41 protein-coding genes, 1 tRNA gene and 2 pseudogenes (1 of these 44 only partly in view) are annotated in these 49413 nt (G+C 65.9%); 17 read left to right on the forward strand and 27 right to left on the reverse strand.

Annotated features, from left to right (window positions below):
- From H512_RS22855 to H512_RS0106590, 10 genes and pseudogenes are all read right to left on the reverse strand, one after another.
- Positions 1 to 436, reverse strand: a pseudogene (locus tag H512_RS22855) (cytochrome-c peroxidase); its annotated part reaches 299 nt to the left of the window's first position; the annotation flags it as partial.
- Between the two features lie 185 nt (positions 437 to 621).
- Positions 622 to 3834: a phage tail length tape measure family protein gene (locus H512_RS25650; protein WP_053239626.1), complete on the reverse strand. Its 3213-nt coding sequence runs from the start codon at positions 3832 to 3834 to the stop codon at positions 622 to 624.
- Positions 3835 to 3945: 111 nt separating this feature from the next.
- Positions 3946 to 4836 (reverse strand): Mu-like prophage major head subunit gpT family protein, encoded by an 891-nt coding sequence (locus H512_RS0106555; protein WP_026782780.1) that lies wholly within the window; start codon positions 4834 to 4836, stop codon positions 3946 to 3948.
- 4 nt (positions 4837 to 4840) lie between these two features.
- Positions 4841 to 5872 carry a phage protease gene (locus H512_RS25655; protein ID WP_053239627.1) on the reverse strand — a complete coding sequence of 344 codons (1032 nt, stop codon included), beginning with the start codon at positions 5870 to 5872 and terminating at the stop codon, positions 4841 to 4843.
- Positions 5869 to 6222, reverse strand: a complete 354-nt coding sequence (locus H512_RS0106565; RefSeq protein WP_026782781.1) for a hypothetical protein — start codon at positions 6220 to 6222, stop codon at positions 5869 to 5871. Before H512_RS0106565 ends, H512_RS25655 begins: the two co-directional genes overlap by 4 nt.
- Positions 6223 to 6599: 377 nt before the next feature.
- Positions 6600 to 7172 carry a DNA-binding protein gene (locus tag H512_RS25660; RefSeq protein ID WP_053239628.1) on the reverse strand — a complete coding sequence of 191 codons (573 nt, stop codon included), beginning with the start codon at positions 7170 to 7172 and terminating at the stop codon, positions 6600 to 6602.
- Positions 7169 to 7570 (reverse strand): hypothetical protein, encoded by a 402-nt coding sequence (locus H512_RS0106575; RefSeq protein ID WP_026782782.1) that lies wholly within the window; start codon positions 7568 to 7570, stop codon positions 7169 to 7171. The genes H512_RS25660 and H512_RS0106575 overlap by 4 nt, the downstream gene beginning before the upstream one ends.
- Positions 7567 to 8481: a hypothetical protein gene (locus tag H512_RS0106580; protein WP_156899399.1), complete on the reverse strand. Its 915-nt coding sequence runs from the start codon at positions 8479 to 8481 to the stop codon at positions 7567 to 7569. The genes H512_RS0106575 and H512_RS0106580 overlap by 4 nt, the downstream gene beginning before the upstream one ends.
- A complete protein-coding gene (locus H512_RS0106585) occupies positions 8432 to 8881 on the reverse strand; it encodes a hypothetical protein (RefSeq protein WP_156899401.1) in 450 nt (149 codons plus the stop codon). The genes H512_RS0106580 and H512_RS0106585 overlap by 50 nt, the downstream gene beginning before the upstream one ends.
- Before the next feature lie 1011 nt (positions 8882 to 9892).
- Positions 9893 to 10264, reverse strand: a pseudogene (locus H512_RS0106590) (cytochrome-c peroxidase); the annotation flags it as partial.
- 342 nt (positions 10265 to 10606) lie between these two features.
- On the opposite strand from H512_RS0106590, the gene ndk reads away from it, so the two are divergent.
- The 3 genes from ndk (at position 10607) to H512_RS0106605 (ending at position 13681) form a co-directional block, all read left to right on the forward strand.
- Positions 10607 to 11029 (forward strand): nucleoside-diphosphate kinase, encoded by a 423-nt coding sequence (gene ndk, locus H512_RS0106595; protein ID WP_026782786.1) that lies wholly within the window; start codon positions 10607 to 10609, stop codon positions 11027 to 11029.
- Between the two features lie 331 nt (positions 11030 to 11360).
- Positions 11361 to 11900 (forward strand): response regulator, encoded by a 540-nt coding sequence (locus H512_RS0106600; protein ID WP_026782787.1) that lies wholly within the window; start codon positions 11361 to 11363, stop codon positions 11898 to 11900.
- A 107-nt stretch (positions 11901 to 12007) separates the two neighbouring features.
- A complete protein-coding gene (locus H512_RS0106605) occupies positions 12008 to 13681 on the forward strand; it encodes an NAD+ synthase (RefSeq protein ID WP_026782788.1) in 1674 nt (557 codons plus the stop codon).
- A gap of 13 nt (positions 13682 to 13694) precedes the next feature.
- Here H512_RS0106605 and H512_RS0106610 read toward each other — a convergent pair whose 3' ends face one another.
- The 6 genes from H512_RS0106610 to H512_RS0106635 all read right to left on the reverse strand — a co-directional run bounded on the left by H512_RS0106610 (position 13695) and on the right by H512_RS0106635 (position 18627).
- A complete protein-coding gene (locus H512_RS0106610) occupies positions 13695 to 14432 on the reverse strand; it encodes a proteasome-type protease (protein WP_026782789.1) in 738 nt (245 codons plus the stop codon).
- Between the two features lie 523 nt (positions 14433 to 14955).
- On the reverse strand, positions 14956 to 16098 hold the full coding sequence (locus H512_RS0106615; RefSeq protein WP_036790273.1) for an iron-containing alcohol dehydrogenase: 1143 nt from the start codon (positions 16096 to 16098) through the stop codon (positions 14956 to 14958).
- Positions 16099 to 16465: 367 nt separating this feature from the next.
- Positions 16466 to 16551, reverse strand: a tRNA-Leu gene (locus tag H512_RS0106620).
- Between the two features lie 117 nt (positions 16552 to 16668).
- Positions 16669 to 17019: a septal ring lytic transglycosylase RlpA family protein gene (locus H512_RS0106625; RefSeq protein WP_245585354.1), complete on the reverse strand. Its 351-nt coding sequence runs from the start codon at positions 17017 to 17019 to the stop codon at positions 16669 to 16671.
- 259 nt (positions 17020 to 17278) lie between these two features.
- Positions 17279 to 17800 carry a xanthine phosphoribosyltransferase gene (gene gpt, locus H512_RS0106630; protein WP_026782792.1) on the reverse strand — a complete coding sequence of 174 codons (522 nt, stop codon included), beginning with the start codon at positions 17798 to 17800 and terminating at the stop codon, positions 17279 to 17281.
- Positions 17801 to 17859: 59 nt separating this feature from the next.
- Complete coding sequence (locus tag H512_RS0106635) at positions 17860 to 18627, reverse strand: competence/damage-inducible protein A (protein ID WP_026782793.1); 768 nt, start codon at positions 18625 to 18627, stop codon at positions 17860 to 17862.
- A 247-nt stretch (positions 18628 to 18874) separates the two neighbouring features.
- Here H512_RS0106635 and mprF point away from each other — a divergent pair, with 247 nt between their 5' ends.
- From mprF to map, 4 genes are all read left to right on the forward strand, one after another.
- On the forward strand, positions 18875 to 21436 hold the full coding sequence (gene mprF, locus H512_RS0106640) for a bifunctional lysylphosphatidylglycerol flippase/synthetase MprF (RefSeq protein WP_026782794.1): 2562 nt from the start codon (positions 18875 to 18877) through the stop codon (positions 21434 to 21436).
- A complete protein-coding gene (locus H512_RS22875) occupies positions 21433 to 22857 on the forward strand; it encodes an AcvB/VirJ family lysyl-phosphatidylglycerol hydrolase (protein ID WP_053239629.1) in 1425 nt (474 codons plus the stop codon). Before mprF ends, H512_RS22875 begins: the two co-directional genes overlap by 4 nt.
- Before the next feature lie 31 nt (positions 22858 to 22888).
- A complete protein-coding gene (gene sfsA / locus H512_RS0106650; protein ID WP_026782795.1) occupies positions 22889 to 23578 on the forward strand; it encodes a DNA/RNA nuclease SfsA in 690 nt (229 codons plus the stop codon).
- 103 nt (positions 23579 to 23681) lie between these two features.
- Positions 23682 to 24515: a type I methionyl aminopeptidase gene (gene map, locus H512_RS0106655; RefSeq protein ID WP_026782796.1), complete on the forward strand. Its 834-nt coding sequence runs from the start codon at positions 23682 to 23684 to the stop codon at positions 24513 to 24515.
- Between the two features lie 6 nt (positions 24516 to 24521).
- Here the strand turns inward: map and H512_RS0106660 are convergent, their stop codons facing one another.
- Positions 24522 to 24764, reverse strand: a complete 243-nt coding sequence (locus H512_RS0106660; RefSeq protein WP_026782797.1) for an FmdB family zinc ribbon protein — start codon at positions 24762 to 24764, stop codon at positions 24522 to 24524.
- Positions 24765 to 24959: 195 nt separating this feature from the next.
- On the opposite strand from H512_RS0106660, the gene H512_RS0106665 reads away from it, so the two are divergent.
- Entirely contained in the window at positions 24960 to 26945 is a 1986-nt protein-coding gene (locus H512_RS0106665; RefSeq protein WP_026782798.1) for a DUF4139 domain-containing protein, read from the forward strand.
- Between the two features lie 64 nt (positions 26946 to 27009).
- Here H512_RS0106665 and H512_RS25665 read toward each other — a convergent pair whose 3' ends face one another.
- Positions 27010 to 28074, reverse strand: coding sequence for a porin (locus H512_RS25665; RefSeq protein WP_026782799.1), 1065 nt, complete (start codon positions 28072 to 28074; stop codon positions 27010 to 27012).
- 820 nt (positions 28075 to 28894) lie between these two features.
- On the opposite strand from H512_RS25665, the gene radC reads away from it, so the two are divergent.
- Positions 28895 to 29596: a RadC family protein gene (gene radC / locus H512_RS0106675; RefSeq protein WP_026782800.1), complete on the forward strand. Its 702-nt coding sequence runs from the start codon at positions 28895 to 28897 to the stop codon at positions 29594 to 29596.
- Positions 29597 to 29702: 106 nt separating this feature from the next.
- Here the strand turns inward: radC and H512_RS25670 are convergent, their stop codons facing one another.
- Positions 29703 to 30500 carry a PRC-barrel domain-containing protein gene (locus H512_RS25670; protein WP_053239630.1) on the reverse strand — a complete coding sequence of 266 codons (798 nt, stop codon included), beginning with the start codon at positions 30498 to 30500 and terminating at the stop codon, positions 29703 to 29705.
- A gap of 231 nt (positions 30501 to 30731) precedes the next feature.
- On the opposite strand from H512_RS25670, the gene H512_RS22890 reads away from it, so the two are divergent.
- From H512_RS22890 to H512_RS0106695, 3 genes are read left to right on the forward strand one after another with little or no spacing between them, the layout of a single operon-like run.
- On the forward strand, positions 30732 to 32189 hold the full coding sequence (locus H512_RS22890) for a circularly permuted type 2 ATP-grasp protein (protein WP_053239641.1): 1458 nt from the start codon (positions 30732 to 30734) through the stop codon (positions 32187 to 32189).
- Positions 32183 to 33124, forward strand: coding sequence for an alpha-E domain-containing protein (locus H512_RS0106690; protein ID WP_026782801.1), 942 nt, complete (start codon positions 32183 to 32185; stop codon positions 33122 to 33124). The genes H512_RS22890 and H512_RS0106690 overlap by 7 nt, the downstream gene beginning before the upstream one ends.
- A gap of 4 nt (positions 33125 to 33128) precedes the next feature.
- A complete protein-coding gene (locus H512_RS0106695) occupies positions 33129 to 33956 on the forward strand; it encodes a transglutaminase family protein (RefSeq protein ID WP_026782802.1) in 828 nt (275 codons plus the stop codon).
- 224 nt (positions 33957 to 34180) lie between these two features.
- Here H512_RS0106695 and H512_RS0106700 read toward each other — a convergent pair whose 3' ends face one another.
- The 8 genes from H512_RS0106700 to H512_RS0106735 all read right to left on the reverse strand — a co-directional run bounded on the left by H512_RS0106700 (position 34181) and on the right by H512_RS0106735 (position 43527).
- Positions 34181 to 35263: an ABC transporter ATP-binding protein gene (locus tag H512_RS0106700; RefSeq protein ID WP_026782803.1), complete on the reverse strand. Its 1083-nt coding sequence runs from the start codon at positions 35261 to 35263 to the stop codon at positions 34181 to 34183.
- A 32-nt stretch (positions 35264 to 35295) separates the two neighbouring features.
- Positions 35296 to 37542: a glycoside hydrolase family 2 protein gene (locus tag H512_RS0106705; protein ID WP_026782804.1), complete on the reverse strand. Its 2247-nt coding sequence runs from the start codon at positions 37540 to 37542 to the stop codon at positions 35296 to 35298.
- Positions 37543 to 37552: 10 nt separating this feature from the next.
- Positions 37553 to 38377, reverse strand: a complete 825-nt coding sequence (locus H512_RS0106710) for a carbohydrate ABC transporter permease (protein WP_026782805.1) — start codon at positions 38375 to 38377, stop codon at positions 37553 to 37555.
- On the reverse strand, positions 38374 to 39288 hold the full coding sequence (locus tag H512_RS0106715) for a carbohydrate ABC transporter permease (RefSeq protein WP_053239631.1): 915 nt from the start codon (positions 39286 to 39288) through the stop codon (positions 38374 to 38376). The genes H512_RS0106710 and H512_RS0106715 overlap by 4 nt, the downstream gene beginning before the upstream one ends.
- A 220-nt stretch (positions 39289 to 39508) precedes the next feature.
- Positions 39509 to 40762 carry an ABC transporter substrate-binding protein gene (locus H512_RS0106720; protein WP_036790283.1) on the reverse strand — a complete coding sequence of 418 codons (1254 nt, stop codon included), beginning with the start codon at positions 40760 to 40762 and terminating at the stop codon, positions 39509 to 39511.
- Positions 40763 to 41179: 417 nt separating this feature from the next.
- The gene (locus H512_RS22895; RefSeq protein ID WP_036790285.1) at positions 41180 to 42217 is read right to left on the reverse strand and encodes a LacI family DNA-binding transcriptional regulator; all 1038 of its coding nucleotides are present in this window, start codon (positions 42215 to 42217) and stop codon (positions 41180 to 41182) included.
- 219 nt (positions 42218 to 42436) lie between these two features.
- A complete protein-coding gene (locus tag H512_RS0106730; protein ID WP_026782808.1) occupies positions 42437 to 42871 on the reverse strand; it encodes an EamA family transporter in 435 nt (144 codons plus the stop codon).
- Positions 42868 to 43527: a glutathione S-transferase family protein gene (locus tag H512_RS0106735; RefSeq protein ID WP_026782809.1), complete on the reverse strand. Its 660-nt coding sequence runs from the start codon at positions 43525 to 43527 to the stop codon at positions 42868 to 42870. Before H512_RS0106735 ends, H512_RS0106730 begins: the two co-directional genes overlap by 4 nt.
- 118 nt (positions 43528 to 43645) lie before the next feature.
- Between H512_RS0106735 and H512_RS0106740 the strand changes: the two genes are divergently transcribed.
- The 5 genes from H512_RS0106740 to H512_RS0106760 all read left to right on the forward strand — a co-directional run.
- Positions 43646 to 44299 carry a glutathione S-transferase family protein gene (locus H512_RS0106740; protein WP_026782810.1) on the forward strand — a complete coding sequence of 218 codons (654 nt, stop codon included), beginning with the start codon at positions 43646 to 43648 and terminating at the stop codon, positions 44297 to 44299.
- 75 nt (positions 44300 to 44374) lie between these two features.
- Complete coding sequence (gene cysQ / locus H512_RS22900; RefSeq protein ID WP_053239632.1) at positions 44375 to 45199, forward strand: 3'(2'),5'-bisphosphate nucleotidase CysQ; 825 nt, start codon at positions 44375 to 44377, stop codon at positions 45197 to 45199.
- Between the two features lie 23 nt (positions 45200 to 45222).
- Complete coding sequence (locus H512_RS0106750; RefSeq protein ID WP_245585355.1) at positions 45223 to 46395, forward strand: AGE family epimerase/isomerase; 1173 nt, start codon at positions 45223 to 45225, stop codon at positions 46393 to 46395.
- A 214-nt stretch (positions 46396 to 46609) separates the two neighbouring features.
- Positions 46610 to 48199 (forward strand): AMP-binding protein, encoded by a 1590-nt coding sequence (locus H512_RS22905; RefSeq protein ID WP_245585356.1) that lies wholly within the window; start codon positions 46610 to 46612, stop codon positions 48197 to 48199.
- A 988-nt stretch (positions 48200 to 49187) separates the two neighbouring features.
- A partial coding sequence (locus tag H512_RS0106760; protein ID WP_026782812.1) for a transposase occupies positions 49188 to 49413 on the forward strand: 226 nt, incomplete at its 3' end.

Raw genomic sequence — 49413 nt, forward strand, 5'->3', positions numbered from 1 at the left:
TGTCGCCTTCCGGCAGGACGTCCGAACCCGGCCGCTCGACGACGCCGAACGGATAGTAGTCATGGCCGCCGAAGTTGACGCCGGAATGGCAGGCCGAGCAGCCCTTTTCCATGAACAGGTTGAGGCCGGTCTTCTGCACCTCGGTCATGGCGTTGTCGTCGCCTTCGAGCCAGCGGTCGAAGGGCGAGGCCGGCGTCAGCAGCGTCACCTCGAAGGCCTCGATGGCCTTGGCGACGTTGTCGAAGGTGACGGGCGACGGATCGCCGGGGAAGGCGAGCTTGAACCAGTCGTTGTAGAGCGGCATGCTGGTCAGCGTGGCGATCACCTTGTCGGGCGTGCTCGCCATCTCGACGCCGGCCTGGATCGGGCCCTTGGCCTGGGCCTTCAGATCCTCGGCGCGGCCGTCCCAGATGTAGCGCGCAAAATCAAATGGCGCTCTGCGCAAGATCACTTGGCACCAGATTAGGCGGCCGAATCGACCCGCTTTGGACGTCTGTTTAAACGGTCGAAAAACGCCGTTTGAAATGGCCTCGTAAACCGGCTGCTAGAGACGCCGTTTTGAGGCTGCCGGAATGACGCTAACGGGGCTACTGATAGCACCCCGCCGGGTCATTTCACAACCTACCTTGGGATACCCCTGGAGCGCACCCCGAACTTCTGGCGCATGGCGCGATCGGCTCCGCCACCTGGCGTCGTCATCGCGTCGCCTACCGCATCCGACAGCACGAACTTTTCCTGCCGTCGACCGCGGCTGTCGCGCGTCGTCTCGTGTTCCACCCTAGAGCCGTTTGTGTTGATGATCTGGATGCTCGTCCCCGAATCCTGTCCGCCCTGGCCGTCCCACGAGGCCCGAACGCCGAGCCGGCCGGAGCGGTCCCGCGTCAGCGGGAAAATACCCTCGGGTTCGCCCGCTTCGCCCATCACGCCAGCACCCTTGGCAAAGGCGAACGTCGTGGGCGTCGAAACCACCTGGTTGGCGTAGGAATGAAGGCCACGGCCGCCCGGTATGCCGCCCAACGCATAGAGCGAGAACGCCGAGCTGTTGTCGGCACCCCAACCGCTGCCGCCGAATAGTCCGCCGATGCCCGACAACAGCGACGACCAGAACCCGCCGCCCGACGATCCGCCCGCGCTGGAAATACCGTCGAGCAATTGTCCAAGCACCGAACCCAACCCCGGAATGAACTGGTCGGCGATGCCGGCAACGCCGTTTCTGAGCACCGAGAATTCAGCGCTGAGACCGGAAACCTGTTGTTCAGCCCATCCAGTGCCGTAGGATGAGGCACTGTCCGGAATGCCGCCGGTCTTTGCGCCTTTGGCACTGCTGGCGAAGCTCTCCAGGCCCGTCGTAGCCGTACCGAGCGCCGCGTTGAACTTGTCGACGTAGGCGCTGCCAGTGGTGCCGAGAATGTCCGTTGCGGCGGCACCGGCCGCCAGAGGCCGGCCTGTGAACCATGCACTGGCCGCGTCGTTGGCATTGCCGAACCGACTGAGGTAGCCGCCGAAAATTCGGTTGAACACGGCATCCTGGGCCGAAGGATCAGCCAGGAAGGCCGATGGCGTCATGGCGTAGCCGAGCGTCTGCTGTGTCCATGGGCCGACGTTCGCCCCCATCACGCCATAGCGACCATAGGCCCGGTCCCCCGTCGCGGTCACCGGCCCAAGTGCGCCGTAGCGCCCGCTGCTTTCAAGCTTGGCGATAGCCTCGCGGTATTTGGCCAGAAGGTCGGACCCGCCGACCAAGCCAAGACTTGGGGAGTTTGCCGGAGTGAGATTGCCGAACAGGCCACCACCAGCGCCGACACCGCCGAAGGTCACGAACACCGGATTTGCGGCGGAAGCGCCGCGCGCGCCATCCCCCAAGAGGCCGGAAACCATCTCGCCGAACAGGCCACCGCCGGCCTCGCCGGACCGCCCGAGCAAGCCTTGTGTTAGCTGGTCGGTGATGATGTTGGATGACCAGCTCTTGAACGCGTCGCCGATCGCGTTCCAATCGCCTTCCAACGCCGATCCAAGCGCCGATTTTGTCGCCGACCGAAGGCCGTCCATGCGGCCTATGGTCTCCTGCTGCGCCTTCGCCAGCTTGTCCAGGTCGCCAGCGGCGGCACCGTAACGGCTCCCCACCTCGGCAATGGTGCGGGCGAGTTCCGGCGTGATCTGGACGCCAGCGCGGGCATACTCGTTGTAGAGCCGCATCTGTTCGGTGAGATTGGCGGCGTCTCCGGCCGAAAGGCCAAAGGTCGCGCGCTGCAAGGCAACGGCCCGTTCAAGCTCGGAAGTCGAACGCGCGGCATCCTGAAGCGGTTGAAGCAAAGCGCGTCGGCGGGCCGTCTCAATTTCCAAAGCCTCGGCCTGCCTGTAGAGGTCGATCGCGTCCGTCGCGCCATAGGTCTTTGTGATCAGCTCGTCATACCGGGCGGTAATCGACTTGATCGTTGCATCGAGCCCCATTAGGCCGGTGGATGCGGCGGCGCGCTGTGCCTGTTTCAGGGCTTCCGTCGCGGCCTTGAGTTCGTCCGCGCTGTAGTCGAGGGAACGGCGGGGATCGTCTTGCGGCAGGATGGAAGGCGGCAACATACCGACCGCATCGGTGCTCGCACCCATGGCGTACGGGTCGTTTTCCCGGCCGCGCCAGCGATCTGCAATCGCCCGCATCGCCGGATCGGCCATCAGGCTGGTGTTCCGGATGCGATCCAGCGCCGTTTGGGTTTCGGCCATCGCATCAGTGAGACCGAGCCAATAATCGGTGATCTCGCTGATGTTCTCGACGCCGGAGTTCTTGAGGTCGGTCAGTCCGTCGCGGAAGACGCGAACCTGCGGATCGCTGCGCTCGATCGAGGCGGCGAACTCGTCGAAGATCGTCTTCAGCCCCTTCTCCGAGTCCGGAGCCCATGAGTTGGGATTATTGAACAGAAACAGCTCGTTTTGGATGTCCGCCGCCTGCTTCTGCAGATCCTCCCGAAGGCTTTTGACGTTGAGCTTGCTCTGGGCGGCCAGAACGTTGGCCGTGTCCTGGGCGTAGCCCTGGGCGGCATCCCCCGCGCCCTTGAAGCGTTTGGCGATCTCCGACACCAGATCGGCTTGCCGTTTCAGATCATCTTCCAGGCTGTCAGCGCCGGAGTTCCACGACGCAAAGAACTGGATAGCCGCCGCGCCGGCAGCCGTCAGGCCCACGGTTGCAAGCGAAAGCGGCGAAAGCAGCCCGACGAAAGCCGCGCCGAGACCTGCAATGGGCCGCTCCATGGTGGAAAGTACACTCGACAGCTGCGCGCCCTGCTGAAGGCCGATCATCAGGGGATTCATCCCCATGGCGGCTGTGACGCCGATATCCTGAAACTGCGCGGCAATGTTGGCAGTCTGGAAGGCACCGGCTGAGCCGTAGGTCGGTCCGAGCGGGTTGATTGTTGCCTGCTGTCGGAGCGCCAGGTTGCGCCCTTTGATGGCGTCGATCGACGCCAAGGTTGCCTGCCGATGCCGGGAAAGCGCGGCTGTCATTTCATCCGTCGAAAGCGCACCCATGGCGTGCGCCGTGCGGATTTCGACCTGAGCGGACTTGTAAGATTGGATGGCGGCGAACACCGGATTGTACTTGGCCCTGAGGTTGTCGAGCGCCATACCCTCGGAGGCAAGAATTCCAGTCCACAGCTTGGCTTTCTCGTTGGCGGCCGTGTCATGTAGGCCACCGAGCGCGCCATCAAGGGTCTGCACCTTGGGCGTTGCCTGTCCGGCCGCCTCGCCGATCGACTGAACCGCCTGCCGCGCCTCGCTCGCTCCTGCCTTGGCGCGGGCGGCGTCGAGGTCGACGCCGATGGATACCCTGAAATTCTGTGCCATGGCGCTAACCCCTCAAAAAAACGCTCCGGCCGGCCTGGCGCTCTAGGCGCTCTGCCAGCCGGAGCGGCCACTCCCGATGCGCAACACCGCAAACACACCGGGCGACAGGCATTACTCCACCCAAGGCGACATGATCACTTCGACCGTCTTGTACCAAGGGTTACTGGCCCCGGCGGCATTGGTCGCCGAGTTGATCAGCGTCAGGGCCTTTTCCTCGTTCGCCGGGCCGACAACCAGAACGGTCGGCTTGATGGCAAGCGGGCGGCCTCCGTCACCCTTGAGGCTTTGCATGGCGACGCGCGCCAGGCTGTAGTTGGTCGGCGTCAGATCGGCCTTGGAGCCGAATGCGAGCTGCCAAAGGCCGTATCCAGCCGCGCACCGACCATCGACGCCGTAGATGAACTCCTTGTTGAAGAACACGTTATCGTCGGAAAGGTCAGTCTTGGTTTGGAGGTTGTACGGCCGGCGCTCCTGGTAGACGAGTGGCCGAATGGCGCGGCTCGTGTCGAGCAGGTACCAGGGCTCGCCGGAGCCGGCCTGCATGTTCGACACCGACGTTTCCTCGCCGTCCTTCATCACCGGATGATCGGTGTCGAAGAAGTACTGCCCGTCAAAGCATTCGGTGGCGAAGCCGGCGCCGAGGGTCGAAAACACCAGCTCGTCAGGATGCACGGCCGCCGCGCGGCCCATCTCCTGCATGAGCGGCGCGAAGACGCCATACTTGTCGTCCTCGATCTTCTCGCGCTGAACACCGATGGTGTTCTCGAACGACCGATTGCCGATCGTGTAGCCGTTGGCCGAAATGCTGTTGATGATGCGCGGCCCGATCCACTCGCGCATACCGGGGATCTGGTTCAGCCAGCCATAGACCTCGTCCTGGGCCGACGAAGGAACGCGCATGGCAACCGTCGACCAAGCGGGCTTGGCGTCGGCGAAGCCCTGCGAGAAGGCCCCGTTGAAGCCGGTGAAGATGAAGTCGAGATTTTGGCGGTTGATGATCATCGGCTTAGGCCTCTTCATCGGCCGCGCCACGGCGGGCGGCGGCATAGGTGGCGGGGCTCAACCCCATGTTCTTGCAGACTTCCTCTTCCTCGGCGGAAAGCGTCTGGCTGTGTTCGGAATGGGACGAGCGCTTGCCGATCGTCATCGGCTCGACAATCCGATTGAAGGCCGGCCCGACGCGTCTCAAGAAGGCGTCGAACTGCGGCGTGTTGACCGTGCAAAGCGAAACGGCCCAATCCTTGAGATAGGGCGGAAGGCTTCCCTTGCTGATTTCCATGGAAACGCGGTGTTCCGCCGCTTCCATGGTCACGCCCTGCCGAAGCTTGTTGGCATCGGCAACCACTCGCTCAAAGTCGCCGATCGGCACATACTTCGTCGGATCGAAATCGGGGGCATGAGCGGCCAGAGTGGTATCACCCGAAAGAACGGCGATTTCGGCAGTATGGGCCGAAAGGTCGCGAAGCCGCGCCAGGACAATGCCTTGGTCGGTCGTTTCCGGCAGGCCGAGAAGCGCGGCCGCGCTGCGGACCTTGGCCGCGAGCTGATCGGATTTCATGGAAGGTTCCTCCGCCTGCGAGAGCGCGGTGAGTTGGTCAAGGTTGGGATTGTTGGTGAGCGCGGCATTAAGAATCGACTTGATCACACCGTCGCTCGTGTGGCGGAAAACCGGGGAAATGTAGCGGTATTCCCGCTTTTCAACGCGTTCGGCTCCGGCCTCGGTCCATTCGACCTTGCCCCAGATGCCATCTTCACGCGCCTGCATGCCGACAATCCAGCCGGCCGCCGGAGCTGGCTGCCCGTTGTCTTTCGCCTTGAGCGTCTGGTGCTCGTAATCGACTACCATTTTCCGCTTGCCGGCGTAGGCGCGGCTGGTGTTGATGACGGCATCGGCGCTTTCGAGGCGGTATGGCCCCCGGCCGTCGCGGCCCCAGAACTCGCCCGATGGGATCAGATGCACCCAAGAGGTCGTAGGGCCGGCCTGCTCCGACATGAGCGCGACGGAAAGGGAGTTGCTGGCCTCGCCGAACTTGCTCACCGGCCGTACTCCCTGCGCTTCTGCGAGGAAGGTCCACCCGCTTTGCCCGCCTGAAACGGCTTCTGATGACGCGCTACTGTTGCGACATCGATATGAAGAGTTCGGGCAATCTCTTGCTGTTTCATACCCTTGGCGGATAGGTAGCGACTGAGAAATTTCTTACCGAGCGGGACCTTGAATACCCCGCCGCAGAAATACTCCCCAATCTCCAGCGCGGCTTCCTCACCGATCTCTTTGACGACGGAGCTATTTTTGTAGACTCTGTGTCGGCCCACCTGGATTTGCGAACCACCCAAGGCGAGAAGCAAGCTGGCTGTCTTGTCGATTCCAATGAGATCGACAAACACCATGATTTCGTCTGGAATTGGCGCCGAGCGAACAGCGCCTCGGATAGTCCATGTCTGTTCCATGCCGCACATACTGGGGGGTAATGCACGGAAAAACTTCCCACGTGTTTGCGGTAGGGTCGGCAATATCTGAGAGTTTTGGCCCTCATTCGGACCGCGTAAGGCGCGCTTCTCTGAAGCCGCCAGAGGCGCGCAAAACACTCGCCGCGCCTGTTTCGCCCAAAATGAGCGCCCATGGCAGGGCCGTCAATCCCCCTTACCACCGGAGCCGCAACCCCCAAAAACCCGTCAGCGGCCAAATTTCCCCGTTTGAAACTCGTTTTAATGCCCGCTCGTCCCGAGGCACCGCATCTCAAGCCCCGGAACGTCGTTTTCACAGCCTAAACCCGGTTGGCGATGCCGAACCGGATCATCACCCGCGCCGCCTCTTCCACGTCGGGCAACACCACGCCGGGCGGCAGGTAGTCGGGCAGCATGTCCCATGCCTCGCCAAGCGTCGGCGCGTCGTCGCTCCTGAGGATCCTCATCAGCGGCAGCACCCAAGGCGGCGCGGTGTTCTCCGGCACCTTCTCCGGCAGTGGCGGCGCATCGGGAAGGCCGATCATCGCCGGAACGATGGCGTCGATCGGCGGCAGGTCGAGCACCCGGCCTATCAGCGCGTCGAAGGTCCGGTCGGGCAGGCTCGACACATGATAGGCGAAGTGCCAGCGCCGTTCGCCTTGCACCTTGCGCTTAAGCCACCCTTCGGCCGTCGCCTTTCGGGCGATCGCCGCCTTGCCCGCCGGCAGGCCCGGCAGGCGCTTGGCGTCCAGCTCGGCGGCCGACATCCACTCCTGGATAGCCCACCGCTCCCGAACGATCCGGATCAGCATGGCCTCCAGGTACGTCAGCCGCCGCTGGGCATAGGCCCACACGTCGGCGTCAACCGTCACCGTCAGGTCGAAAGTCGTCATGGCCTTCCCCTGTCTTGAGGCAGGAGGCCGGCGCGCTTCATCAGCTCCTCAATCAGCGCGTCGGTTGGAACGCCGCTGAAATCGATCTTGACCGAGTCCGACCGCACCGGCTCGGTGCCGATGCCTTCGGCCGCGAAGCTGTCGAATCGCTTCTTGACCTCCATGCGCTCGGCGAGCAGCCCGGCGGCGCGTAGCTTCATCTCGTCGTCGGTGATGAAGGGCAGCAGGGCGAACAGGTGGTATTCGAAGCCGCCGCCCTTGGCGAGGCGGACGCGTATGAAGGCTTCGTCATGGAACGGCCTCTCTGCCCTTATCCAGGAGTTGACCGCGTGTTTGCTGTTCAGATGGCCGATCAGGCCCAACGAGGCGATCTCGGTCGGGGAAAGCCACTCTTTCATGGCCGCACCTCCCGATCAGGAGAGGGCCGACAGATCGCTGGAACCCGAACGATCAGCCGCTTGTCGCGCGGACGGGTCAAGTCGACGCGGATTTCCGTTGCGGTTGGAAAGGTCTCGATCAGCCGGCCGAGCGGTCGACGTTCAAGCCGAATTCGTGGCCTTACCGTTGGCTTCCTCTTTGACCTCGTGATGGTCTTGCAGCGTGTCTTGGCGACTTCGGGAAGGGCGTCGATATGGTACTCGTACCCGCCGCCCGACCCAATGCGGTGGCGACAAAGCTTCGGATACTTCCGAAGCAGGGTATTTCTCAGGTATCTGCTAATGCTGCTTCTATCAGCAGGGAAGCCGGGCAGATTCATGTCTGCGATTTCCTGCGCACTGAACCATGCCAGATGATCGACATTGGAAAGGAATTCGGTGATAACGGTTCGGTGATAAAGGAAGGCGTGACCCATCCCATGACGCCGAAAGAGCATCGGATTTTCCTCGACGCCGTCCCGTCGAAACTTGGCTTGCAGGGAGTCAATATCCCTCGGCAATCCACTCAGGTTCATGTCGATGATCTCTTGGGCTGTGATCCAGTTTAGAGGATCATCAAGCGCCGGCAGAATGATGCTCTTGTGATACTCAACACCGCCTCCAGCCTTCTTTCGGGGTCGGCACAGTTGCTTGTTCAAGTTGATGCCATTCGCCTTCGCGTAATAGTGCACGCCTGAGGTAGTTTGCGGAAACCCAGAGATCTTCAGCGCGGCTATCTCTTTCGCGCTCATCCACTCTCTCAGTTCTTTTGTCATCTTCCAGACTCCAGAAAGATCAAGGGCACGGCCGATGCCGTGCCCGTTGGATTGCGTTCCGTGAGGATCAGCCGGCAGCGGCTCTGCCGCGCCGCCCCTCTCTTCCTGTGCGGGCATCCGGCGTCTTCGCCTTGTTCAGCTCCCTGACGACGCGCTGCACGATATCGGCGTCCACCTTCAGGGCGGCGGCGATCTCCTCCGAGCGAATGGATTCGATTTCCTCCTCGACCATCGATCTGGCGCGGTTAATTTGCTCGACCTCCGCGGCAATCCGGGCGGTCTCCGCGGCGGCATCGCTCTCCGGCATAAACTCAGGGAAGACCTTTTCCACCTCCTTGAGCGCGTCCACCTTCTCCCACATCAGAATACTGATGCCGTCAGCATATGAGCCGACAATCGACGACTCATAGTGGAGCGCATTCACGAGAAGGACAGTCAGCGCTTCCATCCCCATGATCGTTTCGGACAGCTGGTTCGTCGCGACCTTGTAGGTCTCGGAATTGGTAAGGGCAGTCATGGTGGTCTCCACGTATTGCTTTGCGAGCAACTCCGCGATCGGCGCGGGCCGGGGGCGCAAACCGTACGTGGACGGTGACATGGGCTTTAGGATTTCTCCCTGGACATACCCCATATCCCCCCGGCCGCCGAATGCGCGGCCGTGTCCGGAGTCCACCGGACAAACAAAAAAAGCGCCGTTGAGGCGCGTGTAAAGGGATCGCCTGACGGCTTCCCGATGCACCATGCCTAGGTGGCGCGACCCACCACGTTCAGAGTTTGCGACTCCACTTGTAAAGATAGGCCGATTTGGCTATTTTCACAAGGCGAAATCGCGCGCCGATCAATTGTCGGAAAACCGCCATTTGCCCCGATAGACAAATTCGCATCCGATTGCGAATTGAAAGGCCTTCCCCCAACATACCCGATCAATTCCGCAGATCCGCAGATTTGATCGCGCTAATATACGGCAGCCGTCTGCCGTAATATACTGCCATAATTTGGCAGTATGTTTAGGCTACGTTTGGAGTGCATTTTAGACCACCATTACGACTCACGTTAATGCGTATGTTCGTGCGTCTTTTCGTGCCATTATTAGTGCGTCTGATCGTGTAGTTTGTTGAGTATATCCGCTTGTCTGTTTGGCTCTTCGCTATTTCGGACTTCCGAATTACCATGTCACTGATGTATATTGCTTTTTTGCGCTATTGAACTCCGAACGGCCTTCGGAGATAACTGACAAGTCATTTGTCGGTTCAGTCCACAGCCGTGGCCGGCCTCCGAGCCTTTGTCGGTTACAGTTTATTGCGATATGTGGCGGTTTTCCGGGCTTTTCAACCGTAACCTCGGGTTACAGTTTGCCTCCCGATCACTCGACGCCATCCGGTCATTAGGCGTCGTTTTCCGGCGTCATGGTGCCATTTGATCTTGCGCGGCCACCCCTCTAATTAGGTATCCCGCCAAGCCCATTTTTCGCCCATCTTTCAGGGCGTTATCACACTTTCCCGGACTTTATCACGTATTCCCATCAAAGTGCCATGTGTTCTTGCGGGTTACACCAGAACTGGGCCTGGTTGAGGACCGAGTTGAGGACGGTGGGCGAGTTGCGCGGACCCTTCTGCCAGCCATGGCCGATCGAGGTCTCGAGGTTGTCGTCACCGCCGGTCGCCAGGTTGTGGCAGGAGTTGCAGCTGAAGACGCCCGAGGCCGACAGGCGCGGATCGAAGAACAGGGCGCGCCCGAGATCGATCTTCGCCTTGGTGATCGGATTGTTGTGGACCGCCGGCAGAATCGACGGAATGGCCTGGAACTGCTGGGCAGCCTGTTCCCGCAGCGTGTCCGCCTTCGCGGGAAGCGCCAACGCCGCCGCGGCCGCAGCCACGGCCAGCACCCAATGCCTTTTCATGAAATCCTCCCCCTAGATGGAAGTTATAACAATTCAAAGGTACGGACTGTGAACATGAATTCCTTGATCTAAGTCAATTGGGTGACATGAAAATCCGAAGTGTGGATGTCTATTTCCGATTGTATGTGAACGATCATCGCGCCATGGGAGCGGGAGCCGCCGCATCCCACTGTAGCGCGGCGCCGCGCCGAGAGCCGGGGAGGCCGGCATTCGCCGCTTTCCCGGCGCTTTCCGGGCTTGCCGCGCTTGCCCGATTCCAGTCCCGCCGCTATAAGCCGGCCTGACCCGAGGATCCGGCCGCGCCGGGCCTTGCCGCCGCCAGCCACAGAGGGGCAGATTTCCATGGCGATCGAACGTACCTTCTCGATGATCAAGCCCGACGCGACCCGTCGCAACCTCACCGGCGCCATCACCGCCAAGCTGGAGGCGGCCGGCCTGCGCGTCGTCGCGTCCAAGCGCGTGTGGATGTCCCGCAAGCAGGCCGAGGGCTTCTACGCTGTCCACAAGGGCAAGCCCTTCTACGACGAGCTGTGCGACTTCATGTCGTCGGCGCCGACCGTCGTGCAGGTGCTGGAGGGCGAGAACGCCATCGCCAGGAATCGCGAAGTGATGGGCGCCACCAATCCGGAGAAGGCCGCCGAGGGCACGATCCGCAAGGAGTTCGCGCTGTCGATGGGCGAGAACTCGGTGCATGGCTCCGACGCGCCGGAGACGGCCGCCGCCGAGATCGCCTACTGGTTCGCCGAGATCGAAATCGTCGGCTGAGAGCCTGCCCCGAAACTCCACTGGAGCGGGCATCCGGCTTTGCTTTCTCACGCTTCCGGCGCTCGCGAACCTCAGGTTCGTTCCGCGCCGGTTCCCGAAACCATCGCTATCTGCCTGATAACACCGAGTTTCAAATCAGGCTTCGACGCTTCTTCCGATCGAGTCGAAAAATAAACGGGCGCCCCATTCGGGGCGCCTTTTTTTGACCTCCGTCATGGTTCACGAAACGTTGCCGGCATAAACCAAATCTTCTCCATTTCGTGGCAAGCCTCAGGCGGGGAAGGGAGTTTCTGGTACTTTAGCAGGTTGTTGTCGAAGGGCTTTTCACTTAATGATCGATCCGGCGGAGCAGGGTACGTATGTGCGTCTCGACGCGTTGCGCGTCGGCGTCGTCGATGACAGCGCCTATTTCCGCAAACTGGCGGAAACGATGCTCGGCGCTTTCGGGGTTCGCGTCATTTTGCAGGCGGCCACCGAAGCGGAAGCGCTCACCATGGTGATGACGCAGTCGCCCGACGTGCTTCTCCTCGACTGGAATCTCGGCACCGCCGGCAACGGCGCCGCCTTTCTCGACCTGCTGCGCCGCCATCCCGACGACCGGGTGTCGACGCTGGCCGTGGTGATGGTGACCGCCTATGCCGACAAGCGCCGCATGCTGACGGCAGTGGAACTTGGCGCCAACGACGTGCTGATCAAGCCGCTGTCGGCGCGCCGCCTCTACGAGCGGCTCGCCGACCTGTCGTCGGTGCGGCAGCTCTACGCGCGGCGCGGCAACCGCCTGGTGCCGGCCGTGCCGCCGGCCAAGGTCATCTACGAAGGTCCGAGCGAGATCATCCGCGTGCACTCGCCGCTCCGGGGCAAGCCGCGCTAGTGGCGATGGAACCGCCGGCTCCGACCGGGCCGATTGGCGGCGCGCCGATGCCGGCGCCGAACCATCAGTTGCCGCGGCGATGTCTTTCTGGCTAAATCGCGGACATCATGACCCAATCCTTCCGCACGCTCACGCTCGCGCTCGCCCAGGCCAACCCGGTGATGGGCGACATTTCCGGCAATCTCGACAAGGCGCGCCTGGCGCGCGCCGAGGCGGCCCGACTCGGTGCCGATCTCCTGGTGCTGCCGGAACTCTATATCGTCGGCTACACGCCGGAGGATCTGGTGCTGAAGCCGGCCGTGCAGCGCGATTGCCGCCGGGCGGTGGAGCAACTCGCCCTCGAGACCGCCGACGGCGGGCCGGGCGTGGTGATCGGCACGCCCTGGCTGGACGAGACGGGCCTTCTGCGCAACGCCGTGGCGCTGCTCGATGGCGGCGCCATCGCCGGCCTGCGCTTCAAGGCCGACCTGCCCAACTACTCGGTGTTCGACGAGAAGCGCGTGTTCGTGCCGGGGCCGCTGCCCACGCCGGTGATCTTCCGCGGCATCCGCATCGGTCTGCCGGTCTGCGAGGACATCTGGAAGGCCGAGGTGGTCGAGCACCTGTCGGAGACCGGCGCCGAGCTTCTCGTCGTCATCAACGGCTCGCCCTACCGCTGGACGGTGACCGGCGAGCGGCTGAAGGTGGCGACGACGCGCGTCGTCGAGAGCGGGCTGCCGCTCGTCTACGTCAACACCGTCGGCGGCCAGGACGAACTGGTGTTCGACGGCGCCAGCTTCGGGCTCAACCCAGACCGCGACATGGCCTTCCGCCTGCCGGCCTTCCGCGAGGCGACGGCGGCCGTGACGCTTGTCGAGGGCGCCGACGGCTGGCGCGTCCGGCCGGGCGATGTCGCACCTTATCCGGACGTCCTGGCCGCCAACTGGCTGGCCTGCGTCACCGGTCTGCGCGACTATGTCGAGAAGAACCGCTTCCCCGGCGTGGTGCTCGGCCTGTCCGGCGGCATCGATTCGGCCGTCGTGGCGGCGATGGCCGTCGACGCCTTCGGCGCCGACAAGGTGCGCTGCCTGATGCTGCCCTACCGCTACACCTCGGCCGACAGCCTGGAGGACGCGGCGAAATGCGCCGCCGCACTGGGTGTTCCCTACGACGTGGTGGCCATCGCCGAACCGGTCGAGGGCTTTCTCGCGGCGCTCGGGCCGCTGTTCGAGGGCACGCGCGCCGACACGACGGAGGAGAACCTGCAATCGCGCGCCCGCGGCACCATCCTGATGGCCGTTTCCAATAAGTTCGGCTCAATGGTGCTGACCACCGGCAACAAGAGCGAGATGAGCGTCGGCTACTGCACGCTCTACGGCGACATGAACGGCGGCTTCAATCCGATCAAGGATCTCTACAAGATGCAGGTCTACGCGCTGGCCGAGTGGCGCAACGCCCACCGGCCGGACGGCCTGAAGGGACCGGCCGGCGAGGTGATTCCGACGCGCATCATCACCAAGGCGCCGACCGCCGAACTCCGGGAGAATCAGACCGATCAGGACAGCCTGCCGCCCTATCCGGTGCTCGACGGCATCCTCAACGGCCTCGTCGAGGAGGAGAGGACGGTGGCCGAGCTGATCGCCGCCGGCTTCGACGAAGCGACGGTGCGCCGCGTCGAGCACCTCCTCTACATCGCCGAGTACAAGCGCCGGCAGGCGGCGCCCGGCGTCAAGATCACCACCAAGAGCTTCGGCCGCGATCGCCGCTATCCGATCACCAACCGCTTCCGCGACCGGGGGTAGGGAAGGCGGCCGCTCACTTGTAGGGCGGGATGGGGATTGCCTTGTGGGCGGCGCGCAGCGCCGCGCTCCAGCGCTCGCGCAGATCGTGGAAATAGGGCTCGCCCGGCTCGATGCGGTGCAGCACGTCGTGGGCGATGGCGTCGCGCTTCACCGTCACGAGGTCGATCGGCATGCCGACCCCCAGGTTGGAGCGCATGGTCGAATCCATCGAGATCAGGCCGAGCTTGGTCGCCTCGACGAGATCGGTGGTGAAGGTGATGGCGCGGTCGAGGATCGGCTTGCCGTATTTGTGCTCGCCGATCTGCAGGAAGGGCGTGTCCTCGGTGGCCTCGATGAAGTTGCCCTGCCGGTAGATCATGAACAGCCGCAGCCGGCCGCGCGATACCTGGCCGCCGACCAGCATGGTCACCTCGAAGCCGGCGTTGGACTGCTCCAGCGCCTCGCCGTCGATGCGGTAGACCTCGCGCACGGCGCGGCCGACCAACTGGGCGGTCTTGAACATCGACGGCGTCGTCCAGATGGTCTCCATCTGGCCGGTTTCCCGGTTCTCCAGGCCCTCGCTCAGCAAGGACAGCACCGACTGGGTGATGGCGAGGTTGCCGGCGGTGGCCACCGCGATCATCCGGTCGCCCGGCTTCTCGAAGATGTGCAGCTTCTTGTATTGGGAGACGTTGTCGAGGCCGGCGTTGGTGCGCGTATCCGCGATCATCGTCAGACCTTCCTTGACGAGGATGCCAACGCAATAGGTCATCTCTTTCTCCCCGGCCGCCGAAAACCCGTTCTCTTTAAAACATCGACTTGCGATTCCAAAGCGTCATTTGCGGCAGGCGGAAGAGGGGAGGACAAGAGAAAAAGCCGGACATCCTTTCGGATATCCGGCCTGAAGTCTGCGACCGCCCGCACGGACAACGCGGGGAACCGGCCGTTTGGCGGAGACCGCCGAAGCACCACCGTCGCGGGAGGGAGTGACTGACCCGAGGCGACGAAGACGACGGGCGCCGCGCGACCAGCGACCGTCCTCCTTTGAACAACCAAGCAAAGCCCGGAGACGATGCGACACCATCCAGAAACGCGTCGGCGGCAGCAATTCGCGTCGGCGCTTCCTTGTTGCAAATGATTATCATTTCTACCGTCCGAGCCTGGGCCAGACAATCAGGGAAAATGCGAGGTCGGCGTTATTTCTGAGGTTCATTCTCAGGAAATCGCCAAAAGAATGGGCGCGGCATCCCGGCCTCCGGGATGCCGCGCCCGCCCGTCATGCTGCCGCCGCCCAATCAGCCGTAGTAGGCGGCGGTGTAGAGCGCCTTGACGTCGGTCACCGAGGGCGTGCCGGGGTTAGTCAGCGTGCAAGGATCGGCGAAGGCGTTCTCGCTCATGCGGTTCAGCACCGTCTTGAACTTGCCCTCATTGAAGTCGACCTCGTCGCAGTCCTTGAAGGTGCCGGGGATGCTAAGCCGCCGGTTAAGACCGCGGATGGCCTCCGCCAGATCATTGATGCCGAGGGCGCGCTCGACCTGAGCGTATTTGTCGGTGAACTGCCGGTTGAAGTCGATGACGTAGGGCAGCAGGATGGCGTTGGCCAGACCGTGCGTCACGCCGAACTCGCCGCCGATCTTGTGGGCCAGCGAATGCACCAGGCCGAGGGAGGCGTTGGTGAAGGCCATGCCGGCCAGCGCCGAGGCGTTGTGCATGTTGAAGCGGGCCGTCTTGTCGGTCGGCGTCTTGTAGGCCGTCTCGAGGTTTTCGAGCACCAGACGGATCGCCTCGATCGCATAGGGATCGGTGAACGAGGTGGCGGCGATCGAGGCCACCGCCTCGGTGGCGTGGCACAGCACGTCCATGCCGGTGTTGGCGGTGACGTTGGGCGGCATCACCATCGGCAGCGCCGGGTCGAGGATGGCGATATCCGGCACCATGTCAGCGGCGACGATCGGGTACTTGATGTGGTTCTCGGTGTCGGTGATCACCGAGAAGGCGGTGATCTCGGAGGCCGTGCCCGACGTCGAGGGAATGGCCACGAAGCGCGCCTTGGTGCGCAGCGCCGGCATGGAGCCGACCGGGATGATATCCTCGAAGGTCAGGTTCGGATGCTCGTAGAAGCACCACATCACCTTGGCGGCGTCGAGCGCCGAGCCGCCGCCGATGGCGACGATCCAGTCCGGCCCGAAGTCCTGCATGGCCTTGGCGCCGCGCCAGACGGTCGCCACCGACGGGTTAGGCTCGACGCCATCGATGACGATGGATTCGATGCCGGCCTTCTTGAGGAGAGCGATCGCCTGATCGAGGAAGCCGAAGCGCTTCATCGAGCTGCCGCCGGTGACCAGCGCCGCCTTCTTGCCCTTGAGGTCGGCCAGCTTGGCGAGCGAGCCCTCGCCGTAGAGGATGGTGCGGGGAATCGAGAAGGTCATCACGGTCATGTCTGGGCTCCTGGAACATTTCCGGTGAACGCGGGTTTACCGGGCGTGCTCTCTTTGGTTTGGCGCAATTCCGGAGGCAAAATGGGATCACGCTTTTGCTGGAATTGCTTCGGGCGGCGGTGGAAGGGCTTCTCCGGGCAAGGCGTGTCCGGCCCGCGCCCATAGGGGGCGGCGGCGAACGGTCTGCCGGTATTGGGCGGCTGGCGGCGTCGGGACGATCCGAGCCCGGAAAGCGATTTCCTGAACGTGTAAATCAAACTTTAGTCGCAGAAACGCAAGGGACCTAAAAACGTTTAAGTATTTGGAGTAAAAATATAAACGGTTTATATGTATGCGATATACGACATTTTCCAGATGGGCGCGGGGCTGGTGCGGACGGCGGGGCTCGAACCCGCAAAGCCAATGGCTGGCAGATTTTAAGTCTGCTGCGTCTACCGATTTCGCCACGTCCGCGTGCCCGGCGATATTGCCGGCGGCGGCGAAGGGGTCAAGCCCCGATCGATATGGACGGTGGGGTGGGCGCGTCCCGAAGGAAGGACGGGGCGCGCCGTATTCAGGGGGAGGGGCGGCTCAGCCGCACATCTCGGCGGCCGGCCCGACCTTGCCGTCGAGGACCGACAGCCGGACGCTCGCCGTGCCGGAACTGACCATGCCGATCTCGTTGGCGGCGCCACGCGACAGGTCGATGACCCGGCCCTTGATGAAGGGGCCGCGGTCGTTGATCCGCACCACCACGCTGCGGCCGTTCCTGAGGTTCCTGACCTCGACGAGGGTACCGAAGGGCAGGGTGCGGTGGGCGGCGGTGCGGGCGCCGGGTTTCATCCGCTCGCCGCTGGCGGTGCGGCCTTGCTCGGCGTACCAGGACGCCTTGCCGCACTGGGCCAGCGCCGGCGATGCCGGGTGAAAAAACGCGACCGCCATGGCGGCCGTGAAAAAAGCGCGGGCTGCGCTTGTTTTGAATGGCATGCAGTCAATCCTGTTCAAACCCGCGTTGGCAGCGCGGACGTGCCTCCATAGGGACCACCAGCGGTTACCGGCGATCAGCGACGGCGGCTCAGAACAGGGAAAAATGCGGCGAGAATCAGGCTCGGCGCCGTCAGACCGGACAACCGTTGATCGGCGCATCCGGCCTTAAGGCCCGAAAATCAATCATTTACATGGTGAAGGAAAATTTGCCGGGTCAGTCATTGCCCTGACGGGAAATCGGCGGCTGGAAGGCAAAGCCCAAGTCCCAGGGGAAGTAGATCCACGTATCCTGGCTGACCTCGGTGACGAAGGTATCGACCAGCGGCCGGCCCTTCGGCTTGGCGTAGACGGTGGCGAAATGCGCCTTCGGCAGCATGTCGCGGACAATGCGGGCGGTCTTGCCGGTGTCGACCAGGTCGTCGATGATCAGCACGCCGGCGCCTTCGCCGCCCTCGAGGTCGATGACGTCGGCGCTGACCTTCTTGATGATCCTGAGATCACCCTGCGAGGTATAGTCGTGATAGGAGGCGATGCCCACCGTCTCGATGACGCGGATGTTCAGTTCGCGGGCCACGATGGCTGCCGGCACCAGGCCGCCGCGGGTGATGCAGACGATGGCCTTCCATTCGCCATGGCCGGCCAGCCGCCAGGCCAGTGCCCGGGCATCGCGGTGGAACTGGTCCCAGGAGACCGGGAACGCCTTGGGGGCGAGCGGCTGGGCGTCTTGCGGGGACATGCGGCGATCCTCGTGGCATATGGGCGTTGCGCCTCTCAAATGCCCATTTCGCGACGATTTCAATAGTCGGTGAGAGTGCTATCCCCGGCTTTGTCGCGGGCGATACCCGCCAGCATCGCCTCCACCGCCGTTTTCGCCGCTTCGAGCGCCGCGCCGTCGCGCGAGCGGATCACCAGCCGCGTCGAGAAGGCGCGGGCGGCCAGCACCGGATAGCTGCCGATGGAGACGGCCGGATGCGCCTTCGCCACCTCGCCGAGCGCCGTGCCGATCACCCCTTCGCCGAACGGGCAGTCGACGGTGACCGACAGCACCGGCACGCCGCCGTCGAGTTCCTTCTCGACGTTGAGCAGCATGGCCTGCATGATCTTCGGCACGCCGGCCATGACGAAGACATTGCCGATGTGGAAGCCCGGCGCCTTGGAGACCGGGTTGTCGATCAGCGTCGCGCCGGCCGGGATACGGGCCATGCGGAGCCGCGCCTCGGTCAGCTCCTCCGGCTTTTCATAGTGCTGCCGCAGGATCTCGACGGCTTCCGGATGGTATTCGATGGCGACGCCGAACGCCCTGGCCACTGCGTCGGCGGTGATGTCGTCATGGGTCGGGCCGATGCCGCCGGTGGTGAACACGTAGGTACAGGACGTCCTGAGCGCGTCGAGCGCCGCGACGATGCGCGCCTCCTCATCGGGAACGACGCGGATTTCCTTGAGATCGATGCCGATCTCGGTGAGGAAGGCGGCGATGTGGCCGGAATTGCTGTCGCGGGTGCGGCCGGAGAGAATCTCGTCGCCGATGATCAGAACGGCGGCGGTGGGGGATTGAACGGTCATGAACGATTGAGCCTCGGGAAAAGTCGCCCGGTTGTCGTAGATTCCCGAACCGGGCGCAATTGCCACATTACACGGAATTAAATCTCGCGGCGGCGCGTGTGCCCCCGGATTGACGCAATCTCCCAACATAAGGCGCCACCAGGGGGCAACCCGCCCCCGCTCCATCAATTTTTCAGGCCGGCGTTTTTCAGGCCGCCAGTTTCTCAGGTCGACCATGCCCGTTGCGGTTTCCACGGAGGCTCCCGAAGTGCCGCCGGCCTCGCCCGGCCGGCTGGCCAGACTGAAGCCGGTGATCATCGCGGTGATCGCGCTGGCCATCGTCGGCCTGTCGGTGCTGGCGCTGTCGCGCCTTCTGTCGGGCGTGGTCTACGACGACCTGATCGCGGCGATCGAGGACACCTCCTGGTCGAGCGTCGGCCTTGCCCTGATCTTCACCGCCGGCAGCTTCCTGGCGCTGTCGATCTACGACGTGCACGCTCTCGGCTTCGCCGGCGTCCGGCTGCCCTACCGGCTGGTGGCGCTGGCCAGCTTCTGCGCCTATGCGGTCGGCAACATCGCCGGCTTCGGCCCGCTGACCGGCGGCTCGGTGCGCTACCGCTTCTATTCGCCCTTCGGGATGGAGCCGGAGACCATTGCCAAGGTGGTGGCCTACGTCGCCGCCGCCTTCGGCTTCGGCCTCGCCTTCGTGGCCGGCGCCGGGCTCACCATCGCCGGGCCGGATCTCGCCGCGCTGATCGGCATGTCCGGCGGCATGGTGCGCGGCATCGGCCTGATCATGCTGGCCGGCGTCGCGGCGGTGGTGCTGTTCACCGCCGTGCGCGGCGGCTCGGTGACGGTGTTCGGCCGGGTCGTCGCCCTGCCGACCGCCCGCGACATCCTCGCCCAGCTCATCGCCACGTCGGCCGACGTCGGCTGCGCCGCCGGCGTGCTCTACGTGCTGCTGCCGGCCGGCGACGTCTCCTTCCCCACCGTGCTCGCCGTGTTCTCGGTGGCGATCGGCGCCGGCGTGCTCAGCCATCTTCCGGGCGGCGTCGGCATCTTCGAGACCATCGTCGTCGGCGCGCTCGGCACGCGCCTGCCGGTCGACGGCGTCATCTCGGCGCTGCTTCTCTACCGCATCGTCTATTACGTGGTGCCGCTGATCGTCGCGGTGGCGGCGATGATCGTCGGCGAGGCGCGACGGGCCACCGCCGCCAGCCCGGCGCTCACCGCCGCCGTCTCCGGCATCGCGCCCATCCTCACCGGCACGCTGGCCATCGTGCTCGGCGCCATGCTGGTGTTCTCCGGCGTGACGCCGCCGGCCGATACCCGGCTCGATCTGATGAATGCCTTCCTGCCGCTGCCGCTGGTCGAGGGCGCCCATTTCGTCGGCTCGGTGATCGGCGTGTTCCTGATCGTCGCCGGCCGCGGCCTCGTCCATCGGCTGGACGGCGCCTTCTGGCTGACGCTGGCGATGGCGGCGCTGTCGATCCCCCTGGCGCTCCTGAAAGCACTGGCCATCGGCGAGGCCGTGTTGCTGGGCGTGCTGATCGTTGCCCTGCTGACCAGCCGCCCGCTCTACAGCCGGCCGGCGTCGCTGCTGCACGACCGGCTCAGCGTGGCCTGGTGGCTGTGCATCGCCTCGATCCTGGCGCTCGCCGCCGGCATCCTGGTCTTCGTCTACAAGGAAGTGCCCTACAGCCATGATCTCTGGTGGCAGTTCGAGATGTCGGCCGCCGCGCCGCGCTCGTTGCGCGCCGCCGTCGGCATCGGCCTTGCCACCGCCGCCGTCGCCGCCTGGCTGCTGACCCGGCCGCCGCCGGGCCGCATCGGCCCGCCGGATGCCGACGACGTGGCGCGGGCCGTCGCCATCCTGCCGCGCTCGGCCCGCGCCGCGGCCAACCTGGTGCGGATGGGCGACAAGAGCCTGCTGTTCTCCGACGGCGGCGACGCTTTCCTGATGTACGTCAAGCGCGGCCGGTCCTGGATATCGCTCGGCGATCCGGTCGGCGCGGAGGCGGGCCGGCGCGAGCTGGCCTGGCGCTTCGTGGAGACCGCCCGCGAGCATGGCGGCCGCGCCGTGTTCTACGAGGTGCCGGCCGAGAGCCTGTCGCTCTACGCCGATGCCGGCCTGTCCGCCTTCAAGCTCGGCGAGGAGGCGGTGGTCGACCTCGCCGCCTTCGACATCAAGGGCACGCGGCGCGGCAACCTGCGCAACGCCCTCAACAAGGCCGAGCGCGACGGCATCGTCTTCGAGGTGGTGCCGCCCGAAGGCGTGCCGGCGATGCTCGACGAACTGGCCGCCGTGTCGGCGAACTGGCTGGAGGCGCGCAAGGCGCGCGAGAAGACCTTCTCGATGGGGGCCTTCGAGCCGGACTACGTGGCGTCGCAGCCGGTGGCCGTGCTGAAGCGCGACGGCCGCATCTTCGCCTTCGCGACGCTGATGGTCTCGGGCGACGGCCGCGAGGCGGCGATCGACCTGATGCGCTTCCTGCCGAAATCGCCCAACGGCACTATGGAACTGCTGTTCACGCGGGTGCTGCTGCACTTCAAAGCGGCGGGCTTCTCCGCCTTCAGCCTCGGCATGGCGCCGCTGGCCGGCCTGTCCGACAGCCCGATGGCGCCGCTCTGGCACAAGCTCGGCCGCGCCGCCTTCGAGCACGGCAACGCCTTCTACAATTTCCACGGCCTGCGCGCCTTCAAGACCAAGTTCGATCCCGTCTGGCAGCAGCGCTACATGGCGGTGGCCGGCGGCCTCAACCCGTTGCTGGCGCTCGCCGACGTCACCTTCGTCATCTCCGGCGGGCTCAAGGGAGCCGTTTCCAAATGAAGCGACTGTTTCTGTACGTCCTCGTCGCCGTCATCACGCTGGGCGGCGTCGCGACGACCGCCTTCTTCTACCTGTTTCCCTCGCTGCCGGCCGACCGCACCGACACGCTCGGCATCGCCGAGATGATCGCGCCGCGCGGCGAGCCGGACGGCATCGTCTTCCTGCTGTCGGACGCCGGCGGCTACGGCTTCTGGGATCGGGTGAGGGCCCGGCACTTCGCGGCGCGCGGCGCCATCGTCGTCGGCATCGATACGCCGGCCACCTTCGCCAAGGCGGAGACGCTTTCCGACGACTGCGTCTACTTCGTCTCCGACGTCGAGCAGGTCAGCCAGAACGTCCAGCGGGTGCTCGACGTCGACAGCTATCATTCGCCGGTGATCGCCGGCTCCGGCATCGGCGGCACCTTCGCGCTGGCGTTGGCCGCCCAGTCGCCTGACGCCACCATCGGCCGCACCATTGCCGTCGATCCGCGGCAGGCGCTGCCGCTCCGCAAGGAGCTGTGCAGCGAGGCCGCCCACGTCAAGACCGCCGACGGCAAGGGCTGGATCTACGAACTGCAGAAGGGGCATCTCCCCGATCCGGTCGACGTCTACCTGACGCGTTACGCCGACGCCGACGGCGCCGGCCATGTCGACGAGTTGATCAAGTCGGGCTTTGCCATTGCCCTCGCCAAGAGCGTGAAGGGCGCCGACAAGACGCTCGACGGCGCCATCTTCGACCAGATCGCCGCCATAGAGGACGACGCCTCGCCGCTGGCCGGCATCCCGATCACCGCGCTGGCCGCCGTGCCGAAGCAGGATTCCATGGCGATCATCTATTCCGGCGACGGCGGCTGGCGCGACATCGACGCCCAGATCGGCCACTCGCTCGCCCGGGCCGGCGTGCCGGTGGTCGGCATCGATTCGCTGCGCTATTTCTGGAACGACATCGATCCCAAGGACGCCGCCGACGACCTCGTCAAGGTGATCGACACCTATCGCAAGAAATGGGGCGTCCACAAGGTGGCGCTGGTCGGCTATTCGTTCGGCGCCGACGCGCTGCCGGCCGTCTACACGGCGCTGCCCGCCGACTACAAGGCCAGCGTCAATCTGGTGTCGCTGCTCGCCTACACCGGTGCACGCCAGTTCGAGATCGCGGTGTCGGGCATCCTCGGCGCCAAGACCGATCCGAACGGGCCGTCGACGCTGCCGGACCTGCTGCAGATCGAGCCGGCCAAGGTGCAGTGCATCTACGGCAGCGAGGACGACGAGACCGCCTGCGTCCGCCTGCCCAAGGACAAGGGCTACAGCCTGATCGCCCATCCCGGCGGCCATCATTTCAACGACGACTACGCCCCGGTGGCCCAGGACATCCTTCACCGCATCGCCACGCAGCCGGCGGCGGCCGGACCGGCGACCATCGAGGCGACCGCCGCCCCTTGACGGCACCGGCCGAGGCGGGGAACAAGGCGGCATGCGCTTTTCCGCTCCCCTCGTACCCGGCCGTCTGGTCCGCCGCTACAAGCGCTTCCTCGCCGACTGCCGTCTCGACAGCGGCGAGGAAGTGACGGCCCACGTCGCCAATTCCGGCTCCATGCTCGGCCTCGCGACGCCCGGCTCCCGCGTCTACCTCAGCCGCTCCGCCGATCCGAAGCGCAAGCTCGCCTGGAGCTGGGAACTGGTGGAAGCCGGCGGCGCGCTGGTCGGCATCAACACCGGCCTGCCCAACCGCATCGTCGCCGAGGCGATCGCCGACGGCCGCATTCCGGCGCTCGCCGGCTATCAGACCTTGCGCCGCGAGGTGGCCTACGGCCTCCGGAGCCGCGTCGACCTGCTGCTGGAAGGCGAGGGACGGCCGCCCTGCTACGTCGAGGTGAAGTCGGTGACGCTGTCGCGGCGGGCCGGGCTGGCCGAGTTTCCCGACGCGGTGACCGCGCGCGGGGCGAAACATCTCAGCGAGCTGGCCGCCATGGCCGGCGCCGGGGCGCGGGCGGTGCTCGTCTATCTCGTGCAGCGCGGCGACTGCTCCGCCTTCGGGATCGCCGCCGACATCGACCCCGTCTATGCCGCAGCGGCCCTTGCGGCGCGGGCGGCCGGCGTGGAGACGCTGGTCGTGCATGCCGACCTCACGCCGGGGGGAATCGAAATCCGGGCCGATTTCTGACAGACTGCACCGAGAGCATGTACTTGCCGCGGTGCTTCGGTATATGACGACGAAAACGCGAAGCCGAGCGGCTTCCAATGCCAGACACAGGTTGGCCGATCCGATGATCAATTACGTCGACGCGGCGGTGGCGCCGCTGCGCAACACCGGGGACATTCGTCTCTATGATACCGGCGCCGATTTCGACGGCATGCGCAAGGCCTGCCAGATCGCGGCCGGCTGCCTCGACGAGCTGGTCGATTTCGTCAAGCCCGGCGTCACCACCCAGGCGATCGACGACTTCGTCTACGGCTACGGCCGCGATCACGACGCCCTGCCGGCCGACATCTACTATCGCGGCTATACCAAGTCGGTCTGTACCTCGATCAACCACGTGGTCTGCCACGGCATTCCCGACGAGAAGCCGCTCCGCGAGGGCGACATCGTCAACATCGACGTCACCTTCATCCTCGACGGCTGGCATGGCGACTCCTCGCGCATGTACGGCGTCGGCGCCATCAAGCGGGCGGCCGAGCGGCTGATCGACGTGACGCACGAATCGCTGATGCGCGGCATCGCCGCCGTGCGGCCGGGCAACACCACCGGCGACATCGGCGAGGCCATCCAGAAATACGTCGAGGGCGAACGCTGCTCGGTGGTGCGCGACTTCTGCGGCCACGGCGTCGGCAAGCTGTTCCACGACACGCCGAACATCCTGCATTACGGCAGGAAGGGCGAGGGGCCGGTGCTGAAGCCGGGCATGATCTTCACCATCGAGCCGATGGTCAACCTCGGCCGGCCGCACGTCAAGGTGCTGTCCGACGGCTGGACGGCGGTGACCCGCGACCGCTCGCTGTCGGCGCAGTTCGAGCACGCCGTCGGCGTCACCGACACCGGCTGCGAGGTGTTCACGCTGTCGCCGAAGGGCCTGTTCAAGCCGCCGCTGAAGGTGGCTTGAGATAGCTCAGAACCCCGCCGCCATCGGACAGCTGGCGTTGCCGCAGACCGCCGGATTGCAGGCCGGCTCGGCCGCAGCGGCCTTCTTGGCGGCGCCCAGACTCGGCGCCATCAGCGCCTTCTCGATGCGCGCCGTGCCGCAGGCCGGGCAGGCGTAATCGGCCTTCCTCGCCTCCCAGTCGGCCATGTTGCCGAACCAGTCGTCGAAGTCGTGGCCGCAGGCGGTGCAATGCAGGTCGTAGTGGATCATGGGCGGGCCGTGATGCTGTGTGTCGCGATGCGGCGATAGGTTGCGGCGACGGCTTTCCTGTCAAGCGCAGAACTGCGGAGGCGCCTGCCGAAAGCCGCGGAACCGCCACAGGTCGGTCTTCGCGCCATCGCAATTCTCGATCAGGATCGCTTCCTCGGATGCAACCGTTCCTTGGGGGAGATCAACGTGAAACCGATGCCGCTTGCCGCGCTGCTTGTCGCGGTCTCGCCTCTTGCGCTCGTTCCGGCCGTCGCCGCCGACAAGGTGGGCTCGGTGCTGCTGTCATCGGGCGGTCTTGCCGAGATCGTCCGCGAGGTCGATCTCAAGGAGGGCGAGCACAGCTTCGCGCTGGAGATCCCCGCCGATCAGGCCGACGACGTGCTGAAGAGCCTTGTTGTCGGCGATCCGGCCGGCGCCATCGCTTCGGTGACCATCGACGGCGCCAATGCCGCCGCCGAAGCGTTCAAGCGCCTGCCGCTGAAGCGCGACGACCTCGCGTCCACCGCGACGATCGCCGCCGCCATGACCGGCCATGCCGCGACCATCGACGATGGCGCCGGCCACACGGCGAGCGGCGTCATTCTCGGCGTCGCCCAGGTGCCGCGCGCCACCGAGGGCCAGCCGATCGAGCTGCCGGCGGTGACGCTGCAACGCGGCGACGGCAGCTTCGCCGAGGTGCTGCTCGGGCCGGGCGCCGCCATCGCCTTCGCTGACACGGACGTGCAACAGCGGATCGGCGCGGCGATGGCAGCCGTCCGCGACACGGCCGACGCCAGCTTCCGCACGCTGCGCATCGAGACGACGGCCGGCGGCCGGCGGACGGTGCGGCTCTCCTACGTGGTGGCGGCGCCGGTGTGGAAGGCGGCCTATCGCATCGTGCCGGCCGAGGGCGGCAAGTATCGCGTGCAGGGCTGGGCGGTGCTGGAAAACGGCACCGGCGACGACTGGAGCGGTATCCGCCTGACGCTGTCCTCGTCCAATCCGGTGGCGCTCAGGCAGCGGCTGGTCGACATGTACTGGCGCGAGCGGCGCGAGGCGCCGCTGCTGCTGCCGGGCGGTGCCGTCGAGCCATTGGTCGACGGCGCGTCGGCCGGCGGCGCCTACAAGGCGGAAGCGGCGATGGGCGAGGCCGACCTGCCCGCCGCGCGGCCGCCGTTCGGCATGGCGCTGCAGGCGAGGTCGATGCCGGCGCCGGCGCCCGTCGAGCCGTCGCGCGGGCCGGAAGCCGCTTCCGTCGAGGGCGACGTCGGCATCACCTTCACGTTGCCGCAGCCGGTGACGCTGAAGGCGGGCGCGACGCTGACCGTGCCGATCATCGACGCCGATCTCGACGCGGAACTGGTGTCGCTGTGGCGGGAGGACAGCGGCGCCGCGCCGCAGGCCGCCATCTTCCTCTCCAACGCTACCGGCAACAGCCTGCCGCCCGGCATCTTCACCGTCTACGGTGAGGGCGGCTATCTCGGCGACGCGCAGGTGGCCGGCATTCCGCCCGGCGAGAAGCGGTTCGCCGCCTTCGCCGCCGATCCGAAGACGCGGGTGACCAGTGAGCGCGACCATACGGAAACCGTCGTCGGCCTCTCCGCCCGCGATGGCGTGCTGACGGTGAAGCGGTCGCTCGCCTGGACCACCGTCTATCACGTTGCCGCCCCCAAGGATGCCGAGCGGACGGTGATGGTCGATCACGGCCGCATCTACGGCACCAAAGTCTCCACCGACGGCGAGGTGGTGTCCGACGAGCCGGACCGGCTGCGCGTCCGCCTGAAGGTGGCGGCCGGCGCGACGGGAGATCTCAAGGTCACCGAGACCCGCACCGATGCCGACGCCATTCAGCTGACCGACAGCGACACCGATACGCTGCTGTCCTATGCCTCGACCAGCGGCATCGATCCGGCCGTCGCCGAGCGGCTGAAGGCGATCGCCGCCATCAAGACGCGCGTCGCCGACGCTGAGCGGGCGATGGCTCGCGCCGGGGAGATCGTCAAGCGGCAGTCCGACGAGCAGGCGCGGCTGCGCGCCAACCTCCAGGCGCTGCCCGAGACCTCCGACGGCGCCAAGTCCTACATCGCCAAGCTCGCCCGCAGCGAGAAGGCGATCGAGGAGGCCGAGGCCGCCCGCAGCGAAGCGCAGGAACGGGCCGACCGGGAACGGACGGCGCTCGACGCGTCGATCGCCGCCTTCTGAGCTGCGAACACGGAAAAGGCCCGGACGGACCGGGCCTTTCCCTCACCCCTGAAGCAGGGCGATCTTACCAGTTGCGGGTCAGCTTGAGCATGGCCGACCAGGAGTCGTCGGTGTTGCCGTAGTAGCTGGTCTTGTTGTTGAGGTTCTGGCCGCCATCGGTCAGGTAGTTCACTTCGGCGGTCAGGATGAGCCCCTTGCTCAAGGCGTAGTCGGCACCGATCTGCGCGTTGATCGTGTCGTCCGACTTGTCCCAGAAGGAACCGGCGACGCCGGCGTAGACGGCCAGGGCGTCGGTGGCCTGATACTTGAGAGCACCGGCGATGCTGGCGTAGCTGTCGATGTCGTAATCGACATAAGCACCGGTGATGCGGGTGCTCAGCTTGTCGAGCAGCTTGAGATCGGCAGTCGCCCTGACGGCAAAGGTGTCGTGGTAGCCGGTGCTCTGGTCATCGAACGTCTGATAGAGGGCCGAGACGTCGAACGCGCCCCAAGACTGGCCCTTGATGCCGATGCGGCCGCTATACAGCAGTTCGGCGGAACGGCCGTCCACCCACACCGTCGGGGTCCACTTGCTGACGGTGGTGTCCGAACTCTGGACGGCGGCGCCGACGTAGAAGCCGCCGCCGAGGTCGTCGACCATCAGCTGGATGCCGGTCGAACTCTGGTCGAAGACACCGTAGATGGCGGCGGTGTCGCCGTAGAAGACGTCGGCGTTGAAGCCCATCTTGCCGACGGTCAGGTAGCCGACCTGGATGAAGGCGTCGTCAGCGACGATGTTGCCCTTGTCGAGCTTGATTCCGAAGAACGAGCGGACGGTGCCGAGATCGGACTCCGAACGGGCATCGAACTGGACGCGGGCGTCGGTCTTGAAGGTAACGCTGTCCGTGTCCTTGCCGGTGACGGGATCGATGGTGGCACCATCCTGGTAAACTACACGGCTGCGGACACGGCCGGACATCTTGAGGCAGGTGTCGGTGCCGGGGATATAGAAGAAGCCCTTGCCGTAAGCATCGCAGACCTTGACGTAGTCGACGGCAACCGGCGCGGCTTCGCCCGGCAGGTCGGCCGCGTAGGCGCCCGTGGCGACCATCAGTCCGGCGGCGGTGCCGAGCAGCGTTTTCATATTCATTTGTCGGTCTCCAAAAGATCGAGAGAGAAACCCTTCCTGGCCGGCGGCGGAAGACGGACGGTCGTTCCGCCGGCGAGGGCCGGTTCCTGCGCGCTGCCGCGCTGCCGTCCGGCCACCCCAGCCCGATTGCTTTCCTGCGCGGCAGTGAGGTCGGCGTTTCCGAACGCTCACGAGGCCCTGATGGACGATCGGCATGTGACATTCAATGTCATAATTTCGGAGTCCATGTCATAATTGGAGCAAGATATTATATGTTGCTAATTTGCAACTATAGAAATATATCCGGCTAACATAATTGTCTATTAGCCGCCTTGATCTGCTTTTATGTATGTATTTATACATATTTGTTGTTTTGATAATGAGAAGTTCTGATTTATATGGTTATATAGGCCAATTATATTTATAAATATACTTTTCAAAACCTAATTTTGAAATCTAAGTCCACGATTTTATTATAAATCTAGGTGGCGGTCTCGGGTCTCTCGTCGATGCCATATGATCGTTTTATACATGGATTTTTATGTTATGCCGCAGGGGCTTGCGCCTTGTCGGCGGGCGGCAAGCGGCCGAGCGGGGTCAGCGGACCGACGGGAAGCCGGGGGCACCCTGTCAGATCTACTTAACAACCCTGTTACATTTGCATGACGAACGAGGTGACATGACCGGATGTCTTATGGCGCAAGTCGCCCAGGCGATCTGCTGAAGCGTGCAGGCGTGGGCATATCCGGACGTCTTGTTTGCGCATCGGATTTTTCCGAAATTTGAATCCACTTTTCGATCCGATGCTCTAGGCTGCATCGGTTCCACCACGGAATCGACCATGGGCGAATTTCAGGAAGGCAAGGTCAACCTGCCGCATTACGCCGGCCACCGCGAACGGCTGCGCGAACGCTTCCGCGCGGCCGGCGACGAGGCGATCGCCGACTACGAGCTTCTGGAGCTGATCCTGTTCCGCTCCATCCCGCGCCAGGACGTCAAGCCGCTGGCCAAGGAACTGCTGGCCGCCCTCGGCTCGTTCGCCGAGGTGATCGGCGCTTCGGAGGCGCGTCTACGCACGGTTAAGGGCATCGGCGACGCAACCATCCTCGACTTCAAGATCGTGCACGCCGCCTCGCGTCGCATCGCCCGCTCGGGCATGGTGAAGCGGCCGATCCTGTCGTCATGGTCGGCGGTGATCGACTATTGCCGCACCGCCATGGCCTACGAGGACCGCGAGCAATTTCGCGTGCTGTTCCTCGACAAGAAGAACCAGGTGATCGCCGACGAGGTGCAGCAGACCGGCACCGTCGATCACACGCCGGTCTATCCGCGCGAGGTGGTGCGGCGGGCGCTGGAACTGTCGGCCACGGCGGTGATTCTCGTCCACAACCATCCCTCCGGCGACCCGACGCCGTCGCGGGCCGACGTCACCATGACCAAGCAGGTGATCGACGCCGCCGCACCGCTCGGCATTGCCGTACACGATCACATCATCATCGGCCGGGAGGGTCATGCCAGCCTGAAGGGGCTGCAACTGATCTGACGGCTCGGCCGCCTGATCGGGATCTTGGCTGGTCGTTCAGGCGACCGGAACGCGATCGGCCCCCGCGGATGATCCGCGGAGGCCGGCATTGTCAACGTGTTTCGTATCAGGGCTGTGCCCGTACGCCTTCGAACGCCGGTGCGTCCTCGAGCTGCTGGCGTGTGACGTTGAGGATGATGCGATCGGGAAGCGCATCGTCGCCGATCTTGGCGGCGTTGGGATTGTTGGCGGCCATGTCAGCCGAAGCGGCCGGCGGGCTCGCCATGGTGCCCGTGCCGTCCATCGCGGTCGTGCCCTGACCGGGAATGGCCGGATTGTCGGCGGTCACCGATCCGGTGGCGTCGTTGTTCGGCATGGCCGTCGTCACGGCGTCGGCCTTGGCCTGCGTGTCACCCGGTCCGAGTTGGAGGGCGCTCATGTTCACGGCGACGTTCTTCTCGCCGATCCCCAGGAAGCCGCCAACGCCGATGATGACGGCGTTCACGCTGCCGTTCTGGCTGACCAGGACATCCTTGATGTCGCCGATGCTGTTGCCTTCCGAGTCGTAGACAGCCTTGCCTTGCAGGTCACTGACGCGCCAGGCGCCGGTTTCCGGCACCGTCACGAAGGTCTCGCCGGTGGTGGCCGCGCTGTGGTCGGAGGGCATCGCGGTGCTGCCGTCCATGGCCGGGCTGGTGTCACCAGTCGATGGTGCCGGCGTGGCGGCCGGGCTGTCCATGTCCTGCTGCATGGACGGCGCCGTGTCGCTGGGATTGGTCGTGGGAGCGGCGTCATTGCCCGGCTGGGTCTGGGTCGTCCCAGGGGTGGTGTCGTTCGTGCCGGGCGGCGTGGCGTTGTCCTGCGCGGCCGCCGCAAGCGGGAAGGCAGCGGTGAGCAGCAGGACGGGAAGTAGACGCGTTTTCATGATCGAATCCCTTTCTCGCTCGTTGGAGGGCTACCAACTTCCCGGACCGGCAAATGTTCCAGACGGCGCGGCGGCGCCGATCCTGCGTGATCTGCCTATTCTTGATGCAATTGCCACCCGCCTTTGCCCAATCAGCTTTCTTGCCCTTCCGGGCAGTTTGCCGCTTAATTCATCAGCGGCAGCGATGCCGGAAAAACGGCGGAGGAACGGGGATTGCCGGCTTTCGACGAGATGCACGGGTTCGGGCAGGGCATCCGCGCCGCCTACAGAACCATCCAGGCCTGGCTCGACGGCTCCGACCCGGACAACCTCAAGCGCCTTCAGAAGGAAGCGGAATTCCTGTTCCGGCGGATCGGCATCACCTTCGCCGTCTACGGCGACGCCGAGGCCGAAGAGCGCATCATCCCCTTCGACATCGTGCCGCGCGTCTTGACCGGCGGCGAGTGGGCGACGCTGTCGAAGGGCCTGACGCAGCGCGTCACCGCGCTCAACCGCTTCCTCGCCGACGTCTACGGCGCCGGCGAGATCGTCCGGGCCGGCGTTGTCCCCGCCGACCTCGTCTACCGCAACCCGGCCTTCCGGCCGGAGATGGTCGGTCTCAAGCTGCCGCACGACGTCTACGTGCAGATCGCCGGCATCGACGTCGTCCGCACCAACGACAAGGATTTCTACGTCCTCGAAGACAACGCCCGCACGCCGTCCGGCGTCTCCTACATGCTGGAGAACCGCGACGTGCAGATGCGCCTCTTTCCGGACCTGTTCGCCGAGACGCGCATCCAGCCGGTCGACAACTATCCCGACGAACTCCTGGGCGCCCTGCGCTCGCTCGCCCCGGCTTCGGCGCCGTCGGAGCCGACGGTGGTGCTGATGACGCCGGGGCCGCTCAACTCGGCCTATTACGAGCACTCCTTCCTCGCCGACAAGCTCGGCGTCGAGCTGGTGGAGGGGCGCGACCTCTACGTGCTCGACGAGGTGGTCTACATGCGCACGACGCGGGGGCCGAAGCGCGTCGACGTCATCTACCGTCGCATCGACGACGACTTCCTCGATCCGCTGGTGTTCCGGCCGGATTCGGTGCTCGGCATTCCCGGCCTGATCGCCGCCTACCGGGCCGGCAACGTGACGCTGGCCAACGCCGTCGGCACCGGCGTCGCCGACGACAAGGCGATCTACACCTACATGCCGGAGATCGTCCGCTTCTACCTCGGCGAGGAGCCGATCCTGAAGAACGTGCCGACCTGGCGCTGCCGCGAGCCGGACAGCCTCAGCTACGTGCTCGACCACCTGCCGGAGCTGGTGGTGAAGGAGGTGCAGGGCTCTGGCGGCTATGGCATGCTGGTCGGCCCCAAATCGACGAAGGAGGAGATCGAGGCCTTCCGCGCCCGGCTCGTCGCCGATCCCGACGGCTTCATCGCCCAGCCGACGCTGGCGCTCTCCACCGCGCCGACCTTCGCCGGCGACGGCATCGCGCCGCGCCATGTCGATCTCCGGCCGTTCGTTTTGACCGGCGCCGACAAGGTGCGCATCGTGCCGGGCGGCCTGACGCGCGTCGCGCTGAAGGAGGGCTCGCTGGTGGTCAACTCCAGCCAGGGCGGCGGCACCAAGGATACCTGGATCATCGAGGAGCCGGCGGAGGCAGTGGCGTCGCAGTCGCAGTCGCAGTCGCAGACGGGGGGCGAGCCATGCTGAGCCGCCACGCCGACAGCCTCTACTGGCTGGCCCGCTATGTCGAGCGGGCCGAGAACACCGCCCGGCTGATCGAGGCCGCCACCCGGCTTTCCGCCACGCCGATCGCCGGCGAGGCGGGCCGCAACGAATGGGAGATGGCCGTCGCCGGCACCGGCACGCTCGACCTGTTCCACCGCGACCACGAGGAGGCCAACCGCCGTACCGTCGTCGACTATCTCGCCTTTTCGGCCGGCAATCCGTCGTCGATCCGCGCCTGCCTCGACGTCGCCCGCGCCAACGCCCGGTCCGTCCGGACGGCGCTGACCATGGATATGTGGGAGACCATCAACTCCGGCTGGATGGATACCCGCGGCGTCAACAGCCCCAACCTGACGCGGCAGGAGCTGTCGGATTTCCTGTCGCGGGTGAAAGAGCTGTCGCTGCGCTTCGACGGCTCGGCCTACCGGACGATGCTCAGGAACGACGCCTATTATTTCCTGCGCCTCGGCACCTTCATCGAGCGCGCCGACTTCACCGCCCGCGTGCTGGCGCTGAAGGCCGACGTGCTCGATCCCAATCGTCCGTCGGCCGGGGGCAGCTTCGACTATTTCCAGTGGTCGTGGATCTTGCGGTCCCTGTCGGCGCTCACCTCCTACCACTGGGTCTATCGCGACAACCTCAAGCCCAACCTGGTCGCCGAATTCCTGATCCTGAAGGCCGAGATGCCGCGCTCGCTGGTCGCCTGCTACGAGAAGGTGACGCTCAACCTCGACAGCCTGTCGCGCGACTACGGCCGCCAGGGCGCGAGCCAGCGCAAGGCGCGGATGATCCTCGGCCAGCTCCAGGACACGACGCTGCCCGGCCTGTTCGCCATCGGCCTCGCCCGTTTCCTCGAACAGTTCCTGCGCGACAACGCCAATCTCGGCGGCCTGATCGCCGAGCAATACCTGGGGTAAGCCGATGCGCCTCCGCATCCGTCACGACATCGTCGCCCGCTATGACGAGCCGGTGTCGCTGGCCAGCCGCTCGCTGCGCCTTTGCCCGCGCACCTTCGACGGCCAATATGTGCGCGCCTGGCATCTCGACGTCACCGGCGACTGCCGGCAGGCGCGTTCCGCCGACGCCTTCGGCAACGTCGTCCACGACTGCGCCATCGAGGGGCCGGCAGGCGAAATCGCCATCGTCGCCGAGGGCGAAGTGGACGTCGACGACACCGCCGGCGTGTTGCAGGGCGCGCCGCTCGACCGCCTGCCGCCGGACATCTTCCGGCGCGAGACGCCCGTCACCGCCTCAACGCCCACCGTGCTCGCCTTCGCCGGCAAGGCCAGGGCACTGTCCGACGGCACGCCGCTCGACCTCTGCCACCGGTTGATGCGGCTCATCCACCGGGAGGTCGAGGCGCTGCCGGCCGATCCGGACGAACTCTGCGGCGTGCGCGCGGTGGCGGCCGCCGACGTGCTGGCGGCGGCGCGCGGCACGCCGGCCGATCTCGCCCATCTCCATATCGCCGCGGCGCGCGGCCTCGGCCTCCCGGCCCGCTTCGTCTCCGGCTATCTCTGGCAGGAAGAGGCGACGGCCACCGGCGCGCTCGCCGCCTGGGCGGAAGCGCTGATCCCCGGCCTCGGCTGGGTCGGCTTCGACGCGGTGCGCGACACGTCTCCCACCGACGCCTATGTCCGCGTCGCCTCGGCGCTCGACCAGTCGGGCGCCGCCTGGGTGCGTGCCGCCGACCGCGGTGCCGCCGCCGTCTCGGTGACCGTCACCGCGGCTGCCGACCGGCTGAGCTGAGGGCATGCCATACCCGCGTGGTGCTTGAGCCTGCCCGAGATGGCCCCTCTGGCACGGACCATGACGAAACTTGTATATGAAACAGCGGTATAGCGGGCCGATTTCGCAGAGGCGCCGGGGCAGGAACGGGCTCCGGCGATACACGACCTTGAAATCGAAAGGCGAAGGCCGGGACCCTGCGACGGGTGCCCGGCCTTGCCGTCTGCTGGCGGGGGAGGGGACCGTCAGTAGATGCGGTTGCCGTCGGCACCGAAGATCAGCGCCGCCGAGGACGGGAAGCGGGCGGTCAGCGTGTCGCCGATGCGCACGTCCGGCCGGCTCTGGGTGGCGATGGTCAAGAGGTCGGAGGCCGCCGAGCGGGAGTAGATCAGCGTTTCCGAGCCGAGATGCTCCAGCATGTCGACGGTGACCGGCAGCGCGGCGTCGCCGCTCTCGGAGAAATGCGACGGACGGATGCCGAGGGTGACCGGCGTGCCCACGGCCGGCGCGGCGCCGGTCAGCGCCACCGGCACCACGGCGCCGCCGAAGTCGGGCAGGCGGATCTCGGCGCGGCCGGCGGAGCCGCCGGTCACCTCGCCCTTCAGGAAGTTCATCTTCGGCGAGCCGATGAAGCCGGCGACGAACAGGTTGGCCGGGTTGTCGTAGAGTTCGAGCGGCGCGCCGACCTGCTCGACGATGCCCGACCTCAGCACGACGATCTTGTCGGCCAGCGTCATCGCCTCCACCTGGTCGTGCGTCACGTAGACGATGGTGGCGCCGAGGTCGCGGTGCAGCTTGGCGATCTCGATGCGCATGTGGACGCGCAGCTCGGCGTCGAGGTTGCTGAGCGGTTCGTCGAACAGGAAGACCTTGGGATGGCGGACGATGGCCCGGCCGATGGCGACGCGCTGGCGCTGGCCGCCCGACAGCGCCTTCGGCTTGCGGTCCATCAGCGGTTCGAGTTCGAGGATGCGGGCCGCCTCGTCGACCTGCTTGCGGATTTCCTCCTTGGGCAGGCCGGCGAAGCGCAGGGCGAAGCCCATGTTCTCGCGCACCGTCATGTGCGGGTAGAGGGCGTAGCTCTGGAACACCATGGCGATGCCGCGCTGCGCCGGCTCGACCTCGTTCATCCGCTCGCCGCCGATCTCGATGTCGCCGGCGGTGATGGTCTCCAGGCCGGCGATCATCCGGAGCAGCGTCGACTTGCCGCAACCCGACGGGCCGACGAAGACGACGAACTCGCCCGACTTGATGTCGAGGTCGACGCCCTTGATGATCTCGACCGCACCGAAGGACTTCCGCACGTCCCTGAGGGTAACGTCGCTCATGATTGAAATTCCGCTTCGATCGGTTGCGCCGTTCAGCCGGCCTTGAGGGTGAGGGTGGTCTCGCCTAGGCGATGGCAGGCGACGGTGACGACGACTTGGCCGGCGCCGCCGGTGGTCTCCAGCCAGAAGCCGACGGCGCCGCCCTTCAGCACCGCTTCCGACGGGCCGAGCAGCTTCGCCGGGCCGCTGACGGTGACGTGGATCGCCTCGTCGAGGAAGGGCAGCAGGTTGCCGAGCTGGTCGAGGGCGCGGACGACGACGCGCACCGAGTCCTTGGGCTCGGCCGACAGCTCGGTCCAGTCGGGGCTGACCTCCAGCGTGGTCGGCACCGGATCGCAGGCGAACTTGACGCTCTTGACCGGCTTGCCGCCGACATAGCCGGTGACGGTCGCCTCTTCCCACTTCATGCCCCAGAGGCCCAGCTCCTCGGCCGAGAAGGCGCGGTGGTCGATGACGACGGGCGCGTGCGGCAGGTGCGGATAGGTCTCGCGGTCGGGCTTGACGCGCTTGACGATGCCGGCGCCGTAGGCGATCTCGACCTCGTCGCAGTTGGTCAGCACGATCAGCGGCAGGATGCCGCCGATGTTGCGCTCGCCGCGGGCGTAGTAGGTGACCGGCTTCAGCACCACTTCGTCGGCCGGATCGCACTGGCTGGTGTAAACCCAGGCGGCGAACTTCGGCTCGCGCCAGGCGTCCATCACGCCGTGGTGGCAGATGCGGTCGCCGGAGCCGAAGTCCTTGTGGGTGTTGTAGTCGAACATGCACCAGCCGGTGGAGCCGGCGATGCCGGGATCGGCATAGGTGGCGTCGAGGATGGAGAGATAGCGGGAGACGTGCTCGGCCTGCCGCTGCTCCTGGTCGTAGCGCTTGGTCGGGAACATGTGGCCGTTGAACTCGGTCACCATGTAGGGCACCGGCGCCTTGAGGCCGGTGGTCTCGGAGATCGGCCGGAGCGCGGTGCGCGGCCGGTTGGCGCCGGGCAGTTCCTCGTTGCCCTGGATGAAGTCGTTCATGGTGTAGACGTCTTCCAGGAACTCGCTGTCGGTGATGTAGCGGACGCCGCCGGTCTGGCGGGTGGTGTCCAGCTCATGGGCGAGCTTGTTGGTGGCCGCGTAGAAATCGTGATTGTCGGCGGATTCGTTGATGCGCACGCCCCAGATGATGATCGACGGGTGGTTCCAGTCGCGCTCGATCATGGCGCGGACGTTGTCGATGGCCTGCGCCTGCCAGCCCTTGTCGCCGATATGCTGCCAGCCGGGGATCTCCTCGAACACCAGCAGGCCGAGGCGGTCGCAGGCGTCGAGGAACCAGGGCGACTGCGGGTAGTGCGAGGTGCGGACGACGTTGACCTTCAGTTCCTTCTTGAGGATTTCGGCGTCGCGCTCCTGCGCCCGGCGGCCCATGGCGTAGCCGACGTAGGGGTAGGACTGGTGGCGGTTGAGGCCGCGCAGCTTCAGCGGCTTGCCGTTGAGGCGGAAGCCCTCGGTCGAGAACTCGACGGAGCGGAAGCCGAAGTTGACGCAAAGCGTGTCGTCGCCGCTCTCATGGACGAGATCGACCACCGCCTCGTAGAGGGCGGGGTTGTCGATGTCCCAGAGGGCGATGCCGTCGAGGTCCTTCAGCTCCAGCGTCACGCTGTCGCCGCTCAAGGCGGCGTCGGCGCGGCCGACCGCCTTGCCGGCGGCATCCTTCAGCGTCACCGACACCCGGCCGGCCAGCTTCAGGCCCTGCGGGTTGGCGATGTCGACGCGGACCTTGACCGTCTTGCGGGCGGCCAGCACGTCGGGCGTCTCGATCTTGACGTTGCCGATGTGGACCGGCGACGTCACCCGCAGCCAGACGTCGCGATAGATGCCGGCGTAGGTGAGATAGTCGATCTGGCCGCCGAACGGCGGGATGGCCGGGTTCTCGGAGCCGTCGATCTTGACGGTGACGAGGTTGTCGCCCTCGACGAGGCGGTGGGTCAGGCGGGCGGTGAACGGCGTGTAGCCGTCGGCATGGGCGACGACCTTCTCGCCGTTGACGTAGACGATGCTGTCGGCCATGGCGCCGTCGAACACCAGGGCGACCTCGCGGCCCTCGAACTCCGGCCGCCAGGCGATCCGCTTCTGGTAGGTGAACGGCCGCTGGTAGCAGGTCTCGTCGAAGTAGTTGTAGGGGAGATCGACGGCGTTGTGCGGCAGGTCGACGGCGGTGCCCTTGGCGAAGGCGGCGGCGAGATCGGCCGAGAAGCCCTCGTGAAAGGTCCAGCCGGTGTTGCAGTTGATGACTTTGCGCATTTTGAACCTGTTACTTGACCGAGCCGAGCATGCCTTCGACGAACTGGCGCTGCATGGCGAAGAAGACGAAGAGGGTGGGGATGGTGGCGAGGACCGTGCCGATCATCACCGCGCCGTAGTCGGGATAATAGGCCGAGCCGAGCGAGGAGATGACCAGGGTGATGGTCTTGGTGTCGTTCGACTGCAACACGATCAGCGGCCACAGATAGTTGTTCCAGGCCGTCATGAAGACGATGATGAAGGCGGCGGCGTAGGTCGAGCGCATCACCGGCATGTAGATCAGGAAGAAGATCTGCCACTCCTTCAGGCCGTCGACGCGGGCGGCGTCGCGCAGCTCGTGCGGGAAGGCCTTGGTCGACTGGCGGAAGTAGAAGACGATGAAGGCCGAGGCGACGGTGGGCAGCACCACGGCGATGTGGGTGTTGATCAGGCCGAACTTGCCCATCAGCATGAACAGCGGGATCATCAGCGCCGCGAAGGGGATCATCAGCGTCAACAGCATCAGGCTGTAGAGCTTCTCGCGGAAGCGCGAGGAGAATATCTCGAAGCCGTAGCCGGCCAGCGACGAGATGAGCAGCGTCGATACCGTGGCGATGATGGTGATCTTGGCCGAGTTCCAGAAGATCAGCGGCGCGTTGACCTGGGAGAAGAAGGTGGCGGCGTTGACCAGAAGCCCCTCGCCGAAGCTCATCTTGCCCTTGATGATGTCGGAGGTTGAGTTGGTGGCGCCGATCACCATCCACAGGAAGGGGAAGACGGAGAGGAAGGCCATCACTGCGAGGAAGAGGTAGACGGCGGCGGAGGCAAGCCGCTTCTTGAGGCCGTGGGTGGTCATGCCTTGCGCTCCCGGGCGGCATAGAACTGCAGGAAGGACAGGATCGCCACCAGGAAGACGATGACGTAGGAGACGGTGGCGGCGTAGCCGAAGTTCGGCGCGAACTTGAAGGTCAGGTTGTAGATGTAGAGCGACAGCGTCAGCGCCGAATTGCCGGGGCCGGCGGCGCCGCCGGCCGAGCCGCCGCCGGTGATCGTCGACACCTCGTCGAACAGTTGCAGCGTGCCGATGGTGGAGGTGACCGTGGTGAACAGGATCACCGGCTTCAGCATCGGCACCGTCAGGAAGGCGAAGCGGGCGTAGGTCGGCACGCCGTCGATGCGGGCGGCTTCATAGACCGAGCGGTCGATGTTCTGCATGGCCGCCAGATAGAAGATCATGTTGTAGCCGGTCCAGCGCCAGGTGATGGCGATGATGATCATCGTCCGGCACCAGAAGGGATCGGTCATCCAGGGGATGCCGGTGTCGACGATGCCGAGGTTGATCAGCGTCGTGTTGATCAGGCCGTTGGCGACGAACATCGACTTGAACAGCACGGTGTAGGCGACCAGCGAGGTGACGCAGGGCAGGAAGATCGCCGTGCGCAGCACGCCGCGGAACCGGATGTCGGGGTTGTTGAGCAGCGCCGCGGTGACCAGCGCCAGCGTCAGCATGACCGGCACCTGCACCAGGAAGAAGATGAAGGTGTTGGTCAGCGCCGTGAAGAACAGCGGGTCGTTGAACAGCCGGTTGATGTTCTTGAGCCCGGCGAAGGAGAGGCGCATGCCGAGGCCGGTCTGGAAGGACATCCAGAGCGAGTGCAGCACCGGAAACACCATGAAGGTGGCGATCAGCGCCAGGGCGGGGCCGACGAACAGCCAGCCGTTGACGTCGAAGCGCGGCCTCGTGGACCGCGGGGAAATTGCTGACATGGGTCACCGTTCCGGCAGAGCGGGGCTCTCGGGCAGCTTCCGGGCGGGAAGCGCCGATGATTCAGGGACGTGTGCGTGTGTCGCGTGCGGCCGCGCCGGGAGGGCGCGCGCAGGGCGCCGTCCGGCGGCGGGGATGCGACGCCACGCCGGCCGACGGGCATGCCGGCCGGCGCGGCCGGCGCGGAAGGGGCGGACGGCCGGAGCCGCCCGCCGCCGGTCGTCACTGGACGAGGGTCTTGGCCTGCTCGTCGATCGCCTTGATCACGTCGTCGACCGAGGCGCCCTTGGCGAGGTCGGGCTGGTGGGCGGCGACCACCGAGTCGACTTCGTTGGTGAAGGTGCCGTAGTTGACCGAGGGCACCTTGGACAGCCAGTCGGAGAAGGTCTGCCAGATCGGCTCGCCGCCGAAGAAGGCGTCGGTCGACTTGTAGGCCGCGCCCTCGCGGGCGGCGAGCAGCGAGCCGACGGCGCCGCGATCGACCAGGATCTTCTGGTAGAAGTCGATGTCCTTGCCGTAGATATCGTTCAGGAAGTCGATCGCCTCGTCCTTGGCCGGCGAGGCGGCCAGCACGTACCAGCTCGAACCGCCGAGGTTCGAGTAGTGGGTGGCGCCGTCGATGGTCAGCTTGGGAATCGGCGCGATGCCCCAGTTGCCGGACTGCTCGGGCTGCGACTTGACGGTGCCGGTGATCCACACGCCGGTGGTGACGGAGGCCACCTCGCCGCCGGTGAAGGCGCCGACCCAGTCGGCCCAGCCGGCGGCCGGACGGAAGATGTTGGCGGTCTGGATCTTCTGCACGACCTCAAGGGCGGCCTTCAGCGCGGCGTTGCCCTCGATGGCGAGGTTGCCGTCCTTGTCGAAGTACCAGCCACCGGCCGACTGCATGATGATGCGGGTGAGGCCGGCGTCGTTCGGGTCATAGGCCATCATCTTCTTGCCGGTCTTCTCCTCGACGACCTTGGCAATCTCGATGAACTTGTCCCAGGTCAGGTCCTGGAGGTCGGCGGGCTGGAAGCCGGCCTGCGACAGCAGGTCCTTGCGATAGTAGAAGCCGGTCACGCCCGAGTCGAAGGGCATGGAGTAGACCTTGTCGTCGAGCGTCGCGAGCGCGACCTTGTAGGGCGCGAAGCCGGAATAGTCGACCTTGTCGCTGAGCGGGGCGAAGGCGTCGGGGAACGACTGCAGATACTTCTGCGCGCCGTAATCCTCGATGAGGACGATGTCGGGCATGCCGTCGGCGACGCCCGAGGCGAGGCCGGTCTGCAACTTCTGCTCAAGGTCGGCCTTGGCGAAGTCGACGACGTTCAGTTTGAAGTCCGGATGGGTCTTGGCGTAGATCTCGCCGGCTTCCTTCATGATGGCGACGTTGAAGTTCGGGTCCCAGCACCAGACCGTAACCTCGGCGGCCTGGGCGGCCGTGATGGCAATGAGGCTGGCGCTCGCGAAGGCGAGCGCGACGGTTTTCCGGTTCATGCAGTTTTCCTCCACTTTCGTGTCCGAGGCGTCCTCAGCCTCTCGGGGGCACTATCCGACACTCATTCGCCCGACGCAAGGTATTATTTAGTAAATTTTACCAACTTTTTTGCGGCTGCAATGTCGGGGTCAGAGGTAAATAGTTTACCTGCGGCGCGGGCGGAAGCCAATCTCATCGGGGTAAACAATTAGGATAGGTGGCGGCCGGCGCGCAGCTTTGTCCGTCCCGGCGTGATTGTTTCCGCGATGTTTCTGTCAGTGCCGGTGTGTATCCGGAGGGCCGGCAGCGGCGCGCCCAAGGCCGGCCACGGCCAACCGTCAATTGATCGGCCGGGCGGGGGTCGCGCGGAGACGACGCAATGGGCCATGGCGTCGGCGGTGCCGAAAAAGCTGAGGGTTGTCTGGCGGCAGATCGGCTCAGGCGCCGTCGGGGCGGCGGCAGCTTTCGCGCCAGATCAGGTCGGTGGCGATGGTGACGCGCTTGACGTAGTCGCGGCCGCCCAACTGCTCCATCAGCAGGTCGAAGGCGTTCTCGCCGATGCGCTCGGCCGGGATGCGGACGGTGGTCAGCGGCGGCGCCAGGAACTGGGCGGCCGGGATGTCGTTGAAGCTCGCCACCGCGATGTCGGAGGGGATGCGCAGGCCGCGCTCCTGGATGGCGCGGTAGGCGCCGATCGCCACGTTGTCGTTGGAGGTGATGACGATCTCCGGCAGGTCGGGCTCGGCCATCAGCTGGCAGGCGAGGCGGTAGCCGCTCTCGAAGCGGAGCTGCTCGGCGAGGAGATAGTGGGCGGGGTTGAAGAGGCCCTTCTTCTCGGTCCACTCGCGGAAGGTCTTGGCGCGCTCCTCGGAGGCCGGATAGAGCACGTTGCCGGACGGGCGGTCGTCGCCGAGGAAGCCGAAACGGCGGTATCCGGCGGCATGGAGGCGGTCCAGGAGGCGCGCCATGGCAAAGGACAGGTCGCTCGCCACGATGTCGAACAGGTCGATGTTCGGCGCGAAGTCGGCCAGCACCAGGTTGGCGTTGATCTGCCGCACCCAGTCGATCTCGGCGTCGGTGTGCATGCCGAGCGCGATGATGCCGGCGGCGCCCTGCAAGTCCTCGGCCGGCGGCAGGCCGGCGGTGCGGTAGATCACCTGCACCTCGACGCGGTTGGCGCGCGCCCGCGCCTCGATGCCCATGCGCACGCCGATGTAGTAGGGGTCGGCCAGTTCCTCGTCGGGCCGCAGGAAATGCACGATGCCGACGCGGGCGCCGGCGTGGTCGGACGGCGTGGGCGCGCGCTGCGGCCGCGGCCGGTTGCGCGGCGTCAGGTAGTTGAGCGCCTCGGCCGTCTCGATGATCGCCTGCCTCTTCGCCTCGGTGATCGACAGCGTGGCGTCGTAGTTGAGGACGCGCGACACCGTGGCCGAGGAAACTCCGACCGCCTTGGCGATTTCCTTGATCGTGACCATCCGCGTACTCTCAGTCGGGTTGCCGAAGCACCGATGAACCGTTCCATTCTACGGCCAAACCACCATGGCCGATAGTAAAGTTTTACTAAATCATCCGAAAGGCGGATGCCGGCCGGATGGCCGTCGGCGCGACGCCGCCGGGCTGCGGCGGCAAGCCGGCTTTCTGTTACCCGCATTCGCGGTGCGGGTAAAGGCTCGGGCCGGGGCGGCGGAGGGCGCCTATTGCCAGGCGACCAGCATGGCGCCGGCGGCGATCAGCGCCACGCCGGCCGCGCCCTGCGGCGACAGCCGCTCGCCGAGGAACAGCACGGCGAAGATGGCGACCAGCACCACCGACAGCTTGTCGACCGGCGCGACGCGCGCCGCGTCGCCGAGCTTCAGCGCCCGGAAATAGCAGAGCCAGGAGGCGCCGGTGGCGAAGCCCGACAGCACCAGGAACAGCCATGTGCGGCCGGGGACGGCGGGGAGCTGTCCGAAGCCGTCGCCGGCCGCCACCACGAGGGCGGCGAAGGCCAGCACGACGGCGGTGCGGATCAGCGTCGCCAGATCGGAGCCGATCGCCTCGACGCCGACCTTGGCGAGGATGGCGGTGGCCGCCGCGAAGGCCGCCGACAGCACGGCCCAGGTCTGCCAGAGCTGGAGGAGGCTTTTCATGCCGAGGCCGCTCGCTGCCGGTCGCCTGCCGCGAAATGGGCCATCTGGTCGGCGTGGGCCTTGACGAAGGCCGGCCGGGCGGTGGCGCGCCCCATATAGCCGCGACAGGCGGGATAGGCGGCGAGGCCGTCGAAGCGGTCGACGAGGCGCAGCACGTCGGCCATCGCGATGTCGGCGATCGTGAAGCGGCCGGCCAGCCACTCGCGTGCCGTCAGCACGCTCTCCATGTGGCCGAGCCGGGCGTTGACGAACCGCTCGAGGAACTTCCAGCCCGGCGTATCGCCGGTGTCGCCGGAGAACTGGAACAGCGACCACGGCAGGCTGGCTATCTCCACCGAGTTGAGCGCCGCGAACAGCCATTCCAGCGCCTCGGCGCGGCCGTGCCGGTCGGCTGGCATCAGCGCCTCGCTCTGCTCGCCGAGATGGACCAGGATGGCGCCGCTTTCGAAGATCGACAGGTCGCCGTCGGTCAGCCATGGCACCTGACCGAACGGCTGGTGCGCCAGGTGCCCGGCGCCGCGGCCTTCGAACGGCACGCTTGCGACGCGATAGGGCAATCCGGCCTCCTCCAGCGCCCAGCGCACGCGGATGTCGCGCACGAAGCCGCGCGGCGGAACGGGAACCCAATCGAAGGTGGTGAGGATCATCTCGGTCATCGGCGCCTCCACGTCCGGGGAGCCATGCCCCCGGTCGGACATCGCATAACCGAGCGGCGGCGGTTGTCAAACGGCGGCGGAGGCGCGACAGTGCCGCCGGCAACCGGAGAGCTTCACCATGCTGACCGTCTATGGCGTCTACAAGTCGCGCGCCTCGCGCCTCTACTGGCTCCTCGAGGAACTGGGTGTACCCTTCGAAAAGGTGCCGGTGATCCAGGCCCGCAAGGTGCCGGACCCGCTTTCCGCCGACGCGCCGCTCAACACGCGCTCGCCGTCCTTCCTCGCCGTCAATCCGATGGCGCAGATCCCGTCGATCGACGACGACGGCCTCGTGCTCTCCGAATCGCTGGCCATCCTCCTCTATCTCGCCCGGAAGCACGGCGGCCCGCTGGCGCCCGCCGATCTGTCCGAGGAGGGACGGATGCTGCACTGGCTGTTCTGGGGCGGCACGACGCTGGAGCCGCTGACCGTGCAGGTGACGCAGGGCGACGAGCGCGGCGCGTGGGAGAGCGAGGAGGGCCAGGAGAAGCTGGCGGCCCTCGGGAAGACGATGAAGACGCCGCTCGCCGTCTTCGAGGCGCATCTTGCGGCGCACGGTCATGTGGCCGGAGGCCGCTTTACCGTCGCCGACCTCGGTCTCGCCGAAATCGTCCGTTACGTGCAGGGTCATCCCAGGCTGCTCGCCGACTTCCCCAGGGTGCGGGACTGGCTCGATCGCTGCCAGTCGCGGCCGGCCTTCAAGGCGATGTGGGAGAAGCGCAACGCCGAGTGACGGCCGGACGCCGATTGACAGCTCCGACCCGCCCTGCAACATGCCCGCCGCCCCATCCACGGCCGAGGATTGCCCATGACGATCGCCAGCCCGGCGCTGCTCGACGGCCTGATTGCCGCCTCGATCGAGGCCGGCCGCATCATCCTCGACGTCTACGCCCGGCCGATCGACGTCGCCTTCAAGGCCGACGCCTCGCCGGTGACCGAGGCCGACGGCCGCGCCGAGGCATCGCTCATCGCCGCGCTCGCCGTGCTCGCTCCCGGCGTGCCGGTGGTGGCCGAGGAGAGCGTCGCGGCCGGCCGCGTGCCGCCGGTCGCCGACTGCTTCTTCCTGGTCGACCCGCTCGACGGCACCAAGGAGTTCATCGGCGGCAACGGCGAGTTCACCGTCAACGTGGCGCTGATCGAGCGCGGCGTGCCGGTGATGGGCGTCGTATACGCGCCGGCCATCGGCCGGCTGTTCGCCGGCGGTCCGGACGGCGCCGCCGAGATCGCGGTGACGGACGGCAGTGCCGGTGCGCGACGGTCGATCCGCGTGCGGCCGTTGCCGGCCAAGGGGGCGGTGCTGCTCGTCTCGCGCAGTCACGGTACGGTCGCCACCGACGCCTTCAGGCCGGCCGTGCCGGTGGTCGGCCGCCGGGCCATCGGCTCGTCGCTGAAGTTCGGCCTGATCGCCGCCGGCGAGGCGGACCTCTATCCGCGCTTCGGCCCGACCATGGAATGGGACACGGCGGCCGGCGATGCCGTGCTGAGGGCGGCCGGCGGCGTGATGACGCTGCCGGACGGTGCGCCCTTCCTCTACGGCAAGCGCGGCCGCCCCGGCCTTGCCGACTTCGCCAATCCATCGTTCATTGCCGCATCCGATCCCTGCTTGACGGCTGGTTGCCGCGTGGCGGGATGATCCGTTTCCAGAGGAGATTGATCGTGAGTCTTTCCCCCGTTCACGACGAACTGGCCGCCGCCCATCAGGAGTTGACCGCCTGGCTGATGACCGAGGCGCTGCCGATCTGGTGGGCCTTCGGCGTCGACCACGTCAACGGCGGCTTCCACGAGGTGCTGGGCCTCCGGTGCGAGATCGTGCCGGCGCCGCGCCGGGTGCGCGTCACGGCGCGCCAGATCTTCACCTTCGCCCTTGCCGGCCGGCTCGGCTGGACCGGCCCCTGGGAGCGCACGGTGGAGGAAGGCCTCGCCTATTTCCTCGACAAGTGCATGCTCCCCAACGGCGCCGTGCGCATGGTGACCGAGGTCGACGGCGCGCCGAAGGATGACACCTTCAGCCTCTACGATCAGGCCTTCGCGCTGTTCGCGCTCGCCGCCGCCGCGTCGGTGGTCAGGGACCGCAGCAAGGTGGAGGCGGCGGCCGTCAAGCTGCGCGACCTCCTGATGACCGACTACAAGAACCCGATCGCCGGCTTCGAGGAATCCATCCCCCCCTCGCTGCCGCTCAAGGCCAACCCGCACATGCACCTGTTCGAGGCCTGCCTCGCCTGGGAGGAGGTGGGCGGCGACGCCACCTGGAGCCGGCTCGCCGACGAGATCGCCGGGCTGTGCCTTGCGAAGTTCCTCGATCCCGCGGACGGCTGGCTGAAGGAGTTCTTCAACGCCGACTGGTCGGTGGCGGACGGCCTGCCCGGCCGCATCTCCGAGCCCGGCCATCATTTCGAATGGGCGTGGCTGCTCACCCGCTGGGGCACCTCGCGCCAGCGCCCGGATGCGGTCGCGGCGGCGCGGCGGCTCTGCGAACTCGGCGAGGCGCATGGCATCAACCTCGCCGAGGAGGTGGCCATCATGGGCATCCTCGACGACCTCTCCATCCATGACGGCACGGCCCGCATGTGGTCGCAGACCGAGCGGATGAAGGGCAACGTGGCGCTGGCCGCCGTCGCCGCCAGCGAGGTCGACCGCGACGCCCATCTCGCCAAGGTGGTGACGGCGGCGCGGGCGCTCCAGCGCTACGCGGACGTCGACACGCCCGGCCTCTGGCGCGACCGCATGAACCCCGACGGCTCGTTCGTGATCGAGCCGGCGCCGGCCTCCACCTTCTACCACATCATCTGCGCCATCGACGAGGTCGGGAAATACGTCGCAAGCCGCTGAGGCGCATGGGTCTTTCGGCCTTTGCTGAGGTTTTGATTCAAGGAAGGCCGCCCTCGTCGCCGGGGGCGGCTTCTTCATGTGGCGAATCCGGATCGGCCTTCAGGCTGGCGCGAAGAGTCCGGTGGATCGCCCAAGTGCTTGATAACAGGTGCTTGCGTTGACAGTGATTGTGGGTTCAAGTGCGGCCGGAGGACGGCTTGACGAAGAGGTAGCCATGGGGGGTGCGGCGGACGGTCGCCTTTACGGTCAGCCGATGGCGGAGTCGGGGCTCGACGCGGCTTTCATCGAACGGTCGCTGTTCGACGCGCTGATCGATACCGCCGAGGCCGATCCCGACCTCGTGGCCATCGAGGACCAGAACCGCCAGCCGGTGACGCGCCGCAACCTGCTGCTGGCCGCCTGCGTGCTCGGCCGGCGTCTCGCGACCATCAGCCGCCGGGGCGAACGGGTCGGCCTCATGCTGCCCAATGTCAACGGTGTCGCCATCGCCTTCTTCGCGCTCGTCGCCTATGGACGGACGCCGGCGCTGCTCAACTTCACGGGCGGCAGCCATGGCATCAACGGCGCCATCCGCGTCGGCACCATCCGCACGGTGATCACCTCGTCGGCCTTCGTGAAGACGGCCAAGCTCGAACCGGTGATCGACGAGATCAAGGACAAGGTGCGCATCGTCTATCTCGAGGACGTGCGGGCCGGCCTGACGCTGATCGACAAGGGCATCGGCGCCGCCTATGCCCGCTGGGCGCGGCCGCTCCACCGCTTCTACCGGCGGGCGCCGCGCGACATCGCCGCCGTGCTGTTCACCTCGGGCACCGAGGGCGCGCCGAAGGGCGTCGGGCTCACCTCGACCAACTTCCTGTCCAACGTCGCGCAGATCCTGGCGCTCTACGAGTTCTACCCCGAGGACACGCTGTTCAACGCGCTGCCGGTGTTCCACTCCTACGGCCTCACCGCCGGCCTGTTCCTGCCGCTCTACGGCCGCTTCAAGTCGTTCCTCTATCCCTCGCCCTTGCACTACAAGGCGATCCCCGGCCTCGTTCGCGACAGCGGCTCGACGGTGCTGCTGTCCACCGACACCTTCGCCGCCGGCTGGGCGCGGGCGGCCGAGGACGGCGACTTCGACAAGGTGCGCCTGACCATCCTCGGCGCCGAGCGGGTCAAGAAGCAGACGCGGGCCCTCTGGATGGACCGCTTCGGGGTGGTGCTCAACGAGGGCTATGGCGCGACGGAATGCGCGCCGGTGCTGTCGGTCAACTATCCCGGCAGCTTCCGAGACGGCACCGTCGGCCGTCTGCTGCCGGGCATCGAGGCGCGGCTCGATCCGGTGCCGGGCCTGGAGATCGGCGGCCGGCTCTACGTGCGGGCGCCCAACATCATGGCCGGCTACTACCTGGCCGACCGGCCGGGCGAACTGGTCATGAACGACCCCGACGGCTGGTACGATACCGGCGACATCGTCTCCATCGACGACGACGGCTTCGTCACCCTGCTCGGCCGCGCCAAGCGCTTCGCCAAGATAGGTGGCGAGATGATCTCGCTTGCCGCCGTCGAAGCCTTCGCCGCCGCCATCTGGCCCAATTCGTCGCACGCCGTCGTCGCCATCTCCGACCCGCGCAAGGGCGAGGCGCTGGTGCTGGTCACCGACGCCGGCGACGCCACGGTCGAGGCGCTCACCGCCTATGCCCGCGAGCACGGCGTGCCGGAGTTGCAGGTGCCGCGCAAGATCGTCAAGACCTACGCGCTGCCGGTGCTCGGCACCGGCAAGATGGACCTCGCCGCCATCGAGCAGATGGCCCGCTCCTGAGGCGAAGCCGGCCGGAAGGCTGACTTCCGCCGCCGGGCCGGATGTCGCTTCGGCGCCGGTGCCACCCAATGGTGGGACGAGGGCACCCCGCAGCCCCCCCCCGGCGAAACGTCGACGCGATACTCCGCTGTCGGCGTTCCGCCAGCCGCCTCAAGCCCTTGTCGCTGAATCCGTTTCCCCGCCGGTGGCCGCAAGTGTCTGGCGGGATTCAACCTCACCAACCGGAAAGTTGTGTCGATCGTGTCGGATTCATCGATCGGTAACCCTTCCATGAGACTCTCACTGCGCGCCAACAGGAGATGATCGCACCCTCAGGTTGTGTCTAGGGACCAGTTAAAGTCCTTCGCAAACTGGTTCAAGAGTTCGCGAATCTATATGGTTAACAAAGGTTTGATGGCCTTTGTTAATGTGAAAACTCAGATTCTGCGCGAACGCCAACGCTCCCATTACGGCGGCACTTTCAGGCAGCCGGAAAACAGGAATGAATTCAGAGAGATGACGGATCATCCTCTGAAACGGGGCGATGTTCGGAACAGTTGCCGCCGGGCGACGGCGGGAGGCGGAAAAGGGCCGCCGGGAATCTCAAAAAACGCTCTCTTCTCAAGCTCCTCTGGCAAAGCCGGTTCGCCCTTCACAGGGAAGGCGCGCGACGATGTCGAAACAAGATTTCGGGCGGTGGCCGCAACTTCCGGGAGTCCGGTGGCCGCCGCTTCGGACAATGAATCAAAAGCGATGGGTGGGATCAAGCCCAAAAGGGAGTCATTTCAGTCGATTGGCTTTGCCGGTTTGCACAAGTTCGAGTCAGCGGCTTCACATGCTGAATCCGCCAGGGCGGCGGACGGCGGCGCGGCGAGGAAAGCGATCGGGAGAGCGTCCGGTGTAGCCTACGGAGATCGTGTCCCAGGGCGTGGTGTAGCAGGGTAGCGGTGGTCACCAGTGTTTTCCGGTAGGGTCGGGTTGTTCAAGACCAACCTGAAGGACACCACCGATGACCGACGACATGATGAACCTGCGCTCACTCGTTGAGAAGAGCGCCGACGCCGATTTGCTGCGCGAGATGATCGGCTTTGCTGCCGAGAAGTTGATGATGCTGGAGGTCGGCACGAAGACCGGCGCGGGCTATGGCGAGAAGAATGGCTTCCGACTAGCCCAGCGCAACGGCTATCGCGACCGGGACTGGGAGACACGTGCTGGCACAGTCGAGCTTCGTATCC

The organism is Pleomorphomonas koreensis DSM 23070 (assembly GCF_000425185.1).
Classification (GTDB): Bacteria; Pseudomonadota; Alphaproteobacteria; order Rhizobiales; family Pleomorphomonadaceae; genus Pleomorphomonas; species Pleomorphomonas koreensis.

Bases quoted from the DNA above. Each gene is read 5' to 3' on its own strand.
- H512_RS0106565 (WP_026782781.1), bottom strand. From the start codon at position 6,222: ATGGTGTTTGTCGATCTCATTGGAATCGACAAGACAGCCAGCTTGCTT.
- H512_RS0106635 (WP_026782793.1), bottom strand. From the start codon at position 18,627: ATGACCGTTCAATCCCCCACCGCCGCCGTTCTGATCATCGGCGACGAG.
- H512_RS0106695 (WP_026782802.1), top strand. From the start codon at position 33,129: ATGCGCCTCCGCATCCGTCACGACATCGTCGCCCGCTATGACGAGCCG.
- gpt (WP_026782792.1), bottom strand. From the start codon at position 17,800: ATGTCCCCGCAAGACGCCCAGCCGCTCGCCCCCAAGGCGTTCCCGGTC.
- H512_RS0106585 (WP_156899401.1), bottom strand. From the start codon at position 8,881: ATGACTGCCCTTACCAATTCCGAGACCTACAAGGTCGCGACGAACCAG.
- H512_RS0106705 (WP_026782804.1), bottom strand. From the start codon at position 37,542: ATGCGCAAAGTCATCAACTGCAACACCGGCTGGACCTTTCACGAGGGC.
- H512_RS0106615 (WP_036790273.1), bottom strand. From the start codon at position 16,098: ATGACCGTGATGACCTTCTCGATTCCCCGCACCATCCTCTACGGCGAG.
- H512_RS0106715 (WP_053239631.1), bottom strand. From the start codon at position 39,288: ATGTCAGCAATTTCCCCGCGGTCCACGAGGCCGCGCTTCGACGTCAAC.
- H512_RS0106600 (WP_026782787.1), top strand. From the start codon at position 11,361: ATGATCGATCCGGCGGAGCAGGGTACGTATGTGCGTCTCGACGCGTTG.
- radC (WP_026782800.1), top strand. From the start codon at position 28,895: ATGGGCGAATTTCAGGAAGGCAAGGTCAACCTGCCGCATTACGCCGGC.
- sfsA (WP_026782795.1), top strand. From the start codon at position 22,889: ATGCGCTTTTCCGCTCCCCTCGTACCCGGCCGTCTGGTCCGCCGCTAC.
- ndk (WP_026782786.1), top strand. From the start codon at position 10,607: ATGGCGATCGAACGTACCTTCTCGATGATCAAGCCCGACGCGACCCGT.
- H512_RS0106575 (WP_026782782.1), bottom strand. From the start codon at position 7,570: ATGAAAGAGTGGCTTTCCCCGACCGAGATCGCCTCGTTGGGCCTGATC.
- H512_RS0106605 (WP_026782788.1), top strand. From the start codon at position 12,008: ATGACCCAATCCTTCCGCACGCTCACGCTCGCGCTCGCCCAGGCCAAC.
- H512_RS0106580 (WP_156899399.1), bottom strand. From the start codon at position 8,481: ATGCCCGCACAGGAAGAGAGGGGCGGCGCGGCAGAGCCGCTGCCGGCT.
- H512_RS25665 (WP_026782799.1), bottom strand. From the start codon at position 28,074: ATGAATATGAAAACGCTGCTCGGCACCGCCGCCGGACTGATGGTCGCC.
- H512_RS0106610 (WP_026782789.1), bottom strand. From the start codon at position 14,432: ATGACCTATTGCGTTGGCATCCTCGTCAAGGAAGGTCTGACGATGATC.
- H512_RS25650 (WP_053239626.1), bottom strand. From the start codon at position 3,834: ATGGCACAGAATTTCAGGGTATCCATCGGCGTCGACCTCGACGCCGCC.
- H512_RS0106690 (WP_026782801.1), top strand. From the start codon at position 32,183: ATGCTGAGCCGCCACGCCGACAGCCTCTACTGGCTGGCCCGCTATGTC.
- H512_RS0106710 (WP_026782805.1), bottom strand. From the start codon at position 38,377: ATGACCACCCACGGCCTCAAGAAGCGGCTTGCCTCCGCCGCCGTCTAC.
- H512_RS25670 (WP_053239630.1), bottom strand. From the start codon at position 30,500: ATGAAAACGCGTCTACTTCCCGTCCTGCTGCTCACCGCTGCCTTCCCG.
- H512_RS0106625 (WP_245585354.1), bottom strand. From the start codon at position 17,019: ATGGCGGTCGCGTTTTTTCACCCGGCATCGCCGGCGCTGGCCCAGTGC.
- H512_RS0106720 (WP_036790283.1), bottom strand. From the start codon at position 40,762: ATGAACCGGAAAACCGTCGCGCTCGCCTTCGCGAGCGCCAGCCTCATT.
- H512_RS0106735 (WP_026782809.1), bottom strand. From the start codon at position 43,527: ATGACCGAGATGATCCTCACCACCTTCGATTGGGTTCCCGTTCCGCCG.
- H512_RS22895 (WP_036790285.1), bottom strand. From the start codon at position 42,217: ATGGTCACGATCAAGGAAATCGCCAAGGCGGTCGGAGTTTCCTCGGCC.
- H512_RS25660 (WP_053239628.1), bottom strand. From the start codon at position 7,172: ATGACGACTTTCGACCTGACGGTGACGGTTGACGCCGACGTGTGGGCC.
- H512_RS22875 (WP_053239629.1), top strand. From the start codon at position 21,433: ATGAAGCGACTGTTTCTGTACGTCCTCGTCGCCGTCATCACGCTGGGC.
- H512_RS22905 (WP_245585356.1), top strand. From the start codon at position 46,610: ATGGGGGGTGCGGCGGACGGTCGCCTTTACGGTCAGCCGATGGCGGAG.
- H512_RS0106740 (WP_026782810.1), top strand. From the start codon at position 43,646: ATGCTGACCGTCTATGGCGTCTACAAGTCGCGCGCCTCGCGCCTCTAC.
- map (WP_026782796.1), top strand. From the start codon at position 23,682: ATGATCAATTACGTCGACGCGGCGGTGGCGCCGCTGCGCAACACCGGG.
- H512_RS0106665 (WP_026782798.1), top strand. From the start codon at position 24,960: ATGCCGCTTGCCGCGCTGCTTGTCGCGGTCTCGCCTCTTGCGCTCGTT.
- cysQ (WP_053239632.1), top strand. From the start codon at position 44,375: ATGACGATCGCCAGCCCGGCGCTGCTCGACGGCCTGATTGCCGCCTCG.
- H512_RS0106700 (WP_026782803.1), bottom strand. From the start codon at position 35,263: ATGAGCGACGTTACCCTCAGGGACGTGCGGAAGTCCTTCGGTGCGGTC.
- H512_RS0106730 (WP_026782808.1), bottom strand. From the start codon at position 42,871: ATGAAAAGCCTCCTCCAGCTCTGGCAGACCTGGGCCGTGCTGTCGGCG.
- H512_RS0106660 (WP_026782797.1), bottom strand. From the start codon at position 24,764: ATGATCCACTACGACCTGCATTGCACCGCCTGCGGCCACGACTTCGAC.
- H512_RS22890 (WP_053239641.1), top strand. From the start codon at position 30,732: ATGCACGGGTTCGGGCAGGGCATCCGCGCCGCCTACAGAACCATCCAG.
- H512_RS0106555 (WP_026782780.1), bottom strand. From the start codon at position 4,836: ATGATCATCAACCGCCAAAATCTCGACTTCATCTTCACCGGCTTCAAC.